56 protein-coding genes (1 of these 56 only partly in view) are annotated in these 57671 nt (G+C 47.7%); 35 read left to right on the top strand and 21 right to left on the bottom strand.

The features are described 5' to 3' along the window. Positions 1–10: 10 nt before the first annotated feature. The 18 genes from mrtC to BCY86_RS01230 all read left to right on the top strand — a co-directional run bounded on the left by mrtC (position 11) and on the right by BCY86_RS01230 (position 19936). Positions 11–724, top strand: coding sequence for a myxosortase MrtC (mrtC, locus tag BCY86_RS01145; protein WP_156864972.1), 714 nt, complete (start codon positions 11–13; stop codon positions 722–724). Between the two features lie 57 nt (positions 725–781). Then, entirely contained in the window at positions 782–1438 is a 657-nt protein-coding gene (locus BCY86_RS01150; protein ID WP_075276085.1) for an HAD family hydrolase, read from the top strand. Further along, complete coding sequence (gene nadC / locus BCY86_RS01155) at positions 1432–2316, top strand: carboxylating nicotinate-nucleotide diphosphorylase (RefSeq protein WP_172824760.1); 885 nt, start codon at positions 1432–1434, stop codon at positions 2314–2316. The genes BCY86_RS01150 and nadC overlap by 7 nt, the downstream gene beginning before the upstream one ends. Beyond that, the gene (locus BCY86_RS01160; protein ID WP_075276086.1) at positions 2303–3136 is read left to right on the top strand and encodes a biotin--[acetyl-CoA-carboxylase] ligase; all 834 of its coding nucleotides are present in this window, start codon (positions 2303–2305) and stop codon (positions 3134–3136) included. The genes nadC and BCY86_RS01160 overlap by 14 nt, the downstream gene beginning before the upstream one ends. A 209-nt stretch (positions 3137–3345) precedes the next feature. After that, on the top strand, positions 3346–3597 hold the full coding sequence (locus tag BCY86_RS01165; RefSeq protein ID WP_083604094.1) for a hypothetical protein: 252 nt from the start codon (positions 3346–3348) through the stop codon (positions 3595–3597). An 869-nt stretch (positions 3598–4466) separates the two neighbouring features. After that, positions 4467–5486 carry a hypothetical protein gene (locus BCY86_RS01170; RefSeq protein WP_075276088.1) on the top strand — a complete coding sequence of 340 codons (1020 nt, stop codon included), beginning with the start codon at positions 4467–4469 and terminating at the stop codon, positions 5484–5486. 1550 nt (positions 5487–7036) lie between these two features. Then, on the top strand, positions 7037–7666 hold the full coding sequence (locus tag BCY86_RS01175; protein ID WP_075276089.1) for a cytochrome c3 family protein: 630 nt from the start codon (positions 7037–7039) through the stop codon (positions 7664–7666). Then, entirely contained in the window at positions 7663–10710 is a 3048-nt protein-coding gene (locus tag BCY86_RS01180; RefSeq protein WP_172824761.1) for a 4Fe-4S dicluster domain-containing protein, read from the top strand. The genes BCY86_RS01175 and BCY86_RS01180 overlap by 4 nt, the downstream gene beginning before the upstream one ends. Next, positions 10707–12146: an NrfD/PsrC family molybdoenzyme membrane anchor subunit gene (nrfD, locus tag BCY86_RS01185; protein ID WP_083604095.1), complete on the top strand. Its 1440-nt coding sequence runs from the start codon at positions 10707–10709 to the stop codon at positions 12144–12146. The genes BCY86_RS01180 and nrfD overlap by 4 nt, the downstream gene beginning before the upstream one ends. Next, on the top strand, positions 12146–12739 hold the full coding sequence (locus BCY86_RS01190) for a DUF3341 domain-containing protein (protein WP_075276091.1): 594 nt from the start codon (positions 12146–12148) through the stop codon (positions 12737–12739). The genes nrfD and BCY86_RS01190 overlap by 1 nt, the downstream gene beginning before the upstream one ends. A 1-nt stretch (position 12740) precedes the next feature. Then, positions 12741–13364, top strand: coding sequence for a c-type cytochrome (locus BCY86_RS01195; protein WP_083604096.1), 624 nt, complete (start codon positions 12741–12743; stop codon positions 13362–13364). Beyond that, positions 13361–14713, top strand: a complete 1353-nt coding sequence (locus BCY86_RS01200) for a hypothetical protein (protein ID WP_075276092.1) — start codon at positions 13361–13363, stop codon at positions 14711–14713. Before BCY86_RS01195 ends, BCY86_RS01200 begins: the two co-directional genes overlap by 4 nt. A 12-nt stretch (positions 14714–14725) precedes the next feature. Continuing rightward, the gene (locus BCY86_RS01205) at positions 14726–15202 is read left to right on the top strand and encodes a hypothetical protein (RefSeq protein ID WP_075276093.1); all 477 of its coding nucleotides are present in this window, start codon (positions 14726–14728) and stop codon (positions 15200–15202) included. 10 nt (positions 15203–15212) lie between these two features. Further along, the gene (locus BCY86_RS01210) at positions 15213–16034 is read left to right on the top strand and encodes an SCO family protein (protein ID WP_075276094.1); all 822 of its coding nucleotides are present in this window, start codon (positions 15213–15215) and stop codon (positions 16032–16034) included. Between the two features lie 76 nt (positions 16035–16110). Further along, entirely contained in the window at positions 16111–17046 is a 936-nt protein-coding gene (gene coxB, locus BCY86_RS01215; RefSeq protein WP_075277496.1) for a cytochrome c oxidase subunit II, read from the top strand. A gap of 12 nt (positions 17047–17058) precedes the next feature. Next, complete coding sequence (ctaD, locus tag BCY86_RS01220; protein WP_075276095.1) at positions 17059–18723, top strand: cytochrome c oxidase subunit I; 1665 nt, start codon at positions 17059–17061, stop codon at positions 18721–18723. 72 nt (positions 18724–18795) lie between these two features. Continuing rightward, positions 18796–19524, top strand: a complete 729-nt coding sequence (locus tag BCY86_RS01225; RefSeq protein ID WP_083604098.1) for a cytochrome c oxidase subunit 3 family protein — start codon at positions 18796–18798, stop codon at positions 19522–19524. 7 nt (positions 19525–19531) lie between these two features. Then, a complete protein-coding gene (locus tag BCY86_RS01230; protein WP_075276096.1) occupies positions 19532–19936 on the top strand; it encodes a cytochrome C oxidase subunit IV family protein in 405 nt (134 codons plus the stop codon). A 29-nt stretch (positions 19937–19965) separates the two neighbouring features. On the opposite strand, the gene BCY86_RS01235 is transcribed toward BCY86_RS01230, so the two are convergent. Further along, positions 19966–22002: an ATP-dependent helicase gene (locus BCY86_RS01235; protein ID WP_075276097.1), complete on the bottom strand. Its 2037-nt coding sequence runs from the start codon at positions 22000–22002 to the stop codon at positions 19966–19968. 744 nt (positions 22003–22746) lie between these two features. On the opposite strand from BCY86_RS01235, the gene BCY86_RS01245 reads away from it, so the two are divergent. From BCY86_RS01245 to BCY86_RS09300, 11 genes are all read left to right on the top strand, one after another. Continuing rightward, a complete protein-coding gene (locus BCY86_RS01245; RefSeq protein ID WP_075276099.1) occupies positions 22747–22998 on the top strand; it encodes a hypothetical protein in 252 nt (83 codons plus the stop codon). A gap of 529 nt (positions 22999–23527) precedes the next feature. Next, the gene (locus BCY86_RS09540; protein WP_156864973.1) at positions 23528–23743 is read left to right on the top strand and encodes a hypothetical protein; all 216 of its coding nucleotides are present in this window, start codon (positions 23528–23530) and stop codon (positions 23741–23743) included. Between the two features lie 764 nt (positions 23744–24507). Continuing rightward, on the top strand, positions 24508–24768 hold the full coding sequence (locus BCY86_RS01260) for a hypothetical protein (protein WP_075276102.1): 261 nt from the start codon (positions 24508–24510) through the stop codon (positions 24766–24768). Positions 24769–24958: 190 nt separating this feature from the next. Beyond that, on the top strand, positions 24959–25159 hold the full coding sequence (locus BCY86_RS09545; protein WP_156864974.1) for a hypothetical protein: 201 nt from the start codon (positions 24959–24961) through the stop codon (positions 25157–25159). A 265-nt stretch (positions 25160–25424) separates the two neighbouring features. Further along, the gene (gene dnaJ / locus BCY86_RS01270; protein ID WP_075276104.1) at positions 25425–26534 is read left to right on the top strand and encodes a molecular chaperone DnaJ; all 1110 of its coding nucleotides are present in this window, start codon (positions 25425–25427) and stop codon (positions 26532–26534) included. 18 nt (positions 26535–26552) lie between these two features. Next, positions 26553–27026, top strand: coding sequence for an ATP-binding cassette domain-containing protein (locus tag BCY86_RS10245; protein ID WP_245776240.1), 474 nt, complete (start codon positions 26553–26555; stop codon positions 27024–27026). Then, on the top strand, positions 27023–27199 hold the full coding sequence (locus BCY86_RS10250) for a hypothetical protein (RefSeq protein WP_245776241.1): 177 nt from the start codon (positions 27023–27025) through the stop codon (positions 27197–27199). The genes BCY86_RS10245 and BCY86_RS10250 overlap by 4 nt, the downstream gene beginning before the upstream one ends. Before the next feature lie 29 nt (positions 27200–27228). Then, positions 27229–27471: an ATP-binding cassette domain-containing protein gene (locus BCY86_RS10255; RefSeq protein ID WP_075276106.1), complete on the top strand. Its 243-nt coding sequence runs from the start codon at positions 27229–27231 to the stop codon at positions 27469–27471. A 106-nt stretch (positions 27472–27577) separates the two neighbouring features. Beyond that, positions 27578–27823, top strand: coding sequence for a hypothetical protein (locus BCY86_RS10260; protein ID WP_245776242.1), 246 nt, complete (start codon positions 27578–27580; stop codon positions 27821–27823). A 16-nt stretch (positions 27824–27839) separates the two neighbouring features. Next, positions 27840–28289 carry a hypothetical protein gene (locus BCY86_RS10265; RefSeq protein ID WP_075276108.1) on the top strand — a complete coding sequence of 150 codons (450 nt, stop codon included), beginning with the start codon at positions 27840–27842 and terminating at the stop codon, positions 28287–28289. A 32-nt stretch (positions 28290–28321) separates the two neighbouring features. Then, positions 28322–28915 (top strand): glutaredoxin family protein, encoded by a 594-nt coding sequence (locus BCY86_RS09300; RefSeq protein ID WP_172824762.1) that lies wholly within the window; start codon positions 28322–28324, stop codon positions 28913–28915. A gap of 16 nt (positions 28916–28931) precedes the next feature. On the opposite strand, the gene rsmI is transcribed toward BCY86_RS09300, so the two are convergent. Then, positions 28932–29804 carry a 16S rRNA (cytidine(1402)-2'-O)-methyltransferase gene (gene rsmI, locus BCY86_RS01305; protein ID WP_075276109.1) on the bottom strand — a complete coding sequence of 291 codons (873 nt, stop codon included), beginning with the start codon at positions 29802–29804 and terminating at the stop codon, positions 28932–28934. Beyond that, a complete protein-coding gene (locus BCY86_RS01310) occupies positions 29804–30976 on the bottom strand; it encodes a sigma-70 family RNA polymerase sigma factor (protein WP_075276110.1) in 1173 nt (390 codons plus the stop codon). The genes rsmI and BCY86_RS01310 overlap by 1 nt, the downstream gene beginning before the upstream one ends. Positions 30977–31325: 349 nt before the next feature. Here BCY86_RS01310 and alr point away from each other — a divergent pair, with 349 nt between their 5' ends. Further along, positions 31326–32549 carry an alanine racemase gene (gene alr, locus BCY86_RS01315; RefSeq protein WP_245776243.1) on the top strand — a complete coding sequence of 408 codons (1224 nt, stop codon included), beginning with the start codon at positions 31326–31328 and terminating at the stop codon, positions 32547–32549. A gap of 29 nt (positions 32550–32578) precedes the next feature. Here alr and nadA read toward each other — a convergent pair whose 3' ends face one another. After that, entirely contained in the window at positions 32579–33547 is a 969-nt protein-coding gene (gene nadA, locus BCY86_RS01320; protein ID WP_075276111.1) for a quinolinate synthase NadA, read from the bottom strand. Positions 33548–33618: 71 nt separating this feature from the next. Then, on the bottom strand, positions 33619–35043 hold the full coding sequence (gene pyk, locus BCY86_RS01325; protein WP_083604100.1) for a pyruvate kinase: 1425 nt from the start codon (positions 35041–35043) through the stop codon (positions 33619–33621). Between the two features lie 212 nt (positions 35044–35255). Here pyk and BCY86_RS01330 point away from each other — a divergent pair, with 212 nt between their 5' ends. Together BCY86_RS01330 and BCY86_RS01335 are read left to right on the top strand one after the other, a co-directional pair. After that, positions 35256–36593 (top strand): HD domain-containing protein, encoded by a 1338-nt coding sequence (locus BCY86_RS01330; protein ID WP_075276112.1) that lies wholly within the window; start codon positions 35256–35258, stop codon positions 36591–36593. Further along, positions 36569–37216, top strand: coding sequence for a hypothetical protein (locus BCY86_RS01335; protein WP_075276113.1), 648 nt, complete (start codon positions 36569–36571; stop codon positions 37214–37216). Before BCY86_RS01330 ends, BCY86_RS01335 begins: the two co-directional genes overlap by 25 nt. A gap of 20 nt (positions 37217–37236) precedes the next feature. On the opposite strand, the gene BCY86_RS01340 is transcribed toward BCY86_RS01335, so the two are convergent. The 4 genes from BCY86_RS01340 to BCY86_RS01355 all read right to left on the bottom strand — a co-directional run bounded on the left by BCY86_RS01340 (position 37237) and on the right by BCY86_RS01355 (position 40062). Beyond that, on the bottom strand, positions 37237–38136 hold the full coding sequence (locus tag BCY86_RS01340; RefSeq protein ID WP_075276114.1) for a hypothetical protein: 900 nt from the start codon (positions 38134–38136) through the stop codon (positions 37237–37239). 18 nt (positions 38137–38154) lie between these two features. Next, positions 38155–38688 (bottom strand): ExbD/TolR family protein, encoded by a 534-nt coding sequence (locus BCY86_RS01345; protein WP_075276115.1) that lies wholly within the window; start codon positions 38686–38688, stop codon positions 38155–38157. Positions 38689–38703: 15 nt separating this feature from the next. Next, a complete protein-coding gene (locus tag BCY86_RS01350; protein ID WP_075276116.1) occupies positions 38704–39273 on the bottom strand; it encodes an ExbD/TolR family protein in 570 nt (189 codons plus the stop codon). Positions 39274–39402: 129 nt separating this feature from the next. Beyond that, positions 39403–40062: a MotA/TolQ/ExbB proton channel family protein gene (locus tag BCY86_RS01355; protein ID WP_075276117.1), complete on the bottom strand. Its 660-nt coding sequence runs from the start codon at positions 40060–40062 to the stop codon at positions 39403–39405. A gap of 461 nt (positions 40063–40523) precedes the next feature. Between BCY86_RS01355 and BCY86_RS01360 the strand changes: the two genes are divergently transcribed. The 3 genes from BCY86_RS01360 (at position 40524) to BCY86_RS01370 (ending at position 42665) form a co-directional block, all read left to right on the top strand. Then, the gene (locus tag BCY86_RS01360) at positions 40524–41198 is read left to right on the top strand and encodes a MotA/TolQ/ExbB proton channel family protein (protein WP_245776244.1); all 675 of its coding nucleotides are present in this window, start codon (positions 40524–40526) and stop codon (positions 41196–41198) included. Positions 41199–41454: 256 nt separating this feature from the next. Beyond that, positions 41455–42030 carry an ExbD/TolR family protein gene (locus BCY86_RS01365; RefSeq protein ID WP_075276118.1) on the top strand — a complete coding sequence of 192 codons (576 nt, stop codon included), beginning with the start codon at positions 41455–41457 and terminating at the stop codon, positions 42028–42030. A gap of 2 nt (positions 42031–42032) precedes the next feature. Further along, positions 42033–42665 (top strand): ExbD/TolR family protein, encoded by a 633-nt coding sequence (locus tag BCY86_RS01370; RefSeq protein ID WP_083604101.1) that lies wholly within the window; start codon positions 42033–42035, stop codon positions 42663–42665. A 33-nt stretch (positions 42666–42698) separates the two neighbouring features. Here BCY86_RS01370 and rodA read toward each other — a convergent pair whose 3' ends face one another. From rodA to BCY86_RS01430, 12 genes are all read right to left on the bottom strand, one after another. Next, positions 42699–43865, bottom strand: a complete 1167-nt coding sequence (gene rodA / locus BCY86_RS01375) for a rod shape-determining protein RodA (protein WP_075276119.1) — start codon at positions 43863–43865, stop codon at positions 42699–42701. After that, positions 43844–45898, bottom strand: coding sequence for a penicillin-binding protein 2 (gene mrdA / locus BCY86_RS01380; protein WP_075276120.1), 2055 nt, complete (start codon positions 45896–45898; stop codon positions 43844–43846). Before mrdA ends, rodA begins: the two co-directional genes overlap by 22 nt. 11 nt (positions 45899–45909) lie before the next feature. Next, positions 45910–46437 carry a hypothetical protein gene (locus BCY86_RS01385; RefSeq protein WP_075276121.1) on the bottom strand — a complete coding sequence of 176 codons (528 nt, stop codon included), beginning with the start codon at positions 46435–46437 and terminating at the stop codon, positions 45910–45912. A gap of 1 nt (position 46438) precedes the next feature. Next, positions 46439–47314: a rod shape-determining protein MreC gene (gene mreC / locus BCY86_RS01390; RefSeq protein WP_075276122.1), complete on the bottom strand. Its 876-nt coding sequence runs from the start codon at positions 47312–47314 to the stop codon at positions 46439–46441. Positions 47315–47363: 49 nt separating this feature from the next. Next, a complete protein-coding gene (locus BCY86_RS01395; RefSeq protein ID WP_075276123.1) occupies positions 47364–48398 on the bottom strand; it encodes a rod shape-determining protein in 1035 nt (344 codons plus the stop codon). Positions 48399–48574: 176 nt separating this feature from the next. Next, a complete protein-coding gene (gene rpmG, locus BCY86_RS01400) occupies positions 48575–48736 on the bottom strand; it encodes a 50S ribosomal protein L33 (protein ID WP_075276124.1) in 162 nt (53 codons plus the stop codon). A 294-nt stretch (positions 48737–49030) separates the two neighbouring features. Then, positions 49031–49873 (bottom strand): RNA recognition motif domain-containing protein, encoded by an 843-nt coding sequence (locus BCY86_RS01405; RefSeq protein WP_075276125.1) that lies wholly within the window; start codon positions 49871–49873, stop codon positions 49031–49033. Positions 49874–50052: 179 nt separating this feature from the next. Beyond that, complete coding sequence (locus BCY86_RS01410; protein WP_075276126.1) at positions 50053–51723, bottom strand: sensor histidine kinase; 1671 nt, start codon at positions 51721–51723, stop codon at positions 50053–50055. Further along, the gene (locus BCY86_RS01415) at positions 51704–53299 is read right to left on the bottom strand and encodes an ABC transporter permease (RefSeq protein ID WP_075276127.1); all 1596 of its coding nucleotides are present in this window, start codon (positions 53297–53299) and stop codon (positions 51704–51706) included. Before BCY86_RS01415 ends, BCY86_RS01410 begins: the two co-directional genes overlap by 20 nt. A 33-nt stretch (positions 53300–53332) precedes the next feature. Then, positions 53333–54730, bottom strand: coding sequence for a hypothetical protein (locus tag BCY86_RS01420; protein WP_075276128.1), 1398 nt, complete (start codon positions 54728–54730; stop codon positions 53333–53335). Then, on the bottom strand, positions 54721–57474 hold the full coding sequence (locus BCY86_RS01425) for a cation-translocating P-type ATPase (protein WP_075276129.1): 2754 nt from the start codon (positions 57472–57474) through the stop codon (positions 54721–54723). Before BCY86_RS01425 ends, BCY86_RS01420 begins: the two co-directional genes overlap by 10 nt. A gap of 12 nt (positions 57475–57486) precedes the next feature. Beyond that, on the bottom strand, positions 57487–57671 hold the 3' end of the coding sequence (locus BCY86_RS01430; protein WP_075276130.1) for a PspA/IM30 family protein. 673 nt of this gene lie beyond the right edge of the window; only the last 185 of its 858 coding nucleotides appear in the window; the start codon falls outside the window, past its right edge; it ends in the stop codon at positions 57487–57489.

A 57671-nucleotide genomic window follows, 5' to 3' on the forward strand; every position in this document is an offset into this window, starting at 1 on the left:
GATCGAAAATATGAAGCACTATCTCGTACGAAATCCTATTCTTATGGAAGTCGTGATGACCGTGAGCGCTGTCACCGCGCTATCCGCTTTGATGATCCATTGGCTCCCCGCTTCGCACGCCACCCTGGCGGTAGCTATTCTTTTCCTCGCAGCGACTTGGTGGCATGTGTGGCGGAAGGAAGATGAGGTGGTGCGTCAAGCAGGGCTTCAGGTGGGGGGGATGGCTCTTTCTGCTCCGCTCGAGATGTGGAGTTTAGGGGCTGCTTTGTTCCGTTCGATTGTCTGGGCGCTTGGTTGGATGCTTGTGATCGCTGGTCCTTTTATGATCGGTTGGCGCGTTTGGTGGCGTGTGGAGAATACCTTTGTGTTCTCAGCCCCCCCCTTGGAATGTGCTGAACTGTTAGCGAGCCAATTGATTCTTGTCGCCTTTCCAGAAGAGGCTTTTTATCGGGGATACGTTCAATCGCGGCTCGAACAGGTATGGTCCCCTTGCTGGTCTGTCGGATGCGCAAAAGTGGGGCCATCTATTTGGGTGACGAGTGTGATGTTTGCGGTTGCTCATGTGGTCGCCATCCCTTTCCCTGAACGTTTGGCTGTTTTTTTTCCCTCTCTCCTTTTCGGTTGGTTGCGTGCACGCCTTGGAGGGATCGGAGCTGCTGTCTGGCTTCATGCAGCCTGTAATTGTTATTCTGATATGCTTGGTCGTGGATACGGATTATACTGAGGGCTTGCGCAAGAAACCAAAAACGGAGGAGAGAATGCAACAAGAGGATAAAACGCTGTGAATCGTCGGGCTGCTCTATTTGACATGGATCGTACGCTCCTGCGCAAGCACACGATGACCCTCTACGTCCGTTCTCAGTTTCAAGAAGGGCGAGCAAGTTGGAGAGACGTAGTGCAGAGCTTTTATTGGATCGCCCGTTATACCTTTGGCGTTTTGGATATGGAGCAGGTCGCTCAGAAAGCGGCCAGTTCCCTTCGGGGGGTTCGGGAGAGCGTGTTTGCTCGATATTGCGAGGATTGGTTCGACCGCGTTGTGAAGCTTCATATTTCTGAAGAAGGAAAAAAAGCAGTTGCCCGTCATCAAGAGCAGGGGGATCTATTGGCTATTGTAACGAGTTCCCACCCCTATTGGGTTCGACCGCTCGCGCACTTTTTGAGGATCCCTTATGTAGTGACGAGCGAGCTTGAAGTCGATCAAGATGGCTGTTTCACCGGCCGTTTTCTTGAACCGCTCTGTTTCGGGATGGGAAAGGTGACCAAGAGCCTCCATCTCGCAAAACGGTTGAATTTTTCCCTTTCTGAGTCGACATTCTACAGTGATTCTCTTACGGATCTCCCCCTGTTGGAACAGGTTAAGTTTCCGGTTGTTGTGAATCCCGATCCGAGGTTGAGATGTCTAGCTGTAGCGCGAGGCTGGATCTCTCAAAAATGGTGAAATCAAAAAAAGGAGCAATTGGTTTTATGGTTTTATCTCCCCCTGAATCTCTCTATCGAGATCTACTTGAATTAGCTCTTCGCGAAGATATGCAAGGGGGGGATATCACCACTATGGCTTGTGTCCCAGCCGATGTCATTGCGGTTGGATCAATCTGTACCAGGCAGCAGGCGGTGGTGTGCGGCGGTTTTTTGGTCAGGTCTATCTGTCGGCGAATCGATCCTGAATTTGAGGTGAAATCCTATCAAGAAGAGGGGGTGAAGGCCTCTGCTGGATCCATTCTGTGGTCCCTTCGCGGGCGTGCCTGTTCTTTGTTGATGGCCGAACGGGTCTTACTCAATTTCGTGCAGCGGCTGATGGGGATTGCAACTCTAACCCGCACGTATGTCGATGCCTTGCCCTCTGGATCTCCCACTCGGATCGCGGATACCCGAAAGACCACGCCTGGTTTCCGTCTGCTCGAGCGATATGCAGTACGGGTAGGAGGGGGATATAATCATCGGGATAATCTCACTGCAGGCGTGCTGATCAAAGACAATCACATTGCTGCTTGTGGAGGGATTCGTCAAGCTGTTGAACGCGCAAAGCGAGGGGCCCCTCATCTTTGTCACATCGCATGCGAACTTGATCGGCTCGATCAAATTGAGGAGGCTTTGGGAGCAGGAGCGGATGTACTACTGTTGGATAACATGGATTCCGTTCAGATCGCGGAGGGGATTCGGATGGTTCAGAAACGCGCTTGTGTGGAAGTTTCGGGGGGGGTGACTCTGGAAAGTGTTTCGGAATTGGCTCGCATAGGGGTCGATGTGATTTCGGTGGGGGCATTGACTCACTCCGCACCTGCTATCGATGTGGGGCTCGATTTTGATTTCTCTTAGACGATTACCCGAAGCTGTAGAACGGGAGTGGCAGCAGGCTCAACAGGAGATCGCAAGGAGAGGGCTCTCTTTGGGCTCCCCGCTTTTTTGGCTTCACGAAACGACCTCTACCAATGATAAAGGGAAAGCGGGGGCCAAGGCTGGAGTCTCACACGGAGCCGTTTGGGTGGCTGAATTTCAGCGCCAAGGGCGTGGACGACAGGGGCGCCAATGGTTTTGTCCTCTGGGGGAGGGGCTTACATTTTCCGTCTTGCTGCGTGTCCTGGCCCCTATCTCGAACCTCCCTCTTTTAGCATTGGCTACAGGCCTTGTGGTGCACCACGCTCTTGAGCTGAGAATCATCCCCGCGCGCTTGCAAATTAAATGGCCCAATGACATCTGGCTGGAAGGGAAGAAAGTAGCTGGGGTGCTTGTGGAGTCTTCTCCTGCTTCTTCAGAGGGGGAGCGCGCTGTAATCATCGGAATAGGGATCAACGTCTCTGTTCGTTCTTTTCCGGAAGAATTCGCCGATCGGGTGACCTCACTAGTCTCTTTTGCCGCTCATCCCATTTCTCGCTCGCGGCTGCTCGTTGACATTCTCGCTGGAATGGAAGAAGATGTACTCCCTGTAGTTCATGAAGGCCTAGGCTATCATCTTCTTGAACGATTAAAACAAGTAGATGCTTTAAAAGGCCGTTATGTCTCGAGTAAATATGGGGAGGGGGAGGTGATGGGGATAGATGACGAGGGGTGCCTCCAAGTCCTTCTTCGGAATGGAAATCGTATCCGCTTTAAGGCAGGGGAAGTGCACCTTAGTGAGGTAGGGACGAAAGGGAGTTGAGTGGCTTCCCGCTTTTTTCTTAAGTTCAAATTCTACGATGCTTTCTTGGTCTGGATTCTCTTTTCTTAGTGGAACAGTCAACACGTTGATGGACTGAGGTGTATGATGAATCTGCATGTTGTCTGGAGAAGGGTGCTGGTGGGGGGGCATTCCAAGCCTCCTCCAGATATCTGTAGGGGGAGGCATTGCCTCTGCATGCCAGTAGCTTGGTGATTGGAATACAAGCAAACATGAGAGTAACTTTCAACAGACTGCAGATATCATGCCCTCAGCTTAGTGAAACTGCATCTTTGAAAGGAATAAGCGAGCACGCTTTGGTTACAATGGCTTTAAATCAGGAGAGAATAATTATTGAGAGGGAACAAGAGCAAGAAGATGGGAACAGGAAAAAACAGAGTAAAAATAAAAAAGCGAGAGCTAATGCAGTTCCCGACCCTTTCCAGGTCGGTGAACTTGGGTGAGAGCCGCGTGAGGTCACTCGAATGGAACAGGCATTCCAAATAGGTACATCGTATGGTTAACTAAACATTTAGCCTCGATTTGCTAAAGATGATGAAGCGCTTCCAGTTGATAATGCGCTTCAAACAGAAAATGAGGCTGTCCGTTTAGAGTTTGCACTGGATCAAGCCGTAAAGTGGATGGATAAACACACAAGCAAGTAATGGTGTCCTAAGCGGTGTTATAAATAGCATCATTTTGATGATAATGAAAAAGATAAAAAGCGGTTCAAAGCAAGGTTAATTCAAAATATTGAGGAGAATCGGCCTTCTGTTATGCTGCTCCGGTTAGATGCGGAACAAAGTATAAAATTCGAATCTCCTGATTGGTGGAGTAACCCTGACGAGCACGCACTTTCTTCAAAAAATATCTTTTACGGTATGATTATTGCATATGTGTGGAGAAGAAAAGAAAACGTGGCTTAAGACAGCGTATGTCCGTATGAATAAAATAAAGATGACCATACGCAAGAGTCCTTAGAACTAGAGGCTGATACGCTTCAAGATAAGAACAAAAAACTGACAGGAATCAGATTTTTCATAAAAACAACACATGGGGTATACTCTAAATTGGCCGACGTGAAAGTGTCGTGACTCAAGCAATTTGTGAGTATGAGGGATGCGAACCTACGATCATTTACTTAGTTGATGAGCAATAAAAACGCTTGCTTCGTTTCGGAAGCATCAACGATACTTTGAAACAATTAGCTGAGTGCAATTGTTAAACATCTAGAGGAGATAGAGAGTGAATTGATTCTTATCCATTGAGGATTTCCTGATCTGGGTGAAGCCTTTCTATCTTCTTGTTCTTCCTTATAGAAACGAGGTGACTTATGAAGCGCTTAACCTGGAATAAAACGGTTGTAGGACTAAGTGTTGTTCAGTCTCTTCAAGTTATCCCTGGATTTCTCTCTTCTGCGTCGGCCCAAGAGCTTCGAGAGCGGTTGGAGCGATTGGTGTGGGAAAAGTATCCGTTCGTTGAAAAGACTGGCTCGCGTGAGATGCCGAAGGAGCAGCAGAGATTCCCGGACCAGTTCTTGTCTATGTTTGCAGTGCAGTACGACAGATTGATCCCGTGGAGCGGTGAAAAGCCTAATCCGATCCAGCCAGGCAATGTGGAGTGGTCATATGAGTGGGAAAGCGGATTCGATGAGAGGCATCTCGATAGATTAGGACAGAGTTTAGGATTCACGAAAGAGACCAAGCTTGATGTATTTCTCTCCTCTTTTCGAACAATGCGGTCTAACCAACTGGCTTGGTTTATGAATCTCAACGTAAAACACAACAATGACCACCAAAAATTTTATTTTGATTTTGATCTGGACTTGAATCCCTATTACCTGCCATGGCGTGTCGAGGACAAGGAGGAAGCGTGGCGCATGTTGCGTGTGGCTATGCAGATGAATCGTCCTGTTCTGCTGCTCATTCTAGATAAATATGAGGAAGAAGAAGTGTTTGTTAAAGCGAAAGGGAATTGCTACACCCCTGCAGGGAAGTTCTGTTTGGGTGGCTTTACATTTGACTTCAAACCAGTGAAAGTCAATTACGGTTATGAAATTCCTATAAAGGCTCCAAAGTTCACTTTTAAATATGTCCTGGTGACAGGTGTAGAGGGAGAGTACAAAGAAAAAGTGGGGGATGCTACACGAGTGCGGGTCTTAACTGCAGAAGGGAGGCAGGAAGAACTTTTCTTTAAAGAATTGTGGAACAAGTGGAGTTGGTCGTTCTCGAAGCATCCACAGTTTCTGAATCAGATGATCGCTTATCAACCTGGTGCATGCATTATCTCGGAGCCCGTATGTAAGGAATTGAAGGTAGTCTACACGGAAAATTGTGATTTGTGGACTGAGTAAGGTAGACATCATTTCCCCTAAGAAAAAAGGAAAGATAAGATAAAAGGTTTCAAGGAGAATCCCTTCAAGCAAAGTTCTTCATTGGAAGAAATGCAAGAAAGGGAGGAGGAGATTAGACCTAACACATCTCCGCGCAATCCTAAGTTTGTAGAGGCTCGGAAACGACATGCAGAAAAAACGAAAGGGGTATCCCATCCTATGGAGATAGAAAAAAGGAGAAATGAATTTCATGAATTTAGGTAGGCTTTTTGATTCTCCTAAAGAAAAGTTTGTACAATACGGTAATCGCTCTAGCAACAAAACAAGAATTCTTTTAGTATAGTACAATCAATACGATTACAATCCATACAATGGATTTTCGCGGCTGGAAAAAAGTTAGCCTTGCCTCTTTCTTATTTTGTGGGATGACCTCTTCGCATTCGGGGGGGGTCTTTTTTGCATTTTTTTCACTTCGCGACTTGCGCACCCTAAGATTACATGTATCTCGCAAACAGCCTTAAGGAAAGAGAGTAATGAAAGGAAAAATCAGAAGGATCATGGGTGCCTTTGGTCTTGTTTTGGGATTTCAATTTCTGCTAATGTGGATGAATTCAGCATTTGTAAATTTATGGGCATGGAAAATAATGAGGTTATAGGTAATTAAATGCGAACCGAAAAAAATCTCTAATCCTGCAACATCTGCACACGCGGAAATTGTTTGGATGGACAATTGTGGCATCAGAGAAAAGGCCTACCTAATCTCGATTTCAATGATGCGAAGCAATTCTCAGATTTAGGTGAAGATAAATGGAACAAGCTGATCACGATTCACTGGGACCATGTGAGCCAGGATGACAAAACGGGTGTCGCAGGGGCTTGCGGGGAGGTTGATCCAGATTTTTTTTAGTCTTGGAATATGCCGCGGACTGTGCAAGACCCCGACAAAATTGCTAAGCTAATGCAAAAACTTTGCTCTTTCGGTTCGAAGTGTTCTATGTAAACAATAAAAGATTGCGAGAGGAGGTCCGGAAGCTATTGGAGGAACGAACTCCTTTTCTCAGTTTGCTTGGAATGGATAATCAGTTTTTCTCATCGCCAATTGGAAAGAGTGTAGAGCTTCCCATCGTTCAAACGCATTAGTTGATTGATGGCGATTTAGAGGCGTTAGATAGGGGTCAGAAGTTTCGATGTGTCTAAAAAATATGTATGCTCCACGAGGAACTAAACCAAAGAGAAGGTGGGATGTCATTTGAGGAGCTTTGTGAGCGAGTGGTATTCTCATGGCCAGGGCCAGAGAAAATGCGAGGTATCTATGAAAAGATGTTGAAAATCCAACCGGGTACCTTGATTGTAGCAACTGGTTTAGAAAAGAAGAATTGATGGGGGGCGATGGTGCCTTCACTAATTGTCAGGATGAAGGAAGAATGGAAAAAATTGTTCTTCTTGCTTCCTTTTTTTTTTGCATTGAAGAGGTTTTTCATTTAAAACGGCCCCATTCGAGACGCACTATATTTTTCTTAATAAGCACCTACAAAATCACATAAGGGGTTTAAGCGAAAGTACCGCGCACGATGCAAATCTTTTCTCGGTCTATCAATCGCCTCCCCTTTGTTGGGATGCTTGTTCTTGTTCTGGGAGGGCTCAGTATCATCTGGGTGATTTGGTACTATTGTTCACCAAAGCACACGCAGGTGGGATATGCCCCTAAGCAGCCTATCCCTTATAGCCATCGTCTGCATGCAGGCGAACTCGGGATCGACTGTTTGTATTGTCATGCAAATGCGGAAAAGTCGGCTGTGGCGATGATCCCTCCGACGCAGACTTGCATGAATTGTCATGCCGCAATCAAGACGGATTCTCACAAACTGGCGCTTGTGCGTGAGAGTTGGGAGACTGGGAAACCGATTGAATGGATTCGTGTGCATCGGCTCCCCGAGCATGCCTATTTTGATCATAGCGTTCACGTGACAGCGGGTGTGGGTTGCTCTGATTGTCACGGTCGGATCGATCAGATGGAAGTAGTGCGCCAAGATCAGCCTCTCAGCATGGGTTGGTGTCTCGATTGTCATAGGGATCCTGGTCCTCACCTGCGCCCTCGCGATCAGATCACTGTGATGGATTGGCATCATAATCCGTCGACTCCTACACCTCCCGTTCGTCCTGTCTCTCCTCCTCAGCAATGTTCCGGGTGTCATCGATGACGAAGCGTATGCCTTATTTGTTTGAGTCTATTAGTAAGGAAACTCCTCTTTATTGGAGGAGCCTTGAGGAAAAAGAGCGGCTGCATGATCCTGCCTTGGAAGGAGAGCGTGCGGTTGAATTTAAATCAGAGCAGCTGCCTGGCAAGATGGGGAGGCGTGGGTTTTTAGAAGTGATGGGATCGATCGCTGCCCTTGCTGGGGCTGCAGGATGCCGTCGCCCTATCCAAAGGATCGTTCCTTATACCAAGATGCCAGAGCAGGTAATCCCTGGCGTCCCTGCCCGTTATGCGACGGCTTATGCCTGTCGAGGGGAAGTTCTTGGTCTCGTGGTGGAGTCACATGAGGGGCGACCGACGAAAGTAGAAGGAAATCCAGATCATCCGGCCAGTCTTGGGGCAGCTAGTCTTCACGCGCAGGCTTCTGTGCTCGATTTGTATGACCCGGATCGGTCTGAAGCGCCTCGACATCGAGGAGCAGTGACTATATGGAGTGCATTCGATGCAGACCTTCAAAAATGGATCCCTTTGTGGGTCAAAGATGGGGGGGCCAAGCTCCGTTTCCTGTTCCAGCCTGCAAGTTCCCCAACATTGATTCGTTTGCAAGCGCTTGTGAAACAGCGTTTCCCCAATGCTGTTATGCATTCTTATGAGCCGATCGACCGATTTAACGCCTGGGAAGGTGGGAAGCTTGCATTTGGCCGACCTGTGCAAGTGCACGCGCGATATGATTACGCTTCGGTTGTCGTGTCGGTTGATTCGGATTTTCTCCAGACAGAAGGGGCTAGCACGTTAGCAGCGCGCCGGTTTGCAAATGGTCGCCGTCTCCGTCAGGCGGGCGATCCGATGAGTCGACTTTATGTGATTGAGTCCGCTTTTACGCTAACAGGGACCAATGCAGATCACCGAGTTCAAGTGGCCCCTTCTCAGATAGAGGGATGGGTGATTGCGCTTGCTAAGGAGCTTGCTGAGAAACATGGCGTTGATTTCGGAGATCTCTCCTCTTCGTTAAAGGAAAAAGATGTTTCTCATATGAGTGCTTTCCAAATTTCGGTGGTGGCTCAAGAGCTGGTCCGTCATCGCGGAAAAGGGATTGTGGTGGCGGGGTGGCGTCAATCTCCTCTTGTTCACGCGCTTGTGCATGCAATCAATCAAGGTCTAGCTAATGTGGGAAATGGTATCGAATATACCGAGCCCATTGAAAAATGGAGCGAAGCGAATGTAGATATCGCTTCCGTGCAAAGTCTTAAAACGCTTGTTGAAGCGATGCGTGGTGGGCAGGTTGATGCGCTCGTGATCATGGGCGGGAATCCGGTATATGATGCTCCAGCAGATCTGCGATTTGGTGATGCGCTTTCTTCTGTCGCGTATTCGGTTCACCTCTCTTCTCATTACGATGAGACTTCGGAAAGATGTCTTTGGCACTTGCCTCGGTCCCATGCTTTGGAAGCGTGGGGTGATTGCAGAAGTGAGGACGGTACGCTTGCAGTTCAGCAACCTCTGATTGCTCCTCTCTACCAGAGCCACAGCGAGATTGAATTGCTTGCCGAATGGTTGGAGATTCCTGAGAAAGATGGTTATAAGCTTGTCCGGGCGACATGGGATGAAATGGCGAGAGCCTCTGTATTGGGTTCTCAACATTGGAGTTGGGCGCGATTGCTGCGCGATGGCGTTGCCTCAGGCACTGCGCTTCCTCCCCTTGGAGATCTCGAGCTTCAGTGGGGTGCAGTTCAACAGCAGCTTGCTGCGTGGAAGGCAGAGGTTTTGCCTAGCTCGAGCAAATTGGAAGTTGTATTTATCCCGTGCCCTAAGATGATGGACGGTCGCTATGCGAATAATGCATGGCTTGCGGAACTGCCTGATCCGCTCACGAAGTTGGTTTGGGATAACGCCGCTCTTCTCAGTAAAAAGACAGCAGATGTGTTAAATGTGCGCAATGGGGATAAGCTGCGCCTCCAAGCAGGAGAGAGGGAAATTACGGTTGGAGCGTGGATCCTACCAGGGATTGCAGAGCATGTGATTGTGCTCCACCTGGGATGGGGTAGGACCCGAGCGGGTCGCGTTGGAAATGGAATTGGTTTCGATGTCTATCCTCTTCGTAGCGCATCGGATTTCTATCGAATTGTTGGCGTTCGTGTGAGCAAAGAGGTTGGTGCGCGCCATCATTTTGTCCAAACGCAGACGCATGATTCGATGGAAGGACGCCCGGTTGCCCGTGAAGCGAATTATGAAGAGTACAAGAAATCGCCACATTTCCCTTTCTTTCAGGCCCCTCCTCCTCGAGCGCTCCCGCTTTGGGAACCTGTGAAATATGAAGGGTATAAGTGGGGCATGAGTATTGACTTGACTGCCTGTACTGGCTGCAATGCTTGTGTCGTTGCGTGTCAGGCAGAAAACAATATTGCTGTGGTGGGAAAGGAGCAGGTGGATAAGGGGCGTATTCTCCACTGGATCAGAGTGGATCGGTATTTCCTTGGGGATGAGGAGAGTCCTCAAGTAGCATATCAACCTCTTGCGTGTGTTCAGTGTGAAGATGCACCTTGTGAGAACGTGTGTCCGGTCAATGCGACGGTGCACAGCCCAGAAGGGCTCAACGATATGGTGTACAATCGCTGTATCGGAACACGGTATTGTGCCAACAACTGCCCCTACAAAGTTCGCCGATTCAATTATTTGAATTTTGAAGAAGAATTTTGGAAGTCTCCGCATGCGCCGGAAACTATCCAGATGGCCCGCAACCCCAATGTGACTGTTCGTATCCGTGGGGTGATGGAGAAATGCACGTATTGTGTGCAACGCATTCAGGTGGCCAAGATTGAAGCGAAAGAAGAAGAGCATCCCATCCGCGATGGTGCGATTACTCCTGCATGTGCTCAGAGTTGTCCTACCGAGGCGATTGTGTTCGGTGATTTGAACGATCCGAATAGCCGTGTCGCTGCCCTTCGAAAGGTCGATCGACGCTATGAACTGCTTGCAGAAATAGGGACGAGGCCACGTACTTCCTACCTTGCAAAAGTCCGTAATCCCAATCCCGAGGTGAAGGGATGAGTTATCACAAGCCCATTAAAGAAATTGGAGAAAAGCCCCTGGTTGGAGTTGGTGTTAATTTAGAAACGGTTACTTCTCTGGTGAGCAGTGTTACCGAACGTAAGGCTCCTCGAGGGTGGTGGATATTATTCTTCTGTTCCCTTTCTCTCGTTGGGATTTTCCTTTTGACGATTAGCTGGTTGTTTTGGCAAGGGATCGGTGTTTGGGGGAATAACTCTCCCGTCTATTGGGCGTGGGACATCACGAATTTCGTTTGGTGGGTTGGTATTGGCCATGCCGGAACGCTGATTTCAGCAGTTTTGTTTTTGTTTCGCCAAAAATGGCGCACCGCGATCAACCGATTTGCTGAGGCCATGACTATTTTTGCCGTTATCTCAGCGTTGATCTATCCAGCGATACACGTCGGTCGCATATGGGTCCTCTACTACGTGTTTCCGCTCCCCAATCAGATGTATATTTGGCCCAATTTTAAGAGCCCTCTTCTCTGGGACGTGTTTGCGGTAGGAACGTATTTCACGGTCTCTTTGATGTTTTGGTACATAGGACTTATTCCTGATCTGGCAACGATCCGAGATCGCTCGATTACCCCGTTAAGGCAAAAAATCTATGGTGCTCTCGCGTTAGGCTGGCGAGGCTCAAATCGCCATTGGCAGAACTATGAGCGCGCTTATCTGATTCTGGCAGGGCTTTCAACTCCTCTTGTGCTTTCAGTGCACTCGGTCGTTAGCTTTGACTTCGCCACCTCTGTGGAGCCAGGGTGGCATACCACGATTTTCCCCCCCTACTTTGTTGCTGGAGCGGTGTTTTCTGGATTTGCTATGGTTATGACTGTGCTTTTGATTGCCCGCTCGGTATTCAAATTGCATCATATCGTCACGATGACGCATCTCGAACTGATGAACAAGATCATGCTCGTGACAGGCAACCTGGTCGGCTATGCCTACGGAATGGAATTCTTCACCGCATGGTATTCCGGGAATCCCTATGAGCGGTATACATTTATCAATCGCGCGTTTGGTCCCTACGCTTGGGCATATTGGACGATGATCAGCTGCAACGTGATTTCTCCTCAGTTCTTCTGGTTCAAAAAAATCCGAACCAGCATCCCTTTTATGTTTATCATTTCAATTATGATCAACATCGGAATGTGGTTTGAGCGATTTGTCATCATTGTCACATCTCTTCACCGAGACTTTATTCCGTCTTCGTGGGGTATGTTTCATCCCACCTGGTTTGATATCTCGACGTTCTTGGGGACAATTGGTCTCTTCTTCACGCTTTTCTTGCTCTTTATGCGCTGGGTCCCGATGGTTGCGATGGCGGAAGTGAAAGGGATTCTTCCGGAAGCGGATCCTCATTATAAAGAAGCTGAAGTGGAAAAAGAACACGTGCAAGGTACTCTTTCTGACACTCTCACTCCTGAAGGAGCAAAGTGATGGAACCCTCACTTGAACTTGCTCAGTCACCTGCTCCTCGAACAGCTGCCAACGCGCCGAAGAAGCCTGCTCTTCTGTTGGCAGAATTTGATACGGCGGAAGATATTGTACATGCTGCTGAGAAAGTCAAAACTGCAGGTTATCAGAATTGGGATATCCATACCCCTTTCCCTGTTCATGGGATGGATGCTGCAATGGGGCTTTCTGATTCCAAGCTCGGATGGATTGTCTTAGCTGCAGGGTTGACTGGATGCTTGAGTGCGGCCCTTTTGATTTGGTGGACAAACGGGATTGATTATCCGCTCATAGTAGGGGGTAAACCTCCTGCTTCTATCCCTACGATGGTTCCAGTTTGCTTTGAATTCACAATTCTATTCTCTGCCTTTGGTGCAGTATTCGGGATGTTCTATTTGAATCGGCTCCCTCGACATTACCATCCCATTTTTGAATCGGAGCGGTTTTTAGCTGCGACTAGCCATAAGTTTTTTCTTTCGATTGAAGTGTGTGATCCTAAATTTGATCTTGAAAAGAGCCGTCTTCTATTGGAGTCAGCGCGAGCCAAATACGTAGAAGTGTTGGAGGAGGGCGCTTAACGTGAAAGACTTGAGGAAAGCGTGCAGTCTCTTGGCCCAAGGGGGACTACTTCTTGCTTTGCAGGGGATGGGATGTCGTGGGCAGACGTCAGAAGAGCCTCCGGCTCTGCTGGTTCGGAACATGTGGAGCCAGCCTCGTTATAATGCTCAGTCGTATAGTCATTTCTTCCCTGATCATCGAACGATGAGAACTCCTGTGGAGGGGACCATTTCGAGGGAGCAGGAGGTTGACGATCCAGAAGTTTTGCGGGGGAGACTTGAAGATGATTCTGGATATGTGCTTGCAATCCCGACTGCAGTGATGGAGCGACTGGGGGGATCGGAAAAAGCAGTTAAGGTGGGGCAGGATCGATTTGCTCGCTATTGTACCCCCTGTCATGGGATCAATGGGGAAGGGGATGGTATCATCGTGAGCCGAGGTCTTAACAAACCCCCAAGCTTTCGCGAAGAACGTCTCCGTCATGCGCCTGATGGACAGCTTTATGCGACTATCTCTCATGGAGTCCGAACGATGCCTGAATATGGATCAAAACTGACTGTCTCTCAGCGTTGGGCTGTGGTCCATTATGTGCGGGCACTTCAGCTTTCTCTCGCTTCGACAGATAAAGGAGAGCATCAGCCATGAACTCTTCACATCACGCGGTGGACGCTCTTACACCTGATTCATACCGCATTGCCCCTGATCACACATGGTCTAAAGTTTGGAAAATTGCTGCTGGAATTGCAGGCGTTGGAGGGATGAGCGCTGCTTTTGGATTAGTTACCTATACCAAGCGGTTTATGTATTCTTATCTGTTCGCTCTATATAGTGTCTTGACTTTGGCGCTTGGAGCTCTCTTTTTTGTGGTTATCCAACATCTCACCAAAGCGTATTGGAGTGTGACAGTTCGAAGAACGGCTGAATTTTTTGCCTATGGTCTTCGGGTTTTTATTATTCTAGCGCTTCCTCTTTTGTTGGTTGCAGCTCCACTTTATCCTTGGCTCTCGCACTCTTCTTCAGAAGAGCATGAAAATTCTCATGTGTTGGAGGAAGATGCCCATCCTGGATTGTCTCAAGGAGATGAAGTGTTGGCGGGAGAAGAAAGTGCCTTTCATGGTCATAGTGCTCTCAGTAAAGCCTATGAAGAGGAACATGCTCATGTTTTGGCTAAAAAACTCCCTTATTTGAATTATCCTTTTTTCCTTGTTCGAGCTGCCTTATATTTATTGGCATGGGCTTGGCTGGGTATTCGGTTCTTCAAGCTTTCTGTGCAGCAAGATCAGACGAAGCAGTTTGCTCCTACGGTAGCAGCTCAAAAGCTTGCCCCTCCGGCAACTGTTCTCTTTGGAATTACATTGACTTTTGCTGGGATTGATTGGCTGATGTCGTTGGAACCAATGTGGTACTCTACCATGTGGGGTGTCTACATTTTTGCGGGCAGTGTGGTCTCTTCGCTGGCGGTAGTGATCTTGACCTTGCTTTTGCTGAGAAAAGCAAATTTATTGGGATCTGCTGTCACAGTGGAGCACTTTCATGATTTAGGGAAGCTTCAGTTTGGATTTTTGGTATTTTGGGCCTATATCGCCTTCTCCCAATTCTTTTTGATTTGGTATTCTAATCTTCCTGAAGAAGTCGTCTTTTTTCACGCTCGTTGGGATGCAGCTCAAGGATCTTGGAAAAATATCAGCTGGGCGATTGTTCTGGGGCACTTTGTGATTCCTTTTGCTCTTCTTCTTTCCCGCAGTACGAAACGCAAGTTGTCGGTGTTGGGACTAGGAGCTGTAGTGATTCTCGTGATGCATTGGTTAGAGCTCTACTGGATTGTGCTCCCTCATTACGGTTTGGGTGCATTGGCTCCTCATTGGCTTGATCTAGCCTGCTTTGCTGCGGTTGCGGGGGCTTATTTCGCAGTTGTCTTTCATGCAATGACAAATTACTCTTTAATTCCTACCGGGGATCCTCGCCTCGAACGAGCGCTCCATCATCGGGTATGAAGGAGAGGCGTTATGGCTACTGAATCCACAGAACCACGGAATAAAACGATTGTTAAAGTTGCTCTTGTTTCTATCTTTATCCTCGCATGTATTCGTTTCGGACTTATTTATTATTTTCAGACCTGGGTAGATACCGAAATTCGGCATAAAATGACCTATTCTCCTCCTCAAGAGCTTCTTAAAATAAGGGAGCAGCAGGCCAAGGAGATCCATGAAGCGCCTCTAACGATTCAACAAGCAATTCAGAAGGTCAGTCAGCTTCCTCGATTGGAATGGGGAGAGCAAATTGCCCCTGAGCCTTCGGATGATATGGCACCCATGACAGGCTGGATGCAAAAGCCTACTGTACCGATTTCTCCTCCTCTTGGAGCATGTCCTTGCTGTTCTAAAGAATCAGCGGATATGAAAGAGAATCACGATGATGTGTCTAACAAAGACTCGAACCCTCCCCAGGGTCTTTCTTTTGAGTCAGGAACACATTCTTCTTAAAGGAGCCTAGATGGCTAGATGGGTTAACATCAAGGCTATTGTTTTTTTTGGAGCGCTCCTATGGATAAGTTCTGCTAAGAGTCAGATCAATGTTCCTGTACCTGATTTTGAAAAGGTAGATGTCGTTGAACATTTAGGGCAGACGCTTCCACGGGAAGCTCAGTTTGTGGATCAGAATGGGACTACCGTTCAATTGGGCGATCTGTTCAGAGAGCATAAAGCTTCCGTTCTTGTATTTGCTTACCATACCTGTCCAATGTTGTGCACGTTTGTGCTGGATGCTGTCAACAAGGGGTTGCGTGGAATCCCTTGGTCGGTGGGGGAGCAATTCGATGTAATTGTCATCAGTATTGATCCTCAGGATACGCCCGCGCTTGCCTCTCAAAAGCGGGAGCAGGTCCTATTTTCTTACGGTTCGCGAGGGAAACAGGAAGGGTGGCATTTTTTAGTCGGCGACGAGACCAATATTCACCGGGTTTCCGATGCAGCTGGATTCTATTTCCGCTATGATTCTGAGCAGAAACAATATGCTCATCCCGCAGCTGCTTTCTTGCTGACGCCGGAAGGGAAGATCGCTCGTTATCTTTATGGGATCGAGTACAAGCCGACAGACCTGCGCATTGGACTATTGGAGGCCTCTGAAGGCCGATCGATTTCTACAGTCGAAAAGCTTCTGCTTTACTGTTATCATTACGATCCGAAAGGGAGCCATTATGCTCTTGTTGCCTTAAACGTAATGAAATTAGGGGGATGTGTTACAGTTGTGTTGTTGGGAGGTATGTTAGGGTTTTTCTGGATTAAAGAAATGCGGGCGAGCGCGAGAACAAAATGATTAGCTTCCAAAGAGGCATCTCTATGATTCTTTTTTATCAATTGGGTTTATCGTGAGTGCGAGTCCTTTTAGTCAAATGCCTTCGCAGTTGTCGTCTTATGCGGCAGAAGTAGACGACCTCTATTTCTTTATCTTTTGGCTTAGCGTTGTTCTTTTCGCTCTGATTATGGGGCTTTTATTCTACTTCGTTTGGAAATATCGATGTAGGCCTGGAGTTGAGGCGGTCCCCACAGGGCATAATATGCTTCTCGAGATGTCGTGGATGATTGCACCTCTCTTTATCCTTGTGGTGCTCTTCCATTGGGGATTTCGAACCTACCTAAAGTTGGCAGTTGTCCCTCCAGATGCCATCGAGGTACGGGTCCGCGCTTTTCAATGGGGATGGGACTTTGAATATCCTAATGGAGCGCACAGCGAAGAGCTGAAGGTCCCAGTCAGCAAGCCGATTAAATTGATTATCTCTTCAGCGGATGTGATCCATTCTCTCTTCATTCCTGAGCTTCGTATCAAGAAAGACGCTGTTCCAGGGATGTATACGGCTCTTTGGTTTGATGCGAACGAGATCAAAGAGACAGATGTTTTCTGCGCAGAGTACTGTGGAGGCCGTGGTGTCGGAGACAAAGTCTCAGGGCATTGGTCGATGTTGACGAAGTTGAAGGTTCTGCCTCAGAGTGATTATGAGCAATTCCTGCGTGATTCCGTAGTGCCGAAGCTGGGAGAAACTCCGGCTCAGTGGGGTGCGCGTCTGTATGAAACCAAAAATTGTAAGCAGTGCCATTCTCTAGATGGTTCTGAAGCGGCAGGTCCGACTTGGAAAAACATATGGAACCGTCACGAAGTTCTGAACAATGGCGAGCAAGTTGTGGTAGAAGAGAATTACGTTCGGGAGTCTATCTTAAAGCCGCAAGCGAAGATCGTGAAGGGATTCGGGCCGGTGATGCCTACTTATCAAGGGATCCTTCAAGATCAAGAAATAGATGCAATCATTGAGTTTATGAAGACCTTGAAATGAGGTTACAATCATATGAAGGATGAGCTTAATACCAACTACCTTGTTGCCAAGCGGGGTTTTCGCTCTTGGCTTTTTACAGTGGACCATAAACGCATTGGATTGATGTATCTGATCGCGATTTCTTCTTCCTTTCTGTTAGGTGGAATTTTTGCCCTGCTGATTCGACTCGAGCTCTTTTCGAGAGGCTCCACTCTCATGAGTGGTCCGATGTACAATAAGATTTTCACCCTCCATGGGGCTGTGATGGTCTTTCTTTTTATCATTCCATCCATCCCAGGATCGTTAGGGAACTTTCTTCTCCCCATTCAGGTAGGGGCAAAAGATGTGGCTTTCCCCAAATTAAATCTGCTGTCGATATGGATTTACGTGTTTGGGGCTATCTTTGCGGTGGTAAGCATTATTGCGGGATCGGTAGACACCGGATGGACGTTCTACACCCCCTATAGCCTCCAGGATCCGGCAGCTTCTGTTGCTGTGATTTCTATCTTAACAGGCGCCTTTATTCTGGGGTTCTCATCAATTTTGACAGGCCTCAATTTTATCGTGACGGTGCATAAATTGCGGGCTCCAGGGCTTACTTGGAGGCGTCTCCCACTTTTCGTATGGGCGCTCTATGCAACCAGTGTGATTCAGATTTTGGCTACGCCAGTTCTAGCAATCACGTTGGTTTTGTTGATCTTCGAGCGTGTGTTTGGATTGGGCATCTTTGATCCCCGCTTAGGTGGCGATCCGCTTCTCTTTCAGCACTTTTTTTGGTTTTACTCCCATCCGGCGGTTTACATCATGATTGTGCCGGCGATGGGAGTTATCAGCGAAGTGATCGCTACCTTCTCCCGACGTGCTATTTTTGGTTACTTTGCGATTGCTATGAGTTCTCTCGCCCTAGCTCTCTTGGGCTTTTTGGTGTGGGCACATCATATGTTCACTGCAGGCATAAGCGAATTCGCAACGATGCTCTTCTCCGCCTTGACGTTCTTGGTGGCTATCCCTTCGGGAGTGAAGATTTTCAACTGGCTCGCGACCCTTTACAAAGGGTCGATTCGGTTGACCACACCGATGCTGTATGCTCTTTCGTTCATCTCTTTGTTTGCTATTGGAGGTCTTACCGGTCTCTTCTTAGGGACGCTTGCAGTGGACGTTCACCTGCATGATACTTACTTTGTTGTTGCTCACTTCCACTACACGATGGTGGGGGGTACCGTGATCGCCCTTTTAGCGGGGGTGATGTACTGGTGGCCTAAGATGATAGGGAAACTCTACAGTGAGCTGCTTACGAAAATAGGGTTTGCCTTTGTATTCGTTGGTTTCAACATCACATTTTTGAGTCAATTTGTGTTGGGGGCTCGAGGGATGCCACGCCGCTACTATGATTATTTACCACGGTTTGAAGGGCTTCATCGTGTTTCGACAGTGGGTTCATGGGTCTTAGGCTTGGGTCTTTTGATCACGCTGTATGCGTTGCTTCAATCTCTATGGAAAGGGAAGAAGGCCCCTCCAAATCCATGGGGATCGGCTGCTCTTGAATGGCAGACAGCGTCTCCTCCGATCGTACAAAACTTTCCTGTGACGCCTACGATCACGCGAGGGCCTTACGATTATCACCTAGCATCTAAGGAAGAAGTGTTTGATGGATTCCCAGAAGCGCTTCGCCCCTCCTCTACGCCTTCTGAAGGATAACACGAGACTGGAATATCTGAAACAAGCTCAGAACCATTTTTGAGCACTTGAAGCAAAAGGATCCGTAGACCGATGGCAAATTATGAAGCAGTCGCCTCTTCTTCAATGCCTCCCACCCAAGGTGAACATGCTCACGAACACCCAAAATGGTTAGCTCATCATTTTGATACCCCCTTTCAGCAGTTTGATGCAGCAAAGCTGGGAATGTGGGTTTTCATCGTTACTGAAGTGCTGATGCTCGGTGGGCTGTTTGTTGCTTATGCTCTCTATCGCTCTCATGAGACTTCGGTATTTGTTGCTGCTCACCATTGTTTAGATAAGACCTTTGGGGTGACGAACACGGTGGTTCTGCTCTTGAGCAGTTTGACAGCGGCACTTGCGGTCCGTTCCGCTCAAGTGGGAGAACGTTCGAAGACCTCTCTCTATTTGGTGATCACGCTTCTATGCGCATGTATCTTTTTGGGGATCAAATGCATGGAGTATTCCCATAAGGTTCACGAGGGTCTTCTACCGGGCCACTATTTCGGCCATCCGTATTTTGATTTGAATCAAACAGCGCATTGGTATGAGTCCTTGCCTGCGCGTGCCAGTATGTTCTTCGGTCTCTATTTTATGATGACTGGCTTACATGGTCTTCATGTGCTGATCGGAATGGGGATTCTGATTTGGGTTTTACGGAGAAATATTCGGGGCGATTTTGATCGGAATTACTTTACAGCTGTGGACATAGGGGCTCTTTATTGGCACCTTGTGGATTTGGTTTGGATCTATCTTTTCCCACTTCTTTATCTCATTGAATAGGTTGAGCATGGAACATCCTCGTTTATCGGTACATTCATCTCGCGCATTAGCTTCCTCCTCTGATGGCCATATAGCTTCAGTTCGCTTTTATGTAGGAGTTTTCGCTGCGTTAGTGCTGTTGACGATTGTTACAGTCAAGGTCTCCTATTACAATTTTGGAGAGGCCAACGTTTTGATCGCTATGCTCATCGCTACGATGAAGGCATCGCTTGTAGCTGCTTTCTTTATGCATTTAACCCACGATCGTCTCTTTAATACGATTATTTTTGTTTTGGCCTTCTTATTCTTGGGAGTGTTTTTCCTCTTTACGGTCGATGATGAGAATACCCGTGGCCATATCGATGAGGTGAATGGAACGCGTGTGCTTCCTGCTAAAGGTGAGGTTGCTCCTGGCGGGATGAGCTCTATTTAATCGTCAATCGAAGAACCGTCTGATGCTGCTCATAATTGATTGAGTAGATCAAGCAATTCTGATGCATGGATATGGTGATGGATTGGGTGAGAGGGATCATGCGTATCGATTTCTCTTGTGATGACGAAGCTAGAAGGGAGATCTTGTAGAAATCGGCTTGGCATCTTGGGGATCGCGCGGTTGCGCAACATCCTCTGCTTTGCTCTGGAAATGAAAAGGTGCGACCGAGCTCGCGTTACCCCCACATAAAAGAGCCTGCGTTCTTCTTCGATATTTGGGATAGTAGGACAGGATGAAGGGGTGTCAACAACTCGTGAATGGGGGAGAAGTCCTTCCTCACAGCCGATCAGGAAAACGACGTTGAACTCCAACCCTTTCGATGCGTGGAGTGTAGAGAGGGTGACTTTATCTGCATGGTCTTCCTCCTCGTCAGGAAAATCGAGTGTGAGCGCATGGACGAAGGCAAGTAAGTTCATCGGAGGCTGCCTGGCTGATGGAGCAGAGGATGACAGAGCCTGTTCTCGCTTTTCGAAAATGTGAAATAAGTTCTCCACATGTTTCCATCGCCGTGCAGCGACTTGAGGCGCACAGTGGAGGAATAAATCCTTTTTAAGCTCAATGCGATTTGCAAGATTGCGGAGAATATGGCTAGGGGGGTGGGAGTTAAGATGGAGCTGCTCCTGCGTCTCACGGATAATGGTTAGGAAGTCTTCACATCCTTGACGCGCACTTGAGGAGAGTGTGGGGATCGCAGCGGCACGAGAAACTGCTTGCATGAGGGACCAGCCTTTGATCAGCGCGAAGAGCGAGAGCTTCTCCAGGTTGGCTTCGCCAAGTCCACGGGTTGGATAGTTGATCACGCGGCGCAAGCTGATTTCATCCGAAGGCGCAAGCGCAAGCTTCATATAAGCTAGCAAATCTTTGACTTCCTTGCGCTCGAAAAATTTTTGTCCTCCTAATATACGGTAGGGGATCGACAGCTCGCGCAATGTCTCTTCTACTTGCCTTGATTGATTGTTCGAGCGGTAAAGAACTGCAATCTGGGCCGGCTTCTCTCCCTTGTCCCGAAAGCGTTGGATTTCTTCCGCTATAAAACGCGCTTCTGCTTCAGGAGAGGGCGCTACAATGCATTGGACCGGTTCCCCTTCAAGGCGTTGGGTGAATAGGATTTTATGATGGCGAGTATCTTTCCGCTGAGCGATAATCGCGTTGGCAACTGCAATGATCGCAGGGGAGGATCGATAGTTCTGTTCTAATTTAACAACCAACGTCCTTGGAAAGTGGGTTTCAAAGTCCAAGATATTGTTGATGTTTGCGCCTCTCCACCCATAAATCGATTGATCATCATCGCCTACAGCACACAGATTTTGGTGATGCTGAGCGAGGAGGTGGAGCATTTTGAATTGAGAGCGATTGGTATCTTGATATTCATCAACTAAAATAAAACGAAATCGCTCCTGCCAGAAGGCTAAGAGATCCGGTCGATGCTGCCACATACGGACTGTTTCGCATACCAAATCATCAAAGTCGTAAGCGCCAAAATTGCGTAGAGCTGTTTGATAGCGTGGAAAAAGGAGCTTGGTCGTTTCCTCATAAACGTCAACTCCACTGTCTGGCAATTCAGAAGGGGAAAGAAACGCATTCTTTGCCAGGGAAATTCTCGCTGCGATAAGAGAAGGATCGAGAGATAGCTTGGTGTTTCTCAGTAAATCTTTAAGGGTACTGAGAACGTCCCCTTGATCAAAAATGGTAAAAGGTTTTCCCTCTCGGTTACACTCTGTTCGGAGGACTTGCATCCCAAATGCGTGAAACGTGCTAATGGTCATTGCAGCCAATGACTTTTGATCCTCTCGACTGCGGAGTAGTTGCCCGATTCTCTCACGCATTTCATAGGCTGCTTTGTTGGTGAAAGTCAATGCGAGGATCGCGTGGGGGGGTATTCCATATTCCAGAAGACGAGCGATCCGGTGAGTCAAAATGCGTGTTTTGCCCGATCCAGCTACTGCAAGGACGAGGAGGGGTCCATGATGATGCTCTACGGCTTGGGTTTGGGCAGAGTTCAGCATAGGTAATAGCTCATAAATGAAAGTGTCCAATCATGCATGGGTTCTATGCGATTGACAAGGAGCGAGGAAGTTTAGATAGAGATTAAGCCCCTTATGAAGTGATTATTTTGGTTCTTTCCCATTTCTTTTCTGACATTCTTGTACAACACAAAGCTATCTGTGAGCGGTGGTATGAAAGTCCCTTCCTCTTAGATGCTCCCTCTTTATTTATCTGCCTCATATGCTGAGCCTTTATGTGGAACATTTGGTAAGCGATTAGCATGTCGCAGTACAGAAGATTTAACCCTGGATTCGGAGAGAAGTTGCTTCGTTGCGGTGTTCGGTGGGTGTGTTGTTATGATCCTCAGCCTGGGAGGATTCGAAAAAGCTTCCCCTCTCTTTCTTCATCCTTTTCATTGAGTGTATGTGTGCTGTCTGTAGGGGAACTGGCACGAACGCAAAGCATTTTTGATGTGGTGCTCATCCCTGAATATCATGGAGGTCCCAACTCATCTAGATATGATTCACCAGTTGCGTCAGTTGGTGGGGCAGGAAGGGACAGTTGGACTATATGCCCCCTATCTGCCCAATGCTTCTCAAGAGCCTTCTTCCTGCTCATCTATGGATGGGGTGTGAAGAAATGTATGAAGTGATTTCCGCGCAGTTCTCTTGTGTATAGATGGTAGGGTAGCTCCCTTTCTATGGGTTGTATTGGCGATACTGGGATAAGAAGGGAAGACTTCTTCTGTCGCTTTCCATGCGCAGTTGATTGAATTCTCCCCTCCTCCTGAAGGATTGATAGGGATTGGCAGTGACTGTGTATTGCCTCTTGAACCTTACACCATCATTCAAATTCGTTCGCTCGAATTGGATGAGACAAGTAGCCAATCGAGGATACGAGAGCTTCTTCACAGGCTCGAGGGGCAGAAAAGAGAGATCAAGCAACTTCGTGCGGAGGTGGATGGGTGGGCTTTTCAATACGCTTGTCGAGAAGGGAAATTACAGGCCAATCAGTAGAAAATAGCAGAGCTGGAGACGGAATTAATGAAGCTACAACAACAGAGAACATTGAATCGAGAGGGATAGGAGTCATTGCCCTGCCTGCCCCACAGGGGTTTTCAGACAGCTGAACGGAGGAAAGAACGGTCATCGACCAAATGGGATGAAAAATTGACAGGAAAGAAGTGACGGGTTTAACAAAAGAAAATCTTAGTCTTTGGATTCCGAGTAAAGAGGGGGAGGAATCTTGATAAAGAAATTCTTAATGGTGAAATGAAATGCAATCGCCACCATTCCCTGGATCACCTGCTGTGGAGGGGGAGGAACAGAGCAGTCCCATTATAATCATCCGGATGGCTCTGCTGCAACGGATGGTTCTTCTACAACGGACGATATGGTCGATGGAGGGAGGAATGGATCTGATGCTTCTCCTTCTAATCCTAGTGCTTCTCTACAAGATGGCCACTTTGTCCCTAAAAATGAGGTTCAACCTTGTACGATCCCTTTGGATCCATGAGTTTTCTATTACCTGCCAGGTTATGACGCTGTGACCCCACGCAGTGGAGTCTCAAAGCTGAAGGAGGGGGGGAGGCCACCTTTTGCGGTAAAAACACAAATCCACTGGCTCTGGCTCCAAGCTGGGTTACCCACTATTAAGTGGGGTGTGGGGTTCTCTCCTGGTCCTGATCTGGATCCACCGCGTACACGCCTTATTTGTGTTAGCCCTTCCAATCTAAAAGTGGGAGAACAGATCAGTGAGTAGGCATTCCGCATCGATTTTTATGCAAAGGTCCATGATGCAGTGGATGAAGTTGTCTTCTTGAGCCGTTAGTCCGGTCCCAAGCAGACGGCAGTGGGTTATGGAGTTGGCTTTGAGAATAGTGTGTTGGTCTTTTCCGTCCGGAATCATAAAATCCACTCCAGTCCTTTGACGCTCCCTTCAGGGACCTTTTTCATGCTGCAATTGTTTTCAAGGTGGGAAGACGCAGAAAACCTACCTCGATGGGGTTCTGCAAGGGGAAGAGACGGATAAACGCCAGACCCCACCCCAAGCAGGCCCTTTTTATAGCCTTCTATTTGGTGTGAGGGGGCTTTTGATCGGAGCGAACGTCAGTGGAAGAAATGGTCTGGAAGGGGGCATGGGGGAAGTGTGGCCTTGGAACGCTGCCTTAACGAACGACGAAGTGCAGCAATTTGTAGCTAAGGCGACGCCTCTGATGCCAAGCGATGCCTGTAATAGTTCGCGATTTACAAGGAGATGGCATGAATATGACGTTATCTTTAAAGATAACGAAGATCGTTTGATAAGGCAGTACCTGATAAGACAGGAATTTTATTGTTCCTAAGGAGAATCATGACGCTGACTTCATCGCGGATGGGTCTGGGGGACAGAAGGAGAAGGGATATCGTAATAAAGAGGGAGTTCCTGGCCATGTCCTGATCGACTTGCATATTGTTTATTACTTGCCTGGATGTCGTAGGGATCATCCTAAACAAGGGAGTCTTGAGCGTCAAAGGGTGGAATAGATGCTGCTATTTTGGAATAGAAGTATGATCACGGAGTTGACTCCACAAACCTCGTGGTTTGAAGCCCTTCAATTTGGGGTTGGCTTCCTTGCTACAAGGATACGAGAGCCAAGCCATCAACAGTTGGTCACAGCTGCTCCTGCGACGCCCACTGTAGAATGGGGCCAAGTGAATGATCAGGCATTTAGTGTTGACTTCTATCTAAAAGTCCATGTCTTGCCTGCGACGCGAGAGGTGTTCGCCATGTTGTTGATGCAGTGAGCAATGAATAATGAGAGTCAAGGTTACTATCTTATCCTTCATTACAACAACATGATCAATTTCAATGTTAGGTCTAGATTTATTAAGGCAGATAAAGATTTGGCTCTGGGAGCAGTGATTCACATCGCGTGTGTTTTTAAAGTTGGAGAAACGTGTCAACTCTGTATTAATGGCGTTTTCAAGGGGGAGAATGCGAATCGAACTAACATTCCAATGCGAGTGGATATGCCTAACATTGCCGTTGATGGTAGGGGCCCATCCAAATGGAAGTCATGTGCTTGAGGGTTCGATTGAAGAGCTGATGCTTTGGAATAGTGCTTTGATGAATGATGAAGTGAGGGCCATTGTGGCCAACGATCCTGAGCCTGGGATCAAGCGATGCGTGGAGTGATATGTTTGTTGGATCGATTGATTGAGGTAGCTGTACGGAGTGGATAGATTTACCTGGGTGGACTCATCGGGGGGGAGCGCATTGGGGAAGAATGCTGTATCGCGATGCAAGGATGCATTGACACTTCCATTTCTTGAATTATGGTAAAAAATATCTTCTCTAAAAGGTTTCCTCATGCTTCTTTTAAGTAGTACAAGAAGAGGAGAGGGGAGAAGCTATACAATAAGCAAAATAAAGGATCAGTTTCTAGGAGAGGAAATGGTTAATGTCTAGTTCCTCGGAAAAACGTTGTTTTTATGAAGTACTCGGATGTCATCGGACGGTTTCTCCTGAAGGGATCAGGCGTGCTTATAAGCGAGAAGCATTGAAGCATCATCCCGATCGGAATCCGGGGGTTCCGATGGCTGAAGCTCGTTTTAAAGAAGTGAATGAAGCATACCAAGTACTTTCGAACGAAAATACGCGTAGGATTTATGATCGATTTGGACATCAAGGCCTTGAAGGGGGTGGTTTTGATGTGGGTGATGTCGATGTTTTCTCCCATATGCAAGATTTGTTTGATGAGCTTTTCTCGGGAGGGAGAAGTGGGAGCTCTTCAAGACGGGGGGCTGCTCTCCAAACCGAAGTTCGCCTTTCATTGCGAGAGGCGGCATTTGGATGCAAACGAGAAGTCAATGTCCGCATTCCCAGTCGGTGCGTTTCTTGTAAAGGGACGGGTGCGAAGGATGGCACATCGATGGAAATGTGCAGCACGTGCCAAGGGGCGGGTCAGGTCTCCAGCAGCCGTGGGTTTGTGATGTTTACCAGTACTTGCTCCAGATGTCAGGGTCAAGGGGCGATGATCACAGAGACCTGTGCGGTTTGCGAAGGGGGTGGGGTGACGGAAAGATCATCTAGTGTGATGGTATCTTTCCCTGCTGGGATCGATTCGGGACAGAGATTGCGCATTCCGGGTCAAGGGGGGAAAGAGTCGGATGGAAGGACAGCAGGCGATCTCTATATCCAAGTGGAAGTAGAAGAGGACCCAACGTTTGAACGGGATGGGGTTGATCTGATTGTGCGTGTCCCTGTCTCTTACGCAGAAGCCACCCTAGGGGCTCAGATTCAAGTTCCCGTGCTCGAGCAGACTGGGGAGTCGAGCTTCTCTTTCTCGCTTCCTCCGGGGACGCAACCAGGCACTTTGTTTACCATTGAAAATCGTGGAATCCCTCAGCTAGATAGAAGAGGGCGGGGAGCGTTAGTTGTGATCATTCAAGTAGAAGTTCCTCTGGCGGTGTCTGACCGTGTGCGGGAGTTACTGGGTGAGCTAGATCGAGAGCTCAAAAGAAAAGAGGATGGAATTTCTCTGCAGGATTGTGCGGTGGTCGCACAATAACTTGTTTTTTCAATGATCTTGCAAGTAGAGGATGTATCGTTTGGGTACGGGCCGAAGCTTTTATTCGAAAAGGGTAGCTTTCTTCTCAATGCGGGCGAACGAGCTACGCTCGTTGCGAGTAATAGAGTGGGGAAGACGACTTTCTTGCGCTTGATAGCCGGTGAGTTGGAACCTGAAGAAGGGGTAATTGTTCGAAAGAAAAAAGCAACGGTTGGCTATTACAGACAGTCTCATCAGCTGTCTGTCGAAGGGAACGTGTTAGATGCATTGCTCTCTGGATTCCAGCCGATTCTTGGGCTATGTTCGCAATTGAATCAGCTCCATCAGGCGTTGGAGAGTGGTGGGGGACAAGCGAGTTTGCAGCGCTTGGCTGTGCTTCAAAACCAATATCACCTGGCTCAGGGGGATGCACTCGAACATCGGGTGGCCAAGATCGCTCATCAGCTCGGATTTCCTCCTACCGTGCTTCAACGTCCGTTTTGGATGCGGTGACTACCCAAACCATTGAATTGAGTCATTGGGGGATCCGCGTTTATCCAGTTCCTTATACAGAGTACACGCAGCTTCGAAAGGAAGAGTTACAGAAAGAATGGGCGCTTCACGAGGGGCGGCAGGCGAAAATGGCTCGTTCCCGAGAGTTTATTCGACGCAATATTGCTGGATAGAAGAAAAACAAGCGCGGAGCCGAAGAAAAATGCTCGGAAAATTGGAGATTGTCGAGCGGCCTCACAATATGTGGGCTGATGCAGAATGGATGACCCTTCAATTTGCCCCTGCTCAGCGTTCGGGGGACATTGTACTCGAAGCTAAAAAGCCTTGCCCTCATCGTGGCGATCGACTTCTCTTCCAAAACCTCAACCTTCTCATCCGCCGCGGAGATCGTCTCGGTATCATTGGGCCAAATGGTTCAGGGAAATCAATTTATTGTCTCTTTTAGCAGGGCGTGGTTATCCTGAGATAAGGGTATATTGCGGCGAGGCGCCAATCTGAAAGAGGGGCATTTTGACCAGCATCTTAGGGAGTTGTCAGAGGATCCGACAGGGGTGGAGAAAATTCAAAAGGTGAGGGGAGATTTCACGATAGACGCTGCTCGACAATGCCTAGGCCGTTGCCGGTTTGGAGGAGATGATCCTTTGTGTCTTGTCCGGTTGCTATCCGGTGGTGGGCGTTCTCGTTTAGCGCTCGCCAAACTTCTCTTAGAGCTGCGCAGTCTCCTTTTTTTGGATGAGTCTACCAATCATTTAGATATCCCTCCGACGGAGATTCTAGAGGAGGCACTCTTAAATTGAGGGAACGCTGTTCTTTGTGTCTCACGACCGCCGTTTTCTCGAGCGGATTGCTACGCGCATTGTGAGCATTCAGCAAGAGCAAGTCGAGCTGTGTCCGGGAAAATTCCTCGATTTTAAAGAAAGAAGAGGGAAGGACCTTGCTTCTTTGGAAGCGGAGAAGTTTGCTGTGCTGTCTGCTCGACAGAGCTCTTCCATCCCTCTCAACAAAAATGCTATGTATGATGCCCACCGCAAGCGGCGAAAAGAGAGGGAGAGGAGGAAGAAAAGGAAGGTAGAGCAAATCGAAAAACTGGTTGCATTGAATGAAGAAGCGCTCGCGCAAAAGCGTTCCGTGCTCAGTGAGCACCCCCCTGATGATTGGGAACAATTGATTCGTCTTGCCGAAGAAGCTCGGCTTTTGCTAAAAAAATTAGATGGATTGGTGGAGGAATGGACAGCGTTATCCAGCAAAATCGAATCTCTATAAAGGCCCTGATAGGTTTTTGCTGCTTGCTCTGCATGTGTTCAAAAAAAAACGCTGATTTGGAGCAAGCGAATGCTCATGCTGGAATTCAGGTGGAGGTGAAGGACAGTACGGAAGGACTCATGCTGACCTGGATTGATGAAAAAGGGGCATTTCATGTAGAACAGAAAGTGCAAGACGTCCCTTTTATGGGACGGGATGTTGTTCGGGTGATGGATCCTCGCAATATGCAAGATGCCTATGGGAATATGGTTTTCATCGCGGATCTGCGCTCTCCTCGCCCTGATGGAACGTACTCAGTCCATAGCATGAATCGACAGGAGTTTGAGCAGATCGCTCAATCGAGAAGGGACAAAAACACCTTCATTTCTCCGCAGGTAGTTATTTATGGAGCCTCTTGGTGTGAAGCATGCCATCAGGCTGCACTCTACTTTCGTAAAAAAGGGATTGAGCCGGTCGAGAAAAACATTGAGGCGGATGAAAAGGCGGCGCAGGAGATGCGTGCCAAACTCGAAAAGGCTGGTTTGCACAGTAGTTCGATTCCTGTTCTCGAGGTTCGGAGGGTTCTGTTCGTTGGATTTAATCCAGAACAGGTGGAACGGATTCTCGCGCGTGGAGACCATCCCTAATGGCTTCAAGATGCTCTTATTTTTGTCTGTTTTTTACTTGGAGTACCTGAGCATAGAGGTCCCGCTTAGATTTTCCTCCACTTTTAGCCATTAAGTGATTAACCACATTTTTAGTGGTCTCTCCTTCCGCAAGAGCGCGTTCAATCGTTTCTTGGAGCTTGGATTCATCCAGTGATGTACATGGTGAGGTCATGGTGTAAGGCAAATCATGGGGGCCTAGCACCAGTGTGATCTCTCCTCGCCATTCTTCTCGAGGGAGAGAGGCAAGTTCAGCCAGAGACCCACGAAGGAATTCCTCGTGGATCTTGGTGATCTCTCTTGCGATACATGCGAGGCGATTTGGGGTGAGAGCGCTCAGGTCGTGTAGTGTTTTTGCGATGCGGGTAGGTGCTTCGAAGAGAATGATCGATTCAGAGGTGTTCCCTATGTGAAGAAGAGTGTTGCATCGATTTTTTCCTTCTCGCGGTAAGAATCCAAAAAATCGAAATCTTCCGCCCCCCAGCCCGCTCCCGACGAGAGCGGATAGAATCGCGCTCGGTCCTGGAATCGGGACCACACGAAACCCCGCATTGAGCGTAGCAGAAATCAAAGCATCTCCTGGATCGCTAACAAGAGGGGTGCCTGCATCTGTAACAAGGGCTATCTGCCCTCCTTTTTCCAACAGTTGTACAATCAGTTCAATATGGGTGGGGGGGGAGTGCGCGTGCAATGAATGGAGCGGCTTCCCAGAGATATTGAGGTGGCGCAGCAGAGCAAGTGTGCGGCGAGTGTCTTCAGCGACCACATGGTCACAGGAGCGTAATGTATGAATCGCTCGTAATGTGATGTCTTCTAAATTCCCAATCGGTGTCGACACGACAAAGAGAATTCCAGGGGTTGCCGCGGACATTATCCTGTTTCAGCGAAATCTTCTAATTCGTTGCGTAGGTATTCTCGGAGACGTTTGGTAATGCGCTGCTCCACTTGGCGTACTCGCTCTCGGGAGATATGGAAGCGATCGCCTAGCTCTTGAAGGGTAAGCGGGTCATCCGCTATGAGACGCTCATCAAAAATGGCCAATTCCTTTTCTCGGTCCCCCAATGTTTTTCGAAATTCTGCAAACTTTTCTTTGAGGAGCGCCTGCATCTCTCCTTCAGCGAGAGACGTTTCAGGTCCTTCTTCACTGCTGATTAAGGTATCGATTTTGCTGATGATGCGTCCCTCTACATTGCCTACAGGGACATCTAGAGATTTTTCACTCATCGCTAGACGTAAATCCATCTCCGCAACTTCGTTTTCGCTGACACTCAATCGTTTAGCAACTTCTGCATCGGTAGGGTCGATCCCCCGTGCCATAAGTTCAGATCTTGTTTTCCGAAGGTTGAAAAACAGTTTTCTCTGTGTCTGTGTTGTTCCGAGTTTAACAAGACGCCAGTTATTCAGTATGAAGCGCAGGATATACGCACGTATCCACCAGGCCGCATAAGAAGATAGCTTGACCCCTCGATAAGGATCATAGCGTTTGACAGCCTGCATAAGACCAATGTTCCCTTCTTGGATGAGATCCATTATGTTCTTATAGGCTCTTCTGTATTCGTAAGCGATTTTGATCACGAGGCGCAAATTGGCTGTAATGAGCCTTGCTGCTATAGTAGGTTCTCCTGTTTTAACCCATTGAGTGGCGAGCTGCTGCGTTTCTTCTGCACTGAGAAGCGGATGGCGTTTAATTGCGCGGAGGTATGTGGTCAGTGGATCCAGTGGCTCAATCGCGCTGGTTTTCTTGGAAGGAGTTAATTTAAACTCATCGTTCTTTTCCTCATCGACTGTTTCTTCTTCAGGTGTGAGCGATAAATGGGAGGGATGATTCTCTGCGAGGAGAATCTCCTGTTCATTGAGGTCGGAATGATCGACAGAGACCTGATGGGTTGGAATCAACTCATTCGATTCCATAACTTTAAGAAGGGGTAAAGCTCTCTCCGATTCCCTGGCAAAAGTAGTTTGTTGCTCAGAGGCTAAAGAAGAGGAATCCTGTTTGGATAGACTGTTTAAAGTGGGTTGGTGGGGCTTTTTCGATCTTGCCATGATACATTAAATTTTCTGTACAGGAGGGGGCCAAAAAGGATGAGATATTTTTGCTGGAGCTTTTTGAGTTCTTTGAGTAGAAGCTTTAATTCTCTGATGAGGGGACAAATAGGAAGCATTGAATGGGGCTTTGACAAAAAACCATTCTGTCACAGAAGGGGTGCTCAGCTGGAGCAGAAGATCGGCCTTTTTGAACAGATAAAGATTCTTTTCAATCTACCATAGAATAGGCTATCCTCCGAGAGGATTGTCATATAGCTTCCAAAAAGGGTTGTATGAATAGCTTCAAGTCTCCATAGCAACTTGAACAAACGGGGTGATGAGCCAAAAATGTCTTTGGGAGAATCTTATGAATAATGCTTATGATGCCCCCGTCCGTATTTTTTGCCAGCGCCGAGCGACTCCTCATAATGCGATAAGGCCGACTCGTGCGGAAGTCAATCTCGCTGCGTTGCGGCATAATTTGCGTGTGTTGAAGCGTCTTGCAAGGGAGACTCCTGTTTGGGGAGTTGTGAAGGCAGATGCCTATGGACACGGTGCTCCTGCTGTTGCCCGCACGTTGGAGCGTATGGGGATCGCCGGATTTTGTGTTGCTTTGCCTGAAGAGGCGTTTGAACTACGCAATAGTGGCATTCAGATCCCTATTTTGGTTATGGGGGGGTGCTATGGAAGCGTTTATGCAGATTTACTCGCGTATCAACTGACCCCTGTGATTTATGACTTCAGAGATGTCGAAGGATTTGCTCGGTTAGTTCGTGCGGGATTTTCTGGGGGGCCGATAGATGTGCACCTCAAAGTAGATACGGGGATGGGCCGGCTTGGTGTGACCATGCGGGACCTTCGAAGTTTTGCGAGTCGTCTTACCTCTTATCCCCAGGTGCGCGTGTATGGAGTGATGAGCCATTTTGCCTCTGCCGATATCCCTTCGTCGGAGATGATGGTGGAACAAGTTGCTCGCTTGGAAGAGGCGACTGCCATCCTATCTTCGTATGGGATCCAGCCCGTTCTTCGTCATATAGCGAACAGCGCTGCGCTTTTCCGCAAATGCACGCCATTGGATGCTGTTCGTCCGGGGATTGCTCTTTTTGGGATCCCTCCGAAGGCAAAGGCGTATGAAACCGAATGGGAGCGAATCGGATTTGAATCGTGGCTCGATCTCAAGCCTGTGATGCGAGTCCGCTCTGAGATTGTGGCATTGAGAGAAGTTGAGATGGGGGACTCGGTGAGCTATGGAGCCTTGTGGACAGCAGGTCGCCTTTCTCGAATTGCCACTGTACCGATGGGATATGCGGATGGTCTTTCGCGTCGTTTGTCGAATCGTGGCTATGCTCTTGTACGAGGGAAGAGAGCTCGGATGGTGGGTGCTGTGTCGATGGATATGGTGATGCTTGATGTGACGGAGCATCCAGGCGTTTCTGTAGGGGATGAAGTCGTCATCCTCGGTTCACAGCAAGGTCCTCTGGGCAAAGATCATATTGAACCTGCCGAGATTGCAGATCAATCTGGGACTATTCCATGGGAAGTGCTCACATCGATTTCGAGAAGGGTCCCCCGTTTCTATCGCGAACCTTAACGGGAGAAACAAAAAACGGAGTGTATTGGTTAAGAGGCACTCAACTCGAGCATCCGTTGAATTGGGATGTGTGCTTGCTCTATCAGCGTTGCGCTCAACTTAATCTCTGGCTTGAGATCTCGCAGCGATAAGTAGACCTTTTCTAGCGTATTTTTCCGCATAAAAGGGCATTCGTTGCAGGCACAATCGTTTTGCGGAGGGGCAGAGATGAAAACCTTCTCCGGAGCTTTCTTCTTGAGCTGATGCAGAATGCCAGGCTCTGTCGCAATAATGAATTCTTTCTTGTTGCTGGCAAGGGCGTGGTTGATGATGGCTGTGGTGGAACCGATGAAGTCTGCCATGTGGAGAAGGATAGGTTCACACTCCGGATGGGCTAAAATTGCAGCTTCAGGATAGCGAACCTTGAGCCCAACCACTTTGCGTTCGCTAAAGGTTTCATGAACGATGCAGCTGCCCGACCATAAATGCATCGAGCGCCCTGTTTTCTTTTGCAGGTAGTGCCCTAGATTTTTATCGGGCGCGAAGAGAATATCTCGATCGGCAGGCAAGTGGCGGATGATGGTTTCTGCATTGGAAGAAGTTACAATGTAATCAGAGAGAGCTTTTACTTCTGCAGAACAGTTAATGTAAGTAACAACAGCTGCGCCGGGATGTTGCACTATCCACTTCTGAAAAGCGGGTGCTGGGCAGCTTTGAGCTAGTGAACAACCGGCTTCGAGATCGGGCAGGACAACCGTTCGATCTGGGTTTAAAATCTTGGCTGTCTCCGCCATGAAGTGAACACCTGCAAAACAGATGGTGGAGGCAGATGTCTTTGCTGCTGCTTGAGCGAGCTGAAGTGAATCTCCTACTACATCGGCAATATCTTGAATTTCGGAGTCTTGATAATAGTGGGCTAAAATAATCGCGTTCCGCTCCACCTTGAGCTGTTGAATCGCTTCAATAAGATCAGACGGGATGGGCGTATCTGCCCACGAAGATGAACAAGAGGGGTACATATTGTTTCACAAATAAAAATAACCTGTGTTTTCTAAATTACGAGATGAAGATGGTGTATTTTTCTTAAAGCTCAAAGCATATGCACACGGATAGAGTTCGTGCTTCCACTGACACCAAAAGGGGCTCCGAACACCATGACGACTTTATCGTTAGGGGAGGCAAAACCGAAATTGAGAAGATCATCGGTGCACCAGCAAATGAGCGCATCCATATCGTGAAGAGGAGGTGCTTCTCGTGGAATGACGCCCCAGTACAGTCCCATTTGTCTGCGGGTTCGAGGATTAGGAGAAAAAGCGATGATCGGAATGTATGGCCGAGCAAGACTGACTTTAATGGCGCTAGATCCTGTCTCGGTGAACGCCACTAAAAACTTGGCTCCAATTTCTTGTGCTGTTTTGCAGGCCCCTCGCGCAATAGCCTCGGCAACCGTGGTGGATTGATGAGGGGGAACCATTTGGATGGAATAGGGTGGTTCTTCCAGGAAAAGACTGGTTTCTGCAGCAGTTGCAATCCTGCTCATCATCATCGTGACGAGTGCGGGATGAGCCCCTGTTGCCGTTTCACCGGATAACATGAGCGCATCTGTCCCTGAAAAAATAGCATTGGCCACATCGCTCGCTTCTGCGCGAGTTGGCCGTGTGGCTGCTGTCATCGATTGCAACATTTCTGTGGCTACAATGACAGGTCGTTGTACACGCTTTGCTGTGTTGAGAATTTTCTTCTGAATAATGGGTACTTGTTCCGGTGGGAATTCGACGCCGAGATCCCCGCGAGCCACCATAACACCATCTGTAGCTATCATGATGCTTTCTAGATTTTCAACTGCATCGGGTGTTTCAATCTTTGCGATGATCGGAGTCGGCTGATTCCATTCTGCACACAGCTGGCGGACGAATTTAATATCTGAATCCCGTCTGACAAACGAAAGGGCGACGAAATCAACCCCTTGTTCGAGTCCGAAATGAAGGTCGTCGCGGTCTTTTTCGGTCAGAGCGCTGACCCGCATCGTGCGACTCGGTAAGTGAACTCCCACATAGCTGCGCATCGTCCCTCCTTGGACAATGGAAGCTAGAATCCGATCCTCTTTAATTTCTGCTATCTTCGCAACTATTCTTCCATCATCGAATAGAATCGTGTCGAAAGGTCGCACATCGTTGGCTAGTCCCTCGTAAGGGATAGGAATAACGGAAGGATCACTGCTTTCATTCCCTTCGATTAGGGTGACATGAGTGCCTACCTTTAATTCATATCGTTCTGGAATTTGCCCCGTGCGCATTTTGGGGCCGCAGAGATCCTGCAATGCAGGAATCCACTTTCCCGACTGTCTGCTCGCTTCTCGTAGATAATTGATGTGTTTCAGGTGTTCTGCTTGGGTGCCGTGAGAGAAGTTGAGGCGGGCTACATCCATCCCTGCTTCAATGAGCCCTTTGATAGCTTCTACTGAGTTACAAGCGGGCCCAAGCGTGCATACGAGTTTTGAGCGACGAACCATCATAGTCAAAGTGCGCCTTTTCTGAGTGCTTCTTGTAATTCGAAGGATTTAACCCTGAAAGAAAAGGACTGGATTCCGGACGATCAAAAAAGCAGATCCTTCTCCTACACAAAGATAAAGATAAAAAGATTACAGGTCAAACATTAGGCTACTCTCGCTTAAAACTGCAATATAAATTAAAGAGGTTATGATTATGGCATTCAGAAAGGGATTCAATGATATTACGCGATCCTGTTCATGGATTGGTTAGTTTTGAGACGGATGAGGAGCAGGTCGTCCCTTTGTTGATGGCTTCTGCGGAAGTGCAGCGGTTGCGGCGTGTGCGTCAGTTGGGGCTCACTTCACTCGCTTTTCCTGGTGCAGAGCATACTCGTTTTGGTCATGCGATTGGTGCGGCTTTTGTGATGAAGCGATTTCTTACCCGTCTGCGTTCGATTCAACATGTGCTCCCTTTCTGGCAGCAGGTGACCTCTGATATCGCCCGCGATGCTCTTGCAGCTGCACTGCTGCACGATGTTGGTCATGGTCCATTTTCTCACCTTTTTGAGGGGACTATTAAAAGCTCTTCTTCTCATGAAGTGTGGACGGAGCAGATCCTTCTCGAGCCTGCGAGTGAGGTGCATCGTCTCCTGGTTTCTCTTGATCCAGGGATGCCGCAGCGGGTTGCTGCTTTAATCCGAGGGGAGCACCCTTTGCCCTATTTAGCGAAAGCTGTGAGTGGGATGATGGATGTCGATCGGTGTGATTACCTATTGCGAGATGCTTATGCGACGGGTGTGAATTACGGCTCGTTTGATTTGGATTGGCTTTTTCAAAGCTTGTGTTTCAGTCCCACAGCCGATCCTTCTTGTGCCCCTTCGCTTGCGATTCATGGGACCAAAGGTCTCCCAGCGATCGAAGCTTTTATTCTGGCCAGACTATTCATGTATCAGCAAGTTTATTTCCATAAGGCTTCTCGTGCAGCTGAATGGATGATCCGATCTCTTCTCAAGCGGGTTACTGCTTGTCTGAGCGAAGGAGGACATCTTCCGCAAGTTCCTCGCGCGATTAAACAGGCAGCTTTAGGGGATGCGATCGACCTCACGGATTACCTTGAGCTCGATGATGTAGCATTGACCTTTGCAATGCACGCTTGGGAGGCTGTCTCTGATCCAGTGCTATCCGATCTTGCACAGCGTATTCGCCATCGTCGTCTTTTCAAAACCTTGGAGCTGTTTGGTGAGCACGCAAAGCAAGAGAATTGTGATCGGCTTCTTCAGATTGGAAAAGAAATCGCCAAAGCTGGTGGATTCGATCCGGATTTTTATATCGGTCTTGATGTGGCGAGCCATGTTGCGTTCAGTACCAAGCAAGACCCCTTATTGGTTGTCTATGCAAAAGGGCCTGCTCGCTCGCTTGATCACGTTTCCTTCCTTCTCGGTCGATTGGCGAATCAACAGTTGGCTCGCATTCGACTTATTTTTGCTCCTGAGTTGAGAGAAGATATTGTCGCGGCGATTGGTTGTGAAGTAGGAGAAGAGCAGTCCTCATGCGCTGCTTCCTTTTCTTCTTGATCGGTTTTCTTGGTTTTTCGAATGCAATGGGGGTGAAAGATGCGTACGGTCATCCGATAGAGAGGGGGTTGTCTCAGGAGGACTCTTCGTATGGTCGTTTGGAACGTCCTGCTGCACTGTGCGTAGGTGCTGGCACTACGGTTGATTCATGGAAGCGATTCCGCAGCATTTTGGATGGTCGGTTCCGCTATTTGGATACGATCGGGATTTTTGTGAATTATGAGGAAGGGAGTCTTTTCGATGAATCAGCCCCCTCTCTTCGTGTGTTGGCGGGTGGATTTGAATTGCGTCCTCTCTTTTTAATCCGTTGGATAACGGGGTCTACATTCGGTAATCCGCGTTGTGATCTGCTTTTGGATTCTCTCGAGCTTGAGTTTGGACTTTTTGGAGCTCAAGTGAGGAAAGCTGGGCGACTCGAATGGGATCGGGGATTTCAAGCTGGGTTGGGCTTAGAATTCCCTATTTTCCCTTCTGCTCAGGGGTTGTGGCTGGGAGCGCATACGGGAATGCGGTGGACAGAAGTGAGTTTTGAGCAGGGAACTCCTCAGGGGCCTGCTTCCTATATTTCGTTGACGCTGAGTTGGCACCAATTTATCCCCTTCTTCTATCGCCTCACAAACTGAAGAAAACGGTTGAAGAAGAGTTAATAGGCAACGGCTTCTTCAAATTGTCTGGCTAGATTGCAGTTGTTTTCTTGGCGGTGAATTGCATTCTGGATATCTTCATCCATACTGTGGGGACGATGGATAGAGAGGGACGATCCGTGCCCCATCTTGCGTACTCGTGCTTTTTCTGCACCAGAGGGGAGTTCAAAAAGGTGAATTCGGGTCCAATGGGGTGTGAGCTGGATGGTCTCTAGTGTGAGGGATGAAGGGGAGGATTGATCTGGAGGGTAGATGGGGAGTTCATCGAGAAGCAGGCACAAAAAATGAGTTTGATGAATAGCATCGATAGCAATGGGGATCTCTTCTTGTATTACTTTCTGGTACTCCGTTTCTAAAATGCGCAGTTGGAGAAGAGAACTCGCTTGTCTGATATTTGTTGACCAATGGCTTTCTAGGATTTGGGTTGCTGAGTAGACTTGGCTTAAAGACCAGAGCGGTGCGATGGCAAGTTTCCCCTCTTTGGTCGAAGGCGAAGTGGATCTGTGAAGGCAGCTCGTAAATCCATCTTTGCGGGACGCGAGGATAGCAGGGACGAGGGTGACTCTGTTTTTCCCATCTTCTTGAAGCAATCGCAGATAAAGACCTGCCTCGGATCGAAAATTCCAAGAAGAGAAGGACGGCTCGAGCCAGTCGCCTTTCCATTCCGTTTGCGCAGCGGTCTGAATCAGTTGTTCGAGTTGATTGCGGAACTGGAGCCAAGCTGGTTCAAGCGATCGTTGGATGGTTTCTTGATCGTGCAGCAAGGAGGTTCGCTTGTTTTCAATTTCTCGATAGGTGACCCACAGATAAATTATTTCACTTAAGAGGAGTCCTGTTGGGATAACTATCCAAAATCGATAAAGCGGATTTTTGCGCGCTCGTTGATAAGAGTTAGTCATCTCCGCAGTCTATCGAGATCAGTTTTTGAGGCCGCTTACCATGAAGCTCACATGGGGATAGCCAGCAGTCGCAGCGGTCTGAAAGACGCTTTTGACAATCAAGGCAGATACATCTTGATCGATTTGGAGGATGGCTACCCCTGGGAAATCTTTTCCAGGATGGGTTTGTTTCCAGAGATCTCGTTTTGCTTTGAGTGCGTTGAACAGATCTTCAATATGGGTCACTTGTTTGTTTTGCTCGATCGCCTTGATATCCCCCGCAAGTGCTCCATCGACGAGGATAGATTCACCGCTTACAGCCGCGATGGGGGCATCCATCATATCTACGGTATTGCTTGCTTTGGGCAAAGTAATGTTTTTGGCGATTGGAGTTTCGCCAGATGCACTGAAAGTCATCAAGAGGAATACAACCACCACGATCAAAAAGTCGATCATGCTTGTCAAAGAAAGGCCTGCAGCAACAGAACGAGAACCATGTCCTCCGAGTTTGTCTTCAACAAACCGTAACCCGACATGATGCATCAATCGGCGACCTGGCTTTTGAATAGGCATTGCGCAGCTCCTCTCTTAATTCATGGAAAACGAAATATTGAATGCGGACACCATATCGTCTTTCGTACTTCCACCGAGAGACCGTTTTGGCGCGGAGATGGCGTCCATAATTCCAATGAGGTTGGTGTAAGGGGTATCATTGGTTACATGGATGATCGCTTGATCGAACTTTGGATCAGTTGGGGATTGATGTTGTCCTTGTGCTTGCCATTCTGAAGTGACTTTTGCAGCTAGCTGAGGATAGAGAACAAGACGGTTGTTGCCTTGGATAACTACTTCCTCTTGACGTGGAATCGTCACGCTGCTGATCAAAGTCGCTCCTTGTTTCCAGGAGAGAGTGAATTCATTTGAGGAACTCATTTCGAAATGCAGCTTCTTTTCCTTGTCCTCTTGATTCGCACCTGAGCTAGCAGGACCTGGCAGTTGAGCTTCTGCATTAAGGCGCGCCATATGGGACCATACAGCTGTGAGCAATAGAAAAGAGATAGTCACCATCAGTAGGTCGATAAAGGGGACCATGTTAATTTCTGAGTCCACTTTACGGCGGCCACCGCCGCCACCACCTCCAACATCAATCCCTGCCATAATTCTTAATCCTTCAACTGTTTGAAACAAACAGCAAGAGACATTGAATTCGTTTTGTCTCTCTCCAAATGCTGTTTGCGCTTTTCGATTAAAGTGATTGAAAAGACAACAACTTGATTCTTACTGTGGTTAGTGAGTTACAGGTAAGGATGCTACGTTAATCCTTTGGCGGTTGGTGACGACCAAATTGAGTATGCGAACAGTCGCTTCGTGGATATCGTCCTCGATTCCTTGAGATTTGCTATTCAATAAAGCAAATCCGATGAGTCCGGTGATAGCAACGATAAGACCGAAGGCAGTGCAGTTCATTGCTTCTGAAATACCTTCTGCAAGAATCCGTGCTTTTGCACCTGGATCAACGTTTTCTCCTGATACAGCTCCGAAACTTGTGATCAGTCCGGTAACCGTTCCAAGCAATCCTGATAACATCGCGAGGTTGGCGAGAAGCGCGAGGAATCCGGTTCGTTTTGAGATTAAAGGCATTTCTCGCAAGGCTGCTTCATCCATGGCAGCTTGGACTTCTTCATCCGGGCGATTGACTTTAGTGAGACCGGCTTGAACGATTCGGGCCAATGGGGCATCAGCAGCGGCGCATAGTTTAATTGCTTTGCTGATGTCTCCAGCGAGAATGCAGCTTTGCAAGGTGGAAATGAATACTTCTTTGTTGATGGATGCACCGTAAAGATAAATAGCACGTTCTAGAATGATTCCAGTGGTCAGGACTGACCAAAATAGAATGGGGTACATTCCCCATCCCCCTTCACGAAAATGTTTCCAAAGAGCAAGCATCTGTCTATTCCTCTTTCTATTTTCTCAACTAAGTTATGCAAACGGGCTAGCATGGTTACTGATGTAGATTCAATAGTGCATCTTCATACATTTGTGTGTCGAACGATCTTTTTCAAGCCTAGTGTTGACTTGAGGAAGTATGAAAAGGTACTGCTACCAGCATTATTTATAATCCTAAAGTAAAAATAGTTCATATCGGAGAAGAAAAGGGGAGAGGGTGTTCACGCAGCGCTGTACCCACAGTGCAAAACAGCTCTGTGTGTATGATCAACTTGAGGTGAACTAAAAGAAGTCGTTCAAAATAAAAAATCCCTGACGACTAAGTTGAAAAAAATAGTAAATTGAGTCATCATATGTAGCCATTGAAATTCACATCGCTAACAAAGATGGGTGGGCCTTATGTCCCCCTCCATTTGATATCGGTAGAATTAGAAAGGAGTAAGATGGGGATGTTGAGTGCAATGAGTTTGGGGAACATAAGTGTAGCTGCTGCAAATGAAGGCGGCTTGATGGAAGCCTTTAGAGAGAACCCAACGTTCTTATCGATTAACCTTGTCGTGAGTGCGATCGTAGTTGCGATGATCGTGGAGAGAACGATGTTCCAGTTGACGAAGTATAAGGTTGACTCAAAGGAGTTTTTTGCTCAAATTAAAAAGTTAGTAACTGCAGGGAATCTGGATCGTGCGATCAAGCTGTGTGAAGCTGGTGATTATCCAACGCTTCAATTGGTGAAAGCTGGTCTTACTCATGCAAATCAGGGTCCTGATGAAATCGATGCTGCGATGAGTGAAAAGATTGGTGAGATTAAGCCTGCAGTCGAGAAAAGAATAGGGTCTCTTTGGTCACTTGCTAATATCGCAACACTGGTCGGTCTTCTCGGAACGGTTCTTGGTCTTATCCATACCTTCGGCGCCGTTTCTGCTCCGGGGTTGAGCGCAGCTGATCGTCAGCGCATTCTTGCGAGCGGTATTGCAGAAGCCATGTATAATACTGCCTTTGGGTTAGGTATTGCTGTGACCTGTATGATCGCTCACTTAATTCTTCATCAGCGATCGAAGAATATTCAGCACGATCTTGATGCAACGCAAGAGCGGATTTTCAACCTTTTGACGCTTTACGCACGTCCAAACAGTTGAGTGCCGATTTGCTCAATTCCATGCATACATAGTGGATGTGGTATTCGAATGGTGTGGCACCGAATCCAGGGGATTGTTATGAAACGCGATGAGTTTTTCCTCTTCTATCCTCAAAGAGGAAAATGAGGAGAGAGCGATCGAGTGGGGTCAAGCAAAAGAAACATCTACCCTTAGTGTTTTTGTCTGAAATAGTACATATGGGGGGGATGATCCATCCCCTGGGCGGGAGATCAGACTGGCAGTGATTGGAGAGACTATGGCGGAAGAAAAATTAAGTGCTGCGCAAAGGAGCAAAATACGTCGCTTATCTGCTCCTAAAGAGCTGTCCCCAGATGAAGAAGGTGGAGAATTAAATATTGTTCCCTTTCTTGATATCGTTACCAACGTTTTGATGTTTGTGTTGGCAACAGTAAGTGTTACATTTACCGCTACCATCGATACATCACCACCGAAACTTGGGGGAGGGGCTGGTGCGCGTGCGCCAACTGCTCCAACATTGGGGTTGACCATTACGCTTGTACCGGGTGGGTTTAGTATCAAAGCGAGAGGTGGAAACGTCGCTCCTGGATGCAAAGATACTGGGCCTGGTTTGGCCATTCCAAAAGTTGTTGGGATCAGTGGTGGAGAAGATTACGATTACGCTTCGTTAACCAGTTGTGTGAAACACTTGAAGAACGTGTCCCCTGATTTTAAAGATGAAACCCAAGTGACGGTTAGTGCTAACCCAGATATCTCGTATCAGGCGATTGTTAGTACGTTGGATGCGATCCGAAAGGATGAAACAACAGGTGATGCTCTTTTCCCTGATGTCAATTTCGGAGTTGCGAGGTAATCATGACTGAACAGCCGACATCTCAACAAAGTCCTTCTTCTTCTGCTAAGCCTGCTGTACTTCCGAAAAGACAGCAAGGTGCAAGCATGGTGGTCTACAAACGGGAGCTCCGCAAGGAGATTCGACGTCGAGCTGTCGAGCCTGAGATTAACTTTCTCAACATCACTGCGATGATGGACATGATGACCATCATCCTGGTCTTCCTTCTGAAAAGCATGAGCTCTTCGAGTGCCTCGATCCCTCAGTCTGCGGATTTGCAGATCCCTAAAAGTATTTTGATGACAGAGGCTTCTCAGGAAGGGCTACCACTCATTGTTTCCAAGAGCAACATTGTTGTGGATGATAGTTCAGTATGCCCACTCCCTGCGAATCGCACGTTGGGAGTGGAGGCAAAATATAAGCGGAATGGCCCTAATGATCTCTATATTGTGCCATTGGCTAACTCTCTCCAATCATGGCGTGAGCGGGACAAGCAAGTGAGAATTGCTACGGGGAAAGATCCGAGTTCGTCGGAGGCTATCATAATAGCGGATGCAACAACCCCCTATCGTCTCTTGACGGAGCTCCTCTTTACCCTCGGGCAAACAGAATTTGCCAAATTCCATCTGTTGGTGTTGCAGTCTGCAGCTAAGTGATCGGTGAGCAATCGAGAATGGGGGTGGTCCTAGTTAGAAGTTAAGGTTGATTCGGGAGAAGGGTGGCACTCCTGCTGCGTGGAATCGCCGCATCGATACATTCATCAGCAAGCCTATCCCCATTAAAATGGTCAACACACTGGAGCCTCCGTAGGAGAAGAGCGGGAGTGTTACACCTACGACCGGGAATAGGCCTACAACCATTCCTAAGTTGAAGAGCGCGTGCCAAAAGATAAGCGCGCCAACGCCGATAGCCAACACTGCCCCAAAACGGTCGCGAGCGGTCGAGGCGATCCGGATGGCCCACAGAACAAGAAAGCCATAGAGGCAAACTAACGTAAAGCAGCCTATGAATCCCCAGTCTTCTGCAAATACGGCGAAGGGGAAGTCGCTGTACTGATCGGGTAAAAAGAGAAACTGGTTTTGCGTGCCTCGCATAAATCCTTGCCCGCGCATCCCTCCATTTCCAATGGCGATCCGTGCGTGGTGGGCATGCCAGTTTGAGCCCAAGATATTCGCTTCAGGGTTGAGGAATGCTATGATCCGTTTTCTTTGGTATTCTTTGAGAACATAAGACCAGATTAGGGGGAGGAAAATCGCTGTGCTTGCGCTCAAAATCAAAATGCTGCGGAATTGGATCCTTAAAAGAGAACAAATCGACAGAAAGATGAGCCCATGAATCAACGCCGTCCCTAAGTCGGGCTGTTTTAGAATTAAAAGAATAGGGAGCAAGCAGATGATCGTGGGAGTCATCAATGTCTTGAGCGAGCGAGGCTCTGTCCGCGGGTCATTGTGAAGATATTTTGCAAGCGCAATGATCAGCAGCAATTTCATCAATTCGCTTGGTTGCAAGCTGAGAGAGCCGATGTAAAGCCAGCGTGAACTTCCGCGGATGTCGCGGCCCAACATCAAGACAAAAGAAAGCATAATCAGACCGATGCCATAGAGAATATAACCGAGTCGCTCATAATGGCGGTAGTCAATGGAAGCGACAAAGATAGCCAGGATCCCTCCGGCTCCTAACCAATATACCTGCTGCATATAAATATCTTGTAACTTTGCTCGCGCGATGCTGGTGGCTGAGTACAAATTAATGACTCCCATCACTGCAAGGGCTACCGTCACTAAAAAAAGAGCCCAGTCGAAGTGATCTTGATTTCGCCATGAGTTCTTCGTGGCTAAAGCCCTTTGTCCCTCCATGATGAACCTTTGCTATTCTGGTTGATATCGGTAGTAGGGGTTGAAGTTGAGGGGGATGTGTGTGAGCGCATCGAAGAGAGGCGGAAATAATCTTGGAAGATCCGCATGGCTATAGGGACAGCATTTCTAGGGCCTGACCCTCCATGTTCTAAAAGAACGACTACCGCAATCACCGGTGATTTGAGGGGAGCAAATCCTGCGAACCAGGCATGATCTCGATGCTCATGAAACAACTTGGAATTTCGGTTCTGAATGATTGTTCCGCCAGTTTGGGCAGTTCCTGTTTTCCCTGCAATGTCCAGATCGAGCGCATGCATTGGATAGGCAGTCCCTTTGGGAGAGGTAACCGCCTCTTTGAGACCATCTTTAATAATTTCGAGATGTTCTGCACTAAAAGGGAGGTGTGCTCGTACCCGAGGTGGGAAATCTTGGATGATAGAGCCGTCATTTCTTTCAATAGAACGGATGATTTGAGGGGCGTATAACGTGTCTCCGTTTGCAATTGCCGCATAGGCAAGTGCCATCTGAAGGGGAGTGATCATGGTATCCCCTTGTCCGATCGATGTGTTGAGTGTAAGTCCAATTCGAAATTGTCCTGGGTGCTTCAAATTGTACCAATAACGTGTGGGGATGCGGCCTGCTGCTTCGGCATTCATCCCGATTCCTGTCTTTTCACCTAGACCGAAAGAGGAGGCCACTTGAGCGATCCGATCCATCCCTGCTCGTTCGGCGACTTTGAAGAAATAGACATTGCAAGATTGAGCGAGTGCTTCCCGGAGTGTCATCTTTCCATGAATGTGAGAGCAACGGAAAATGCGGTGACCTAAGGTGATAGACCCTTTACATTCGACCGTTTCTTCTAGTTTGACAAGATTGTCGTGAAGAAGAGCCAACGCCGTGAACGGTTTAAACACCGAACCAGGATGGAATGTGCCGCTCATCGTTCGGTCTAACATGGGGTAGAACGGGTTGCTTTGAAGTAGTTGAAAAGCTTCTCGAATCCGATTTCGCCCTCCTCCTCCTGATAGTTCGTTGAGATCAAAGTCAGGTTTGGAATACAGCGCTAGTAAACGTCCTGTTTGTACTTCAACGACTACAGCAGCGCCTCTTTTAAAAAAGGCAAACGCTTTTTCAATCGCTTGTTCAAGTTCGATATCTAAGGTGAGACGAATATTCTTCCCAGCGATAGCTTTGCTTCGGATAGGAGCTTCTAGTAAGCGCTCTATTTCAGGTCCTGTGCGGTAACGTCCTCGTGCATCTATGATCCGTTTTTCCCACCCTTTTTGCCCTCGCAGAAAACTCTCTGCCAATGCCTCTACACCGCTAACCCCTAACTTGTCTCCGAGTTCGTACGCAAGAGGATTGGTTTTTTTCTTCTCTTCTTCATTCCAATGCTCATAACCTTGCGGTCGAAAGCGGCTTAATGTTTCTGGATTGATCTCAGAGAGGTAGCCGATTGTGTGGGCAGCAAGATGATTGTAGGGATAATCGCGTATCAATGTGCTTGTGACTCCAACACCGGGCAGTTCCGATTGATACTGTTTCAATTCAGCAATGATATCTCTTGGAAGATCTTCGCGGATTACAATTGAACGCCAACAGGGTGAGCGTTCTTCTTGAGTGATACAAGCTGTTTTCATTTTTTGTTCGAATTGGTGCCGTTCGCTTGGATTTAATCGGAGAATATCGGTGAGGCGTGCCCACGATTCGTTCTGATTGGAATGGAGGTTGTACTGTGAATTGCTAGAGCTGAGCATCATTCGACCTGGTACAATGAAGGCGTTGTAAATAGGGCGATTGGTCGCTAGTACTTGTCCATAAGCATCTCGAATAAGCCCTCGTGTGGTGGTTAAGCTGACGCGTCGGACGATATTTTGTCTCGCAATCCCTTCGTATTCTTTGTGGGATAGGATCTGAAGTTGGAATAATCGGATCAGAATGGTTGTAAAGGCGAGCAGGGTGATCAGGATCAGCCACCGATAGCGCTTTCGAAATTCGCCTGCATCTGCACGGGATAACAGAAAGTCACTCATGGATGTCTAGCCTAAAAAGGGATTCTTTTGGAGTTTCCTTGAAAAGGGGTGATCGTTATGTAAATGAATTGGGCGAATCGGAAAACAAACGGCGAAATAAAACTAGTTGCAACTGCATGGGGGAAGATAAATCGATAGAGCGTGCGTGGTACGTAAGCGTCTCGTCCAAAGATGGCGAGCAGGATGATAATTAATCCACTGTGGGCTAATGTGAAAGGGAACGTCAATCCCATCTGTCGAAGGGCTGTCTGCGTCGCAAATCTCAGTCCGATCGCGCGCGCAAGGAGGAAAATAGCCACATAGGTGGAAGAAAAAAGGCCGATCGGTGCAATCCCGATGAGGTCGGTTGTATAGCCAATGATGAACGACAGCGCAGCTCCTCTCGCTAAAGAATGTTCATGGACCCCAATAAAGAGGATCAGAGGGAAGACAAGAGAGGGGACTGCACCTTGGAGAGGAGCCCATACAATCAATTGAAACAGAGTGGATTGCAGGATTAGAAAGAGAAGTGCAGAGAGCAATAATAACGTGTTGTACATGTTAGGGGCGGGACGACGAATAGGGATGGAGATCCGAGAAGGTTTCGTCCACAGAGGGATTGATAAGAATGAGCGCTGTATCGAGACGGGAGAAGTCGACCGTAGGGACGGCGAGCACTTCTTGCTCTCGTCCCATCTCTCGTTTAACAACATCAATGACTCGAGCAATCGGAATGCCTCGAGGAAACCATTTTCCTTTACCGCTGGTGACAAAGAGATCGCCGGCTTGGACTTCATCTTGAGAGGTGACCATCTCTACTTTGCACGTGTAACGTGTTAAATTACCAGTTCCTCTTATAAATCCACGCGTTTTTGTGCGCTCATTTTCTGCGTCAATTCCAAAAGCAGCATCCACTGCCAGCTGCACGTCAATGGTATTGTTAATCACGTGTAGGACGGCGCCAACCACACCGTCGGGTGCAATAACAGGCATATGGGGACGGATCTCGCGTGAGCGCTGATCTAATACCAGACGAGTCACTCGAAAAAATTGAGTAAAATCTTTCCCTATCACCTGAGCGCTTACACTCTGTCCGATAGGAGCTTCTTGCAGTTGAAGTAGACGGCGCAGTTCTCGGTTTTCTACTTGGCTCTGTTGAAGGCGGCGGACCTCTTGACGCAGCTGGATGTTCTCTTCAGCGAGCTGCTCGTTTTCTCTTTGTACGTGTACAAGCGCGATATAATGGTGCCACAGCCGAGATGTGCCTCGGAGGATCTGAGAATAGATCGACTCTACAGGGGTGACCATCGATAAGACGAGTCGGTCCATCGAGTTTAAACTATCAGGACGCTGAATATTGGACCGCAACGAAAAGAAAGGGGCAGCAATAAATAGAACAACGATGATGGCATCACGATAACGCTTTAAAGACGTCATTCTAAACCCCTAGAAAAAAATTGGTAAACAACTACTTATACTTTTTTGATTAGCTAATAGTCACTTCTTTTAAAAGTTCCATATGATCGAGCACTTTGCCGCTTCCCAGCACGACAGCGCTGACGGGATCATCGCATATAATGACAGGCAACCCTGTTTCCTCTCTTAGCAACACATCTAAATTGGTCAGCAATGCGCCGCCCCCTGCTAAAACAACCCCTTTATCTACAATATCGGAGGCTAATTCAGGCGGTGTTTTCTCAAGAGCCAGAAGAGTTGCCTCTACAATTGCATTGATTGGTTCAGTCAATGCTTCTCTGACTTCATCTGAATGAATCACTACCGTTTTTGGAACCCCTGCGACAAGGTCCTGACCTTTGACTTCCATCGTCAATTGCTTGTCCAATGGATAAGCATTCCCGATCCGTAATTTAATACGTTCGGCAGTTTGTTCTCCTACTGATAAATTATACTTTCGTTTTAAATAAGCCGCGATGGCTTCATCCATCTTATCCCCTCCTACGCGGACGCTTTGAGAATAGACGATTCCTGCAAGCGAGATCACGCCCACTTCGGTCGTCCCACCTCCGATGCCCACGATCATGTTGCCAGAAGGTTCTGTGATCGGTAGACCAGCACCGATGGCTGCAGCCATCGGTTCTTCGATGAGGTAAACTTCTCTCGCCCCCGCGCTCTCTGCGCTCTCTTTGACTGCTCTTTTTTCTACATCTGTAATCCCAAAGGGGACGCAGATGATAATTCTCGGCTTGACAAGAGTGCGTTGATTGCTGGCGCGTGCGATAGCATAGCGCAGCATCGCTTCAGCAGTGTCGAAATCGGCGATGACACCATCCCGCAAAGGACGAACGGTGCGGATATTGGTGGGTGTTCGTCCCAACATTTCTTTGGCTTCGCGTCCAACTGCCAGCACACGATTACCTCCGCGAGGGTCTTGTTGGACGGCTACAACAGAAGGTTCGCAGGAAACAATCCCCTTGCCCTTGGCGTATACCAGAGTTGTTGCAGTTCCTAGATCAATAGCCAGGTCGTGGGAGAAAAGGCCGCGCAGCCAATTAAAAATCATGATTCCTTGTAGACCTACAGGGACAAGGTGCTTCTTGTCGCTTTCTGCGCACCTATCGATAGTTAAAGAGTAAGCGAAAGAGCCGATAGAGGTGTATATAGCCGATCAAAGATGAACATTCAGAGAACAGCTGTAGCGAAATCCAGATAGGAAAGAAGAATCTCCATACGCTCTTGCTAACCCTTTGAAATTTTTCCTTCTTTATGAGGAAAATGCTTGCGGCACGAAGGACAGAATTTTTTGATTTCTAGCTTCTCGATGGTTGTTCGTTTGTTTTTATTGGTCGTGTAATTGGCTCGCCCGCATTGAGAACAAATCATCTTAATAACATCTCGCATTCAAGACTCCAAGACTAAACAAGAAAAAAACGAAAGCAAATTGCGATTGTTGTCGATCGGAAAGAAAGGGTAGTGAAAAATAAAGAACCTTTCAAGAAAATCGAGAAAGAGAGAGCATTGCTGCTGACCTCCCCCTTGAATTCATGAAAGGTTTTTTAGAATAGGTCTTTCTCATTGTGGCAGCCATTGTTCTCCAGTGGTTCCTTAAACTCCTTAGGGAAAGAGGCCGTCAGAACATTCGAAAAACAGGTGGATTGGCTGCTTAAGAAAGATAATGGCTACATAACAATTCGTTTAATCATCATCATCATCAGACCAATCTTTGATGCTGGGACTTTGTTCGCGTCGGCGGGGACGATGGGCTCCTTCCTCATCGCCTCGACCTGAATATTTCCTCCTGCGATCATCAAAATTCTTGCGGTTGTGATGAGAACCACCTCCCACTTGGGCTGGCATAAAATTAGGCATGTATCCCATCCCGCTGCTGTAACTAGGACCTTCTGAACGCAGGGAACGTTCACCCTTCGCGTGGGCCAAATTGACAATCAGCCGGCGTCCTCGCAAGTCCACAGACTGCAGCGAAGAAGCAACCGTTTTTGCTGCTTCGGGAGAGGCCATCGTCACAAATCCAAACCCTCGCTTTCGACCATCCATACCCACAGGTAGATTCACCTGTTGGACAGAGCCGTCGACAATCTTGTGAATCAGGGTCTCGAGTTCTTCTGGGGTGCAGTCATAGGGGAGATTCCCTACGTAGAGAGTTCGATCGGGTGCACCTTGCTGCTGATTTGAACTTTTGGGAAGTCGATTACCTCTTGAAGAGCCTCTCTCTTCACCGCTGCCACCGCCTGGAAACCCTGCGTGGTTGCGCCGTGGTGGTTCAGCCTGAAAAGGACGAACGGAGATTAGTTTTCCATTCTGCATGGAACCATCGAGTGTATCCCGTGCTGTTGCTGCTTGGCTTGATGTGGATAGCGTAACAAATCCAAACCCACGCGGCCTTCCGGTTGTACGATCTTTGGGAAGACTGAGATTGACAACAGTGCCACCTGTAGCCTCGAAAATTTGTTTAAGTATGTCTTCTGATATACTGTCAGGTAACCCAGACACAAACAGTTTTGTTTCTTCATTCACCATGCGAAAATCCTAAATTTAAACGGCGAACCTTTACAGTTAATATATGAATCGATCCACTTGTAGACATTAACCTGATCGTATTGAGCTGGTTTGAAAACGTATGGATTCAATTTTCCTTGAAGCAAGAATATCGCACAAGCTGATGTGGTCAACAAGTACATGTATTCTTAGATGTATGCTTAGCAGGTTGTTAACAGACGGCTAGGAGAAGTTGATGGCTTCTCTCTTTTTTTTGTTGCAGGGGGAGTCGTTGAAGAGGATTCATCAATAGCCCAGGGGATAGCTAGGACAAAGGTACTTCCTTGACCTACCTCTCCCTCTACCCAAGCCTTGCCGTGGTGTGCGAGAGCGATGTGATTGACAAGAGCGAGTCCGATGCCGCTTCCTCGAACAGGTTGTTGGGTCAGGCCATAGCGGAGAGTAGAATGGTTACCTCGAACGAAGCGTTCAAAAATTCGTTCCCTGTCCTCTGGGTGAATCCCTGGTCCTTGATCGGTAACTCGAATCGTAAGGTGAGGATCTTCTTGAGCCACTTTGATGGTGATGATTTTGCCGCCTGGTGCATATTTGATGGCATTATCTATCAAGTTGATAATGACCAGTTGAATCGCTCGCTCATCGATAGAAGCGTGTGGAATATTTTCCTGAATATCTACGGTTAGAGTAACCCCCTCTTGTTCTGCGCGATAGCGATAGACGTTGACCGCTCGCAACACAACAGCACCTACGTCTTCCAATTGAAAATTGTAAGAGGTTCGACCTTTTTCCACTTGGGCAAAATCAAGCACATTTTCAATCAAAGAAGAGAGCCGTTCACTTTCACTGACAATAATATCTAAGTACTGTTGGCGTTTACTTTTACTTGTTATGCGGCCCGATTGAAGGAGCTCGCCGAACATCCGGATAAGAGCTAATGGAGTTTTTAATTCATGGCTTACATTTGCCACAAATTCCCCTTTTAAAATCGAGATTCGACGTTCTCTTTCTGCATTCAGAAGAATTGTTCCGATTCCGGCAACTGTGACAACAAAGGATAACAAAACCAGTGCGAGTTCAAGCAATCTGCGATTCCGGACGCGGTTTGTTAGTTCTTCTGCTCCGGTTGGAGATACTTGAAGCTGCCAATTTGGAAGTGTGGTCGGAAAGTGAACTCCTACCATAAATTCTCCTCCTTGTAGGGGAGGACCGAAGATGATCTTCCCAGCTGCATCGACGATGTTAACCCGGCTTGGGAAAGGACTGGTAGCTTCTGCATAGAGTGCTGGCAGAGTTTCTTTCACAATTCGGTTGATATCGTGCCAAGCTGCGATCAGGTATTTTTCTCCTCGATAGAGCTGCTTCCAATAACTAATTAAATACCTATTTCCTATGTATTCTGCATATAAATGCTGCAGTTGTTCAGAAGGGGGATGACTTGATTTGATGGTTGGAATTAATTGGTAGGTGAGCAATGCGCGAAACATCTCCTCTTCTTGAGAGTGCTCGTCATCGCGAGAAATAAAAGATACCAAATGATACAGATTATTGAAGATAGCGATCGATCGGATTGTTGGAGTTTCACGCCGTGCAGTTGGAAGCCACTGTTTAACGAGGTGTTCAGACTCGGGTGGTATGGCTACGGTTATTGCTACATTGTCTTGTTCTAAAATGAATTTATCCAATCGATTGGCCTTTTCCATTGCTAATTCTAGCGTTGCTTCAAAAACGGACTGACGCCTTAATTTTTCGAGCTGAAATGTCGTGCGGAGAGTAAAATAGGCCAGTATGCTGACTGCAACCAAGACAGCGAAGAGCAGTACAAAGCGTGTGGCCCACTTGCGATCTTTTTTTCTAGTCTGCTCGTAGTCCATCGGAAGGTTGGAGTCTAGCTGCGTAGAGAGCAGGGAACAGTGTGGCTATGATGCAGATTGAAAGTGCAAAACTCCCTGCAATCAGAAATTCATTAATCCTGAGATTAACAGGCAGTTGCGAGACAAAATAAACTTTTGGATCGAGAGGAAATCCGAAAGCGAGGAGACTTTTACATATCAGGGCGCCTAAAATAAGGCCTAGCACTGTGCCCATCGTTCCGATAAAGAGCCCTTGGTAGAGAAAAATTCGCAAAATAATACTGTTTTTAGCTCCTATCGCTTTGAGCAAAGCAATTTCTTTTCTTTTGTCGAGCACAATCATGATGAGGGTTGCTACCACTGTGAAGGTGGCTACGATAATGATCAAGGCTAATACGATGCTCATCCCGATTTGTTGGATTATCAGCGCAGTGAAGAGATTGTGATTGAGTTCATGCCAATCCATCGTGTGATAGATATTACTATTTAAAGCTTTGCTGATCTCTTTTGCGATCGCAGGAGCTCGCTCAATATCGTTCACTTTAATCTCAATGCCGGTAACGTTATCTCCGTACGCATAGAATTTTTGAGCTTCGTAGAGATCAGTGTAAATAAACCTCGAATCGTATTGATCAAAACCTGCATTGAAAATAGCGATTACGCGAAACTGTTTAACAATAGGAGAGGATAAATGGCCTCCGAAGTAACTATCTAAAGGTGGGGAGGCGATTTGAGCACAATCTCCAATTGTTACGTTGATTTGTTCGGCGAGAGTATGCCCCACGACAACCCCTGGCAATCGAATGTTCTGTGGTGATTGAGAGCAAGCATCAATAGGGGGATGTATTGTATCTAAGAGGATTTCTTCGGGTAGAATGCTGTCGAAGCCCTCCTGTGGAACTATATTACCGCTTGGCGGAGGAGGGGGAGGAATGATGTGCCACAAGGGATCTGGAACGTTATCTCTAAGGACTAATGCACTTGGAGAAGCTATAGAAGGAGCGGAGCCTTCTGAAGTAATTTGTTCTTGTGTGGTACTAAGAAAAGCTCGGGGACGCTGACTTTCCTCCCCAGTAAGAGGGAAAGGTAGGGAATTGCTCTTTTGGGTTGAGGAGGAAGAAAAAGGGGAAGAGTGGACAGTGCGATCAGGCGGTTTTGCGTCGGGATATCGTAATTCTTTGAGGTTCCCTTTAACGATGTGTTTAGGGAGGTCCAGTACGTTGGGCATCAAATTGGGGTCCACCCCTTTGAGCAGTACACTTGCTGCAGTTCGTTCACGGTGGGTTATCATCATGGGACTAATCAGAAAGGGTGCGATCCCAATGACTCCAGGGATACTTTCTACGCTTTTCATGATTTCATGATATTCTTGAAATTCTATTGAATATTTTAAGATCAGTACATGAGCGTTCGTTCCAAGCACTTTTTCTCGGAATTGATCTTTAAATCCACCTGTGACGCTCATCACAATCGCTAAGGCAGCTACTCCTAAAGCGACGCCTAGAATGGAAAACCAAGTGCCAATCGATATAAATGTTCTCTTCTTGGAGAACATGTGGCGGACTGCGAGACTAAGGGCGTAATGGAGTGAAGGCATAGCTATAGAACAAGACCGCTTTGATTCATCGGTTTATTTGCGTTTTTGAGAGAGGGGGTGGGTGGATGGCCGATTTTTTTGGTTGGAAGAAGGGCGGGATGATGGAATAAAAGAGGTTCCGTTGAAGTAAAACTTTTGCGACTGGATTTCTCCCCAAGGCAGAAGCAGGGGAGAGACGTGATAGAACAAAGGAATGGTTCGGTCAGCAGAAGCGGACCATTCAATGGAAGGTTCAGAGCTGACCTCGATCTCTCCTTGTGAAATGCGGATTGCGTTGGACAGTCGTCGATTCCCCTGGATGATAGCAACATCATGAGCAAATGAAGTAGTGGGTATTGCTTCTTGTAAAAAGCTCAAAATTTCGACCCATTCGTGGATTCTATCTTCTTTTTTGAGTCGAAGGTAGAGCACTAGATCCCCCTTTTGCTGTCTAGTGACATTCCGTGCTTCGCATCGGATCAATTCTCCTTCTAGCTCTCGAGAGAAGAATTGAAGGCCCCGCTGAAAGTGAGGACCATAGATCACAAGTATATTGTTAAAAACAGAAATCTTTTCTTTAAGCGGGTCTCCGCTGATGTCGACCAGTAAATCGTATCTTGGGGTTTGGTGGACGAAACCCCGTGGAATAAGCAGTTGATCAAAAACAATCTGCTCCGATTCTAGGAGAAAAGGGGGGAGAGATTCAGGTGAATGTTCGTCCCCGTCTGCTGTTGCTAGAAGTAGAAAGGTGGTTCCTTCATGGTTAATTGCTTGATAACGTATAGCTGCTTTAAGTCCAACGCGAGTGAGTGTAGCTTCTGGAAAGTTAGACCACGGAATCACTGCATGGAGTGTGTATCCTTCTGGATTGGGAAATGAGAATAGTTCCATCCCTTGAATGGTTGGGCTTTTCTGAATGGAGGACGTTGAATTTTTCGTGGAGGTGGCAGGAGATACTTTTAAAGGGAGCTCATATAACGCGAGTGTTTTTTCGGCTAAGGGGAAGGTAAGAAGTAAGGAGAGATATCCCTCTCGGAAGAGGATAGGAGACGTATTTAGAAACTCTTTGTCTTTGACAGAGCTGGCTAGATAGATGGCCTCTTCGTCGTATTGAAAGCTGACAGAAAATTGGAGGGATTTTTGAGGTGTGGAGGAAAGGACGTGGCGGGCTGGTACGGGGGCTGGCCATTTTTGGAATGTCCCTTTAAGAGGGGGTCGTTCTCCTTTCTTTAAGTGGTGGGCACGTAGGATGGAATCTGCTTTCCAGAAAGGTTTAGCCTCTTTTGTCTCTGTTTTGGGAGGGGTTGTGATCAAAAGAGAGGGAGCATGTGGGGGAGGTAGCTGACGTGGCTTTGTGTGTTTTCTTCTTGTTTCGTGTAGTGTCTGTTTTGTCGTGCATTCTAGACTTAGACTTTCGAGTAACCCAATGAGGAGTACAGTCCTTAATTGCATGAACCGCTTTTTTTTAAAAAAAATTTTGAGAATTCTGTCATAGGGATAATGGCTGCTGAGCATCCAAGAAGGAGCAACCATGGTTGGAGGGAGAGAGAGCTTGTCTGAAAAATTAGCTGAAGGGGGGGTAGGAAAATCGCAAGCGCTTGGATGCATCCACTAATTGCGATTGCGAGGATAAGGGGCCAAAGGAAGAGTGGCTTGAACTGTATCATAGGAGTGGATAGAGAACGGCAGCTCAGGGCATAGAAAAGAGGACTTAAAGCGAGAAATGAAAACGTTAACGTTTGGATCTTTTTCGGATCAGATTCGACATTGGGAAATCGGATTTGCTCTCCTTGAATCAATAGAGCTAAACTCCCCATCAGGAGCCCTACGATTGCAATCATCCAGTAAGCTTGTTGATTGAGAAGGCTATCCTGGGGACTGCGTGGAGGCCCTTTTAATCGTTCTGGATCGGGAGGATCCATCCCCAAAGCGAGTGCAGGAAGTCCATTGGTAACGATATTAATCCATAAAATCATAAGAGGGGTAAGAGGCTTCAGCGTGGGTTGTAGAGAAGATACAGCCACAGCTAAAAAGAGGCCCGCATTCGAAGAGAGAAGGAAGAAAACACACTTTTGAATGTTGCTGTAGATAGTCCGTCCTTCCTGGAGAGCAACAAGCATCGTCATAAAACTATCGTCGAGAATCACCAAGTCAGAGACTTTTCGAGCGATGTCGGTCCCATATTTTCCCATCGCTATTCCAATATGTGCTTCTCTCAAAGCAGGAGCATCGTTGATGCCATCTCCTGTCATCGCGACGATCTGTTGTTGATTTTTAAGGGCTCTGACGATCTGTAATTTTTGAGATGCAGTTACTTGAGCAAAGATGTTGACTCGAGAAACCTGCTTGTCGAAGTCTTCTTGAGTCATCGAAGCGAGATCGCTCCCTGTTAGGGCAATTGCGTTAGGATCTGTTTCCAATCCTATTTCATGAGCAATTGCGAGTGCTGTCAGTTTGTGATCCCCTGTGATCATCATGACTCTAATCCCAATCTCGCGACAGATTTGGAGCGATTTTTCAACGTCTGGACGGGGAGGATCCATCATCCCTACGAACCCAATGAAAGTTAATTTTTGTTCGATATCAGTGGCAGAGTGGATATCGGAAGAAGTCGGTAGGGGACGGATTGCAATGGCCAATACACGAAGCGCGCGCGCGCTCATCTCTGCAGCTTTTTGGAAGATGGCTGTTCGGGTAGCTTCCTCTAACGGCTCTTGACCTTGGTCAGTCATCAAAAAATCACAAGAAGGGATTAACGTGTCGATACTTCCTTTGCAAAAAGCGGTGGTGTCCCCTTTTGCATCCAGACCGATTACAGTCATACGGCGCCGATCGCTATCGAACGGAAATTCTTGGACAATAGAGAACTCGCTGCAGTCGAATAGCAGTGCTCGGTTGGACTTGTTGACGAGGGTGAGGAGAGCCCCTTCAGTTGGGTCTCCGATTAGCTGAAATTCTCCTGGGTTCACTTCGTGGATAACCGCGTGGTTGCACATTTTGCAGGTGGTGAGTAGGGCGCGGAGGGGATTGGGGAGGGAGGAAAGTGGGTGGTTGTTCTCTCCGAGAATAGCGCCATCGTTGGAGTATCCTATTCCTGAAACCGAATAGTGTTCTCCTCCTGCATCGATTTCAAGCACAGTCATAGCGTTTTGCGTCAACGTTCCTGTTTTGTCTGTGCAGATAACGGTTATTGCTCCGAGTGTATCAATCGCTGTTAAGTTTCGAACGATAGCCCCTTGTTTGGCCATTCTCTGTGTGCCCAACGCGAGAGTGATTGTTGCAATCGCGGGTAATCCTTCTGGAATAGCGGCTACAGCGAGGCTGACAGCTTCAAGAAGGGTCTCGCTCCACGGATGTGCCCCCTTCCAAAGACCGGATAAAAAGAGCCCTAAACTGACGCTCAGACATACGTAAAGCACACGAGTCCCGAAGTGTTCTAGCTTTTCTTCGAGTAGCGTTTTTCGAAAAAGAGGAATTTGCCGAATCAGTGCGCTTAGCTGACCTAATTCAGTGCGGGTGCCCGTGGCTACCACCATACCGATCCCTCGGCCTTGGATGAGATGAGTACCTAAGAACAGCTTGGATTCAACAGAAGCTGCTGCGATCGCCTGGAGAGAGCAGGATTTTTTTGGAACGGGGAACGATTCCCCTGTAAGAGCGGATTCGTCGGCTGCAATATGGTTGTTTTGAAAGAGTTGAATATCAGCTGGTATAATGTCGCCTGCTTCAAGCTCCAGAATATCTCCTCTGACGAGTTGCGAAGCTTCGATTTGCTGAAGCTGACCATCCCTGCGAACCCGTGCGATAGGAGTTTGCATCTGCTGAAGCGCCTGGATGGCATTTTCTGCTTTTTGTTCTTGATAGAAGCCGAGCAGAGCGTTGAGCAGAATAATCAAAAAGATCGTGAAAGAGTTCCCAAAGCGAATGAAGAAAGAGGCTTGGGGGGCATGGAACCCATGAATAGAAGCGATGCCTGCCGCAAGCAGGAGGGTGAGGACAAGTGGATTGACAAATTGCCTCCACAATAGGGCTAGTTTATTATGAGGAAGAGGGGTGGGGAGAGCGTTGGGCCCTTCTTGTGTCCATCTTCGATGTGCCTCTTTAGAGGAAAGCCCTTGCTCTGGGTCAGTTTGTAGAAAATGGATGGAAGGATTGTCATGAGCAGTTGATAAAGGAGAATGATCGGTTAGATGCAAAAGAACCTTCGTTTAGGAATAGTTATGACCGCGTTGTAGTTTTTTCTCATTTTCTAGCTCTTCTAGAGTAGCCGTCAGCTCATCTTGCTTGGTCAATTCACTGTTGGCTTCTGGAGCAAGGATTCGGGCTTTCCTGTCTTGCTCTGAGATTGATTCGATGCGACTGCGCTTGGTCTCGGTTGACTCTTCTTCAGGAG

The sequence above is a fragment of the Pajaroellobacter abortibovis genome (assembly GCF_001931505.1).
In the GTDB taxonomy this organism is placed as follows: Bacteria; Myxococcota_A; Polyangia; order Polyangiales; family Polyangiaceae; genus Pajaroellobacter; species Pajaroellobacter abortibovis.

Bases quoted from the DNA above. Each gene is read 5' to 3' on its own strand.
- mrtC (WP_156864972.1), top strand. From the start codon at position 11: ATGAAGCACTATCTCGTACGAAATCCTATTCTTATGGAAGTCGTGATG.
- nadC (WP_172824760.1), top strand. From the start codon at position 1,432: ATGGTGAAATCAAAAAAAGGAGCAATTGGTTTTATGGTTTTATCTCCC.
- BCY86_RS01170 (WP_075276088.1), top strand. From the start codon at position 4,467: ATGAAGCGCTTAACCTGGAATAAAACGGTTGTAGGACTAAGTGTTGTT.
- BCY86_RS01175 (WP_075276089.1), top strand. From the start codon at position 7,037: ATGCAAATCTTTTCTCGGTCTATCAATCGCCTCCCCTTTGTTGGGATG.
- BCY86_RS01180 (WP_172824761.1), top strand. From the start codon at position 7,663: ATGACGAAGCGTATGCCTTATTTGTTTGAGTCTATTAGTAAGGAAACT.
- nrfD (WP_083604095.1), top strand. From the start codon at position 10,707: ATGAGTTATCACAAGCCCATTAAAGAAATTGGAGAAAAGCCCCTGGTT.
- BCY86_RS01190 (WP_075276091.1), top strand. From the start codon at position 12,146: ATGGAACCCTCACTTGAACTTGCTCAGTCACCTGCTCCTCGAACAGCT.
- BCY86_RS01200 (WP_075276092.1), top strand. From the start codon at position 13,361: ATGAACTCTTCACATCACGCGGTGGACGCTCTTACACCTGATTCATAC.
- BCY86_RS01205 (WP_075276093.1), top strand. From the start codon at position 14,726: ATGGCTACTGAATCCACAGAACCACGGAATAAAACGATTGTTAAAGTT.
- BCY86_RS01210 (WP_075276094.1), top strand. From the start codon at position 15,213: ATGGCTAGATGGGTTAACATCAAGGCTATTGTTTTTTTTGGAGCGCTC.
- coxB (WP_075277496.1), top strand. From the start codon at position 16,111: ATGCCTTCGCAGTTGTCGTCTTATGCGGCAGAAGTAGACGACCTCTAT.
- ctaD (WP_075276095.1), top strand. From the start codon at position 17,059: ATGAAGGATGAGCTTAATACCAACTACCTTGTTGCCAAGCGGGGTTTT.
- BCY86_RS01225 (WP_083604098.1), top strand. From the start codon at position 18,796: ATGGCAAATTATGAAGCAGTCGCCTCTTCTTCAATGCCTCCCACCCAA.
- BCY86_RS01230 (WP_075276096.1), top strand. From the start codon at position 19,532: ATGGAACATCCTCGTTTATCGGTACATTCATCTCGCGCATTAGCTTCC.
- BCY86_RS01235 (WP_075276097.1), bottom strand. From the start codon at position 22,002: ATGCTGAACTCTGCCCAAACCCAAGCCGTAGAGCATCATCATGGACCC.
- BCY86_RS01260 (WP_075276102.1), top strand. From the start codon at position 24,508: ATGCTGCTATTTTGGAATAGAAGTATGATCACGGAGTTGACTCCACAA.
- BCY86_RS09545 (WP_156864974.1), top strand. From the start codon at position 24,959: ATGCGAATCGAACTAACATTCCAATGCGAGTGGATATGCCTAACATTG.
- dnaJ (WP_075276104.1), top strand. From the start codon at position 25,425: ATGTCTAGTTCCTCGGAAAAACGTTGTTTTTATGAAGTACTCGGATGT.
- BCY86_RS10255 (WP_075276106.1), top strand. From the start codon at position 27,229: ATGCTCGGAAAATTGGAGATTGTCGAGCGGCCTCACAATATGTGGGCT.
- BCY86_RS09300 (WP_172824762.1), top strand. From the start codon at position 28,322: ATGTGTTCAAAAAAAAACGCTGATTTGGAGCAAGCGAATGCTCATGCT.
- rsmI (WP_075276109.1), bottom strand. From the start codon at position 29,804: ATGTCCGCGGCAACCCCTGGAATTCTCTTTGTCGTGTCGACACCGATT.
- BCY86_RS01310 (WP_075276110.1), bottom strand. From the start codon at position 30,976: ATGGCAAGATCGAAAAAGCCCCACCAACCCACTTTAAACAGTCTATCC.
- alr (WP_245776243.1), top strand. From the start codon at position 31,326: ATGAATAATGCTTATGATGCCCCCGTCCGTATTTTTTGCCAGCGCCGA.
- nadA (WP_075276111.1), bottom strand. From the start codon at position 33,547: ATGTACCCCTCTTGTTCATCTTCGTGGGCAGATACGCCCATCCCGTCT.
- pyk (WP_083604100.1), bottom strand. From the start codon at position 35,043: ATGATGGTTCGTCGCTCAAAACTCGTATGCACGCTTGGGCCCGCTTGT.
- BCY86_RS01330 (WP_075276112.1), top strand. From the start codon at position 35,256: ATGATATTACGCGATCCTGTTCATGGATTGGTTAGTTTTGAGACGGAT.
- BCY86_RS01335 (WP_075276113.1), top strand. From the start codon at position 36,569: ATGCGCTGCTTCCTTTTCTTCTTGATCGGTTTTCTTGGTTTTTCGAAT.
- BCY86_RS01340 (WP_075276114.1), bottom strand. From the start codon at position 38,136: ATGACTAACTCTTATCAACGAGCGCGCAAAAATCCGCTTTATCGATTT.
- BCY86_RS01345 (WP_075276115.1), bottom strand. From the start codon at position 38,688: ATGCCTATTCAAAAGCCAGGTCGCCGATTGATGCATCATGTCGGGTTA.
- BCY86_RS01350 (WP_075276116.1), bottom strand. From the start codon at position 39,273: ATGGCAGGGATTGATGTTGGAGGTGGTGGCGGCGGTGGCCGCCGTAAA.
- BCY86_RS01355 (WP_075276117.1), bottom strand. From the start codon at position 40,062: ATGCTTGCTCTTTGGAAACATTTTCGTGAAGGGGGATGGGGAATGTAC.
- BCY86_RS01360 (WP_245776244.1), top strand. From the start codon at position 40,524: ATGAGTTTGGGGAACATAAGTGTAGCTGCTGCAAATGAAGGCGGCTTG.
- BCY86_RS01365 (WP_075276118.1), top strand. From the start codon at position 41,455: ATGGCGGAAGAAAAATTAAGTGCTGCGCAAAGGAGCAAAATACGTCGC.
- BCY86_RS01370 (WP_083604101.1), top strand. From the start codon at position 42,033: ATGACTGAACAGCCGACATCTCAACAAAGTCCTTCTTCTTCTGCTAAG.
- rodA (WP_075276119.1), bottom strand. From the start codon at position 43,865: ATGGAGGGACAAAGGGCTTTAGCCACGAAGAACTCATGGCGAAATCAA.
- mrdA (WP_075276120.1), bottom strand. From the start codon at position 45,898: ATGAGTGACTTTCTGTTATCCCGTGCAGATGCAGGCGAATTTCGAAAG.
- BCY86_RS01385 (WP_075276121.1), bottom strand. From the start codon at position 46,437: ATGTACAACACGTTATTATTGCTCTCTGCACTTCTCTTTCTAATCCTG.
- mreC (WP_075276122.1), bottom strand. From the start codon at position 47,314: ATGACGTCTTTAAAGCGTTATCGTGATGCCATCATCGTTGTTCTATTT.
- BCY86_RS01395 (WP_075276123.1), bottom strand. From the start codon at position 48,398: ATGATTTTTAATTGGCTGCGCGGCCTTTTCTCCCACGACCTGGCTATT.
- rpmG (WP_075276124.1), bottom strand. From the start codon at position 48,736: ATGCGAGATGTTATTAAGATGATTTGTTCTCAATGCGGGCGAGCCAAT.
- BCY86_RS01405 (WP_075276125.1), bottom strand. From the start codon at position 49,873: ATGGTGAATGAAGAAACAAAACTGTTTGTGTCTGGGTTACCTGACAGT.
- BCY86_RS01410 (WP_075276126.1), bottom strand. From the start codon at position 51,723: ATGGACTACGAGCAGACTAGAAAAAAAGATCGCAAGTGGGCCACACGC.
- BCY86_RS01415 (WP_075276127.1), bottom strand. From the start codon at position 53,299: ATGCCTTCACTCCATTACGCCCTTAGTCTCGCAGTCCGCCACATGTTC.
- BCY86_RS01420 (WP_075276128.1), bottom strand. From the start codon at position 54,730: ATGCAATTAAGGACTGTACTCCTCATTGGGTTACTCGAAAGTCTAAGT.